We start from the raw sequence: 55,085 nt of genomic DNA, 5'->3' as shown, positions 1-55,085 counted from the left end.
CGAGCTTGCGCACCCGCGGATCGGTGATGTCGGCGCGCGTGCTGGTGAGGACCGCGATCGAGTGGTGCGGGATCATCGCCTTCATGTAGGCGACGTCCTCGACGGTCGCCTGGCTGCGCACCAGGAACAGGGCCAGCCCGAACACAACGACGGCGCCGGCCAGGATGGCGATGTTGACGGCCCGGTTGGCGTACATGCCGAGCATGAAGGAGAGCATGATCACCGCCATCGCGGCGCCCATGTAGAGGGCCGCATAGGCCCGCGTCTCGCTGAAGAACACGTGGTCGAGCGCGTAGGTGTTCAGGTACATGAGGCCGAACATCACCACGGTCGAGGTGGCGATCATGGCCGCGAACCGTCCGTAGGAGCCCTTCATCGCGCTTCTCCGCCGCTGACGGAGGGCCAACCCGCGGCGCCGACGATCGTTCCTGGACACCTCCCTCGCGGCCGGGGGTCACTCCCCGGCCAGCCGCAGGGGGGCGCGGGTGCCGCGCTCGGCGGCGCGCAGGCGGTTCTCCTCGCGGGCCATGTAGTCGCGCCGCACCGGCACGACGCCCTGGCGCTTCGCGAGCTGGATCTGGAACACCATCATGTTCTGCTCGCGGAACGCCATCTCGGAGGCGGCGAGATAAAACTCCCACATGCGCACGAAACGGCAGTCGTAGAGCTTGAGCGCGTCGTCGCGATGGGCCAGGAAGCGCTCGCGCCACGCGGCGAGCGTGTCGGCGTAGTGCAGGCGCAGGATCTCGATATCGGTGACCAGCAGGCCGGCCCGCTCGATCGCCGGCAGCACCTCGGACAGGGCCGGGATGTAGCCGCCCGGGAAGATGTACTTGGCGATCCACGGATTGGTGTAGGCCGGCCCCTCCGAGCGGCCGATCGCGTGCAGCAGCACGACGCCGTCCTCCGACAGGGCCCGCGCGACCGCCTGGAAATAGGCGTCGTAGAAGCGCACGCCGACATGCTCGAACATGCCGACCGAGACGATGCGGTCGAAGGTCTCGGGCACGTCGCGATAGTCCTGCAGGCGGAAGCGCACCCGCCCGCCGAGCTCGGCGTCGCGGGCCCGCGCGCGGGCGACGGCGAGCTGCTCGGTCGACAGCGTCAGCCCGGTGACGTCGGCGCCGCAGACCTCGGCCAGATAGAGCGCGAGCCCGCCCCAGCCGCAGCCGATGTCGAGCACGCGCTGCCCGGGCGTCAGCAGGAGCTTGGCCGCGATGTGGCGCTTCTTGGCCAGCTGGGCGTCGTCGAGCGAGGCGTCGGGCCGCTCGAAATAGGCGCAGGAGTACTGCCGGTCGGAATCGAGGAAGAGGGCGTAGAGGCGGCCGTCCAGGTCGTAGTGGTGGGCGACGTTGCGGCGCGCCGCGTGACGCCGGTTCCATTGCGCCAGCCGGCGGGCCAGCCAGCGGATCATCACCAGCGGCCGGATCCAGGGGATCGGGTAGCGCACCGCGACGGCGGCGGTCACGAGCCGCAGGAAGTCGGCGATGGTGCCCTGCTCGACCACGAAGGTGCCGTCCATGAAGGCCTCGCCCAGGCGCAGCTCGGGATCGAGCAGCACGGCCCACTGGGCGGCCGGCCGGGTGAAGCGCACCGCGACCGGGGGGCCGGCGCCGTCGCCGAAGACGAACACCGAGCCTGCCGCGGTGGTGACCCGCAGCGACCCGTGGCGAATCAGGGCGGCGAACGCGATCCGCAGGAGACGGTCGGGGAGGCGGGAGAACGACAGACGTGACGACAGCTGCGACTCGGGCAGGAGACGATCCATTCGGCGAACCTCGCGACGCCGTACGGAGGCACGGGCCACGGCGCGGCCGGGCCGGAACGACTCGGTCGGGCGGGACACGCCGATTCGGGCGGCGGGTCCGGGGGATCACCCTCCGGCTCGTGTCTCTTGCAGTGCGAAACCTAGTCCTTTCGGGTGGGTCGTATCAAGGGGCGGCGGCCCGTCCCGGGCCTTCGTGGCGCCAGAATTTGCCTCACAACTGCGCGACAGCTAGGTAAACGCGGCCGGCCGCGTCGGACGCGCCGGGATGGGACACGCGACGGGGCAGCGTCGCGGCATGCGGCAATCAGAGAGCGAAACAAGAGGTTTACGGGGATGTCAGTCCTGGTGAGAGGGATCGCGGCGGCCTGCGTGCTGGCCTGCGGGCTCGCCCCGACCGGTGCGGCGGCGCAGACGGACCTGACCGCCGGCAAGACGCCGGCCCAGATGTTCTCGTCGGACTGCGCGGCCTGCCACCGGTCGCCGTCCGGACTGTCGCGCGGGCGCGACCCGTCCGGCGTGGCCCGGTTCCTGCGCGATCACTACACGTCGAGCCCGGCCAATGCGGGGGCGCTCGCCGGCTATCTGGCCGGGGCGGGCGGCGGTGCCGCGACGCCGGGGCCGCGCGGCCGCCAGCGCCCGCAGGCCGGCCAGGAGGAGCGTCCCGATCCGCGCGCGGGCGCCGCTGCGGCCCCGGGTCAGCGCCAGCCGCGCCAGCCGCCGGCCGAGACCGAGGCGGCGCCGGCCCCGACGCCGCCGCAGCAGCGCCAGGCCGCCCCCGCGCCGGAGGGCCAGCCGCCGGCCGAGCGGCCGGCGCCGCGCCGCACCAACGAGCGCCTCGCCTCGACGCCGCTCGACCGGCTGCGCCCCTACATCGCGGCGCACGATCCGGCGACCCCGGCGCCGGCCGGCGACGCCGACCGCCAGCAGCGCATCACCGACTACGCGACCGCGGGCACCAGCGCCGAGGCGCTGCGTGCCGCCGCGCTCGCGGTCCGGCCGGCCCCGGCCCCGGCCACGCCGCCCGCTCCGCCGGTGGCGACGCCCGACGCCGGAGCGGCGCGCGCCCCGGAGGCAGCCGACCGGGCCGCTCCGGGCGCCGGCGTCGCCGCGGCTCCGGCGGGCGAAGCGTCAGCGACCCCACCCGGCGCGGCGCCGTCCGACACGGCGCCGGCCGGCGCGGCGCCGGCCGGCGAAGCCCCCGCCGAGGCGCCGGTCGCCGGCCCGCCGGTCGGCAGCGCGGCGCCGACCAGCCAGTCCAACGAGGACCCGCGCTGAGGCGCGGGCGGCCGGAGCCGGGAGAGGCGACGTGAATCCGGATCTGTTCGTTCCGTTCCTGCTGCTGACCCTGCTGCTGATCCTCACCCCGGGCCCGATCGTCACCCTGATGATCTCGACCGGGGCGACCCAGGGGGCGCGCGCCGTGCTCGCCACCTCGATCGGCACCATGGCCGGGAACGCCGTGCTGATCGGCTCGGTCGCGTTCGGCCTCGGCCTGGTGATGGCGCGGGCCGCCGTGGTGTTCGAGGTGATCCGCTGGGTCGGCGTCGTCTACCTGATCTGGCTCGGCGTGCAGGCGTTCCGCCGCAGCGGGCGGGGCGCGCCGGCCCCGGAGGCGCGCGGCGTGCACGTCTCGCGCGGCTTCCTGGTGGCGGTGTCGAACCCCAAGACCATGGCGTTCTTCACCGCCTTCCTGCCGCAGTTCGTCGATCCCGCCCTGCCGGCGACCTTCCAGCTCGCCGTGATGGTGAGCGTGTCGGTGGTGCTGTCGGGGCTGCTCGACGCCGTCTGGGGACTGGCGGCGGCATACGGGCGCGGCTGGTTCCTGGCGCCGTCGCGCCGGATGCTGCTCGGCCGCGCGTCGGGCGTCGCGCTGATCGCCGGCGGGGTGTGGCTCGCGGTGTCGCGCCGGCCGGCCTGACGGCCGGCCGGGCGCTTCGGCATCGCGGCAAGAGAACCGCAACCGAATACCCCGGTGTGCCTTGCCGGGCCGCCCGCGGCAGGCTAGACCCGCGCGATGCTGCGCACCGCTCTCTATGCCGGCTCGTTCGACCCGGTCACCAACGGCCATCTCGACGTCGTGCGCCAGGCGGCCCGCCTGGCCGACCGGCTGGTGCTGGCGATCGGCATCCATCCCGGCAAGGTGCCGCTGTTCTCCGCCGAGGAGCGCGCCGCCATGCTGGAGGAGACCTGCCGGCCGCTCGCCGCCGCGGCGGGCTGCGAGATCCGCTGCATCACGTTCGGCGGCCTCGTCGTCACGGCGGCCCGGGAGGAGGGCGCCGTCGCCCTGATCCGCGGCCTGCGCGACGGCACCGACCTCGATTACGAGATGCAGCTCGCCGGGATGAACGGCGCCATGGCGCCCGAGATCGCCACCGTGTTCCTGCCGGCGTCGCCGCTGGCACGCCCGATCACCGCCACACTGGTTCGCCAGATTGCCGCCATGGGCGGGGATGTCTCGGCCTTCGTGCCGCCGGCCGTGGCCGCGCGGCTGAAGGCGAGGTTCGCCGCCCGGGCGTCCTGACGCGACGCCGACGGCGATGCGCGCCCCGTGCGTCACGCCTCGCCGAACCAGCGTCCGGACCGCCCGCCGTCGTTCCATCGCAACCCGCAAGGACGCTTCATGATCCGCTTGCTCGCCGCGCTCGCCGTGCTGATGCTCTCGGTGGTCGCGCACGCCCAGCCGCTGCCGGCCGGGCTCGACCCGCAGAACACCATCCTGATCGACACCAAGGACGGCCGCATCGTCGTCAAGCTGCGGCCCGACCTCGCGCCCAAGCACGTCGCGCGCATCAAGCAGCTCGCCCGCGAGAAGTACTACGACAACGTGCCGTTCCACCGCGTCATCGACGGCTTCATGGCGCAGACCGGCGACGGCCAGCGCGGCGACGGCACCGGCGGCTCCAAGTATCCGGACCTGCCGGCCGAGTTCTCCAACGTGCCCTACAAGCGCGGCATCGTCGGCATGGCCCGCGCCGCCGACCCGAACTCGGCCAACAGCCAGTTCTTCATCATGTTCGCCGAGAACCCCGGCCTGAACGGCAAGTACACGGTGGTCGGCGAGGTGGTGAAGGGCATGGACATCGTCGACAAGGTCAAGAAGGGCTCGCCGGCCCAGAACGGCCGCGTCGTCGACCCGGACAAGATCGTCCGCATGCAGGTCGCCGCCGACGCCAAGTGAGGCGGCGGCACCCGATCCGAACCCTCGCGGCGCGGCCTCCCGGCCGGCAGCCGGGCCGCGCCGCAGGCCCGTCCTTCTTGAAAGCAGTTCGAACCAAGGGATGATCCCACCGTGACCGACCCGACCGAGAACACCCTCCTGCTCGAGACCACCCAGGGCCCCGTCACCATCGAGATGCGGCCCGACCTCGCGCCCGGCCACGTGGCGCGCATCAAGGAGCTGGTCCGCCAGGGCTTCTACGACGGCATCGTGTTCCACCGCGTGATCGAGGACTTCATGGCGCAGACCGGCTGCCCGCACGGCACCGGCACGGGCGGCTCCGGCCAGAAGCTCAAGGCCGAGTTCTCGCGCGAGAAGCACGTCCGCGGCACCGTCTCGATGGCGCGCGCCCAGAACCCGGATTCGGGCGACAGCCAGTTCTTCATCTGCTTCACCGAGGCACCCTGGCTGGACGGCCAGTACACGGTGTGGGGCCAGGTGACGGCCGGCATGGACAATGTCGACAAGATCAAGCGCGGCGAGCCGGTGAGCGATCCCGACAAGATCGTCACGGCCCGCATGGCCGCCGACGCCACGGCGTAGGTTTCCTCTTCACCTCTCCCCGCCGGCGGGGAGAGGTCGGATTGCGCGCCGCAGGCGGGGAATCCGGGTGAGGGGGCGCTTCCGTATCCACGAGACGCCCCTTCACCCGTCTCGCCGCGTCGCGGCGAGCCACCCTCTCCCCGCGCGCGGGGAGAGGGGACCGGGCGCCGTCCCGAGAACCGTCTGCCCCATCATGCGCACCGATCTGTTCGACTTCGATCTCCCGCCCGAGCGCATCGCGCTCAGGCCCGCGAGCCCGCGGGACTCGGCGCGGCTGCTGGTGGTGCGGCCGGGCGGCGCGCCCGAGCTCGCCGACCACGTGGTGCGCGACCTGCCGGCACTGCTGCGGCCCGGCGACCAGCTCGTCGTCAACGACACCAAGGTGATCCCGGCCCAGCTGTTCGGCCGGCGGCTCGGCCGCGGGCCCGAGGCTGCGATCGAGGCGACGCTGGTCGAGCGGCTCGACGGCTCGCGCTGGAAGGCGCTGGTGAAGGGATCGAAGAAGCTCGTCGCCGGCGACACGGTGCGGTTCGGCGACGAGGGAAAGGTCTGCTTCCTCGGCCAGCTCGACGCCACCGTGGAGCACAAGGGCGAGGCCGGCGAGGTGACGCTCTCGTTCGCCTTCCACGGCCCGGTGCTCGACCAGGCGATCGCCGAGCGCGGGGCGATGCCGCTGCCGCCCTACATCGCGGCGCGCCGGCCGGCCGACGAGCGCGACCGCGCCGACTATCAGACGCTGTTCGCCCGCGAGGAGGGCGCCGTGGCGGCGCCGACCGCCGGGCTGCACTTCACCGACGATCTATTGGCGCGCCTCGCCGCCGCCGGCGTCGGGCTGCACACCGTCACGTTGCATGTCGGCGCCGGCACGTTCCTGCCCGTCAAGGCCGACGACACGGCCGACCACCGCATGCATGCCGAATACGGCGTGGTGAGCGAGGCGACCGCCGCCGCCCTCAACGACGCGCGAAACAAAGGCGGCCGCATCGTCGCGGTCGGCTCGACCTCGCTGCGGCTGCTGGAGAGCGCCGCCGGCGAGGACGGCGTGATCCGGCCGTTCGCGGCCGAGACCGCGATCTTCATCACGCCGGGCTACCGGTTCCGGGCCGTCGACGTGATGATGACCAACTTCCACCTGCCGCGCTCGACCCTGTTCATGCTGGTCGCCGCCTTCGCCGGGCTCGACACGATGCGCCGCGCTTATGCGCATGCGATCGACACCGGGTATCGATTCTACTCGTACGGCGACGCCAGCCTGCTGTTTCGAGAGTGACGGCGGCGCGTGATCCGCCCGGCGGATCGCGCCGGTGCGGGCTCTCGCGCAAGCGTGATCTCGGTTCGGTTGTCGCGTCGCGCGTGATCGGATACAACCGAAGATAACAACAAACAATCAGATCGCGCGGTGCGGTGAGGCGTCTGCTTCGGCGACGTTCGCCGAGCATGGTCGCGTGCCCGTCGATACGGCCGGCATCCGGATGCGCGGCCGATCTCGGAGCCGCGCCACAAATTCACATCGACGGCAGGCCGACCGCGACGGAGGCGCGCATGATTCACGTCCTCACGACTCACGTCCTCGAGAGTCGCGTCCCCAGGACTCGTGAGTCCATCACTCACGTCGCCGAGGATCACCTGGAGCGGTTTCCGCTGATCTCGACCCACTCTCCGCTCATTCCCGCGCAAGCGGGAATCCAGAGCCGCATGTCGGGCGGCCCCTGGGTCCCCGCCTTCGCGGGGACGGACGGAAGTGGGACCGATGCATCGCGACCGAAAGCTGCTCCAAAGAGCATGCCGCTCGCGCGGCTGCCGCGTCGTGGCGCGACGGCGCTCGTCTTTGCGGCGATGCTCTTCGTTCCCGCGACGGCACCGGCGCAGTCGCCGCCGGCGAGCGAGGTCGAGGCGGCGGCCGCGATGCCGATCACGGTCTCGCCGTTCCTGCCCGGCGACGTGCCGGGCGGCGCGCCGAACGCCGACCTCGCCACCGCGGCGGCGTTCGCCTGGCAGGAGTTCATCGCGCTGAGCTGGCCGGCGCAGTCCGGCGTGCGCGAGACGCCGGACCTGCGGCTGCCCTTCGGCACCAATGGCGTGGCGGGGGGGCCGCCGCTGGTGTGGCAGACCTTCCGCCACAAGGTGGAGATCTTCCCGCCGCGCGACATGAACGACACGACGGCGCGGCTGCCGCTGCCGCACGGCGCGGATCGCGGACCGCCGACCTACGGCTACGATCTGCCGCCCGACTACGTCTACGTCCCCGGCAAGGTCGGCACGCCGGACGGCCGCGTGAAAGCCTGCCCGGGTCAGGCGCCGGTCGCCCAGGCGCCTTGGGTGAATCTCGACGAGACCAGCCAGATCGGCCTCGACCAGATGTTCGCCGGCATCCTGCCGGCCAGGACGAGCGGACCCAACACCGCGCCGCAGCTGATCAGGTTCATGGCCAAGGGCAGCCGGCTCCAATACGTCTATTCGCTCGACAACGAGTACTGGTACCACTCGCCCGCGCTGCAGACGGCCGAGCAGAACTTCATCGACGCGGTCAAGACCGGCACGCCGCCGAAGGCGCCCTTCGTGTTCTTCCCGGTCGGCACCATCGAGCTGAAATCGGCGTGGCGACCGCTCGCGCCGGGCGAGGACGTGTCGCGCTTCCATACCACGCGGGTGCGCTTCTACGAGACCGCCGGCGCGGTGCCGTGTTACGTGGAGGCCGAATGGGCGCTGATCGCGCTCCACATCATCCACAAGACGCCGACCGCTCCGGCCTTCGTGTTCGCCACCTTCGAGCAGGCCGACAACATCCTCACGGTCGACGGCAAGCCGGTGGAGGACGCGGACGGACGGGTGATCGCGCCGCAGGCCGGCTATCCGACCGAGCCGCCGCAAACCTACACCGACGCGGTCGCCGGCCCGAAGGTCGCGCTGGCGCCGGGCGCCGGCTTCTGCACCGGCCCGCAGCAGATGGGACACCGCCTGTTCTACAGCGAGATCCCCGGCAACACGGCCCTGCCGGTCGGCGGCGCGATCTGCGTCAAGCAGCGCTTCCACGACATCCCGCCCGTGATCGTCGCCGTCAACACCGTGGCTCACCGGGCGATCGCCGCCTACACGGCGGCCAACAACGTGCCGCGCTCGCCCTGGGCTTACTACAAGCTCGTCAACGTGCAGGCCTATCCGTTCGACAAGTCGCAGATCGCGACGAATCCCAACAGCCCGAAAGGCGCGCCGAGCTTCTATCAGGCGAACGGCGTGGTCGAGACCGACTACACGCTGCAGAACTTCAGCGGCCGGCTGTCGAACGGGGCGCCGACCGACTATCCGCCGAACGGCAGCGTGCCGAACTTCAAGAACGTTCACCTGTTCTCGCAGAACCCGCCGTCCGCCGCGTCCTACAACATGGGCGGCTGCCAGGGCTGCCACGCCAACGCCCAGCTGCTCGGGACCGATTTCAGCTTCATCCTCGACGGCAACGGCTTCCAGGCGGCGCCCGACGCGCCGGGCCCGGCCACGGCGGCGGCGGCCGCGGAGCGCTACGAGCTCCGGTTCCGCCGCGTGGTGGACTGAGCGAGCCTGGCGCGTACAGTGGCGTGGCGCGGCGGGCCGGCGCGCCACGTCATGGCAGGGGCAAGCGGCGCCCACTCGGCCTGATCGTCACCGGCGGACTTGATCCGGCGGTCCGTCTCGTCGAAAGACGCCGCTTCCAAGAAGATGGATTCGCGGGTCGAGCCGGCGAATGACCGGCCGGGGCATGCCGCTGGCGTCACGCCGCCTCGCGCTGGCGGGCCGGGCACTGGACGAAGTCGTCGAGCCGGTGGATCAGCGGGTGCGGGTAGAGGAACCGGTTCTCGGCGATCGGGATCAGCATGCCTTCCGGCCGGCCCGCCTGGAAGTAGACGTTGTGCTTCTCGCCGCGGCGATAGCCGGCCGGCGTGGTGGTGGTCACGAAGGTGGTGCCGACCGGCTGGTAGCGCGGATCGATGCCGAACACGGCGGCCACGGCGGCGTCGACGAAGCAGAAATTGCTGGGATCGGAGTGGCGCAGGTGGGTGTCCTGGATGATCAGGGCGTGCACCCGCTTGTGTACGTAGTAGAGCGAGGCGAGGTCGCGCATCACCACGGGGAAGCGGTGCGAGCCGTCGTGATGGACGAGCGCGGCGTCGAAGTCGGGATCGGCCGCGACCGCCTGCACGTAGTTCGGCAGCTCGCCGAGGAACAGGCGCACGCGGTCGAGCGCCTCGGGGAAGGTGCGGGCGATGCGGTGCCAGGCGGCGAGCAGGGCGCCCGGATTGACGTCGACGAGGTCGATGGCGAGGTCGAAGGCGACGGCGCAGCCGGCGAGCTCGACGCTGAGGCCGCCGTGGAACACGCCGCATTCGACGACCCGGCGCACCACGCCGTTGTTGAGGCGCAGGAACTCGAAGACGTCGCGATAGTGCTTCTCCGAGCACTGGTCGCTGGTGCGGAACGGATAGGCGTTGATGCGCCGGGCGATGTCGTTCCAGATGCGGTTGTCGGTGGTCTCCGACCGCTTCAGGTCGGTGAGCGGCACGTCGACCCCGACCAGGGCGATCGGGTCGCCGTCGGCCGGCAGCGGCTCGGGGCGCGCCATGAAGCAGCCCCATCCGGGATGGCTGGCGAAGCGGTCGACGAGCGGATCGTGAAACGACATGGCGTGATCTCGGACGGGCGGCGGAACGGGCGGGCCCGGCGGCGCCGCGATGGATGAACGAGCGTGTCGGAGCATTGCGGCTTCGTGTCTCGTGATTTCTACGGCCGTACCATGGTTAACCGGCGGTGTTTCGGTCCGGCCCGGCGCCGCGCCGTCCGGTGCGCCGGGGCGCCGGTCGCCCGGGCGCGCCGGCCGAAATCTTCGACGCAGGACGGAAACCTCCGGCGAAGCCCGTTACGTATTTCTCCTGTACAGGGCCTGAAAAGCCGGGCAGTCTGACCAGAATTTTCGAGACGAATCCTCGCACCGCGGCGGCGCCGACATGACAGTTGGACGACGTTTTTGCCTGATCTTGGTGAAGCCGTCGCATTACGACGACGACGGCTACGTCATCCAGTGGCTGCGTTCGCCGATACCGTCGAACTCGCTCGCCGCCCTCTACGGCATCGCCAAGGACTGCGCGGCCAGGCAGGTCCTGGGCGAGGACGTCGCGCTCGACATCCACGCCTTCGACGAGACCAACACCCGCATCCGGCCGAAGCGGCTCGCCGCCATGATCCAGGAGGCGGGCGCCGGCATGGTGATGCTGGTCGGGGTGCAGTCGAACCAGTTCCCGCGCGCCCTCGACCTCGCCCGGCCGCTGCGGGCGGCCGGGATCGCGGTGGCGGTCGGCGGCTTCCACGTCTCCGGCGTCACCGCGATGCTGGCCGGCGTCGACCGCGAGCTCGACGCGGCGCGCGCGCTCGGCCTGACGCTGTTCGCCGGCGAGGCGGAAGGGCGGCTCGACCGGGTGCTGCAGGACGCGGCGGCCGGCCGGCTGGAGCCCGTCTACGACTACATGGACGACCTGCCGTCGATCGAGGGCGCGCCGATCCCGCTGATGGCGGCCGAGCGGGTGCAGCGCACGGCGGGCGCGGCGACCAGCTTCGACGCCGGGCGCGGCTGTCCCTACCAGTGCTCGTTCTGCACCATCATCAACGTCCAGGGCCGGAAGTCGCGGCGCCGCTCGCCCGACGACGTCGAGACGATCGTGCGCACCAACTACGCCCAGGGGCTGCGCAGCTTCTTCATCACCGACGACAACTTCGCCCGCAACAAGGACTGGGAGCCGATCCTCGACCGGCTGATCCATCTGCGCGAGGTGGAGAAGCTGAACATCGGCTTCATCATCCAGGTCGACACGCTGTGCCACAAGCTGCCGAACTTCGTCGAGAAGGCGGCGCGGGCCGGCGTCCGGCGGGTGTTCATCGGGCTGGAGAACATCAACCCGCAGAACCTCGCCGACGCCAAGAAGCGGCAGAACAAGATCACCGAGTACCGCCAGATGCTGCTGGCCTGGAAGGCGGTGCGCGTGATCACCTATGCGGGGTACATCCTCGGCTTCCCCAACGACACGGTCGATTCGATCATGCACGACATCGACGTGATCAAGCGGGAGCTGCCGGTCGATCTCCTCGAGTTCTTCTATCTGACGCCGCTGCCCGGCTCGGAGGATCACCGCCGGCTGGTGCAGGCCGGCGTGCCGCTCCATCCCGACCTCAACCGCTACGACCTCAATCACGTTTGCGCGCCGCACGCGAAGATGTCGCCGCTCGACTGGAAGAAGGCCTATGCGCTGGCCTGGCAGCGCTACTACACGACCGAGCACATCACCACGATCCTGAAGCGGGTGGCGGCGAGTGGCGGCAACGCGTCGAACGCGCTGTTCCTGATCACCTGGTTCAAGGGCTCGATCGACTTCGAGCGCATCCATCCGCTGGAGTCGGGCTTCCTGCGGCTGAAGTCGCGCACCGACCGGCGCCCCGGCTTTCCGCGCGAGCCGGCGCTGACCTTCTATCCGCGCTACTGGGCCCACACGGCGATCAAGCTGGTGCGCTGGGGGGCGCTGTATCTGCGGCTGCGCCGCATCTATCTGCGCATCAAGCACGATCCCCGGAAGTTCGCCTACACGGACACGGCGATGAGCGCCTGGGAGGAGGGCGAGGCCGGCCGCGCCCTGTTCGAGAGCGCCGCCGCGCGCGCCTTCGTCGAGGAGCAGCGCCGCGTCCAGGAGGCCCGCACGGCCGGAGCCGGCGGCCTCGGCCTGCCGATCCCCCCGGCCGCCGCGCCCGAGGGGGCGTGAGGGGGGCTGGTCGTTCCGGGGCGGCGCGCCAGCGCCGAGCCCGGAACCCATAGCCCCTGTCTCGCGTGAGCCGCCGGCACCGGGCGTGTGGGTCCCGGGCTCGCGCCTGCGGCGCGCCCCGGGACGACCGCGGCAGGGGGATTCCCTCCCGCTTGCCCGCCGCGGCCCCGCCGCCTAGAACGGCGTCCCGTCCACCACCCCCCGGTTCCGAAGGCGTGTCCGCGTGAAGTTCTCTCTCCTCGCCACCGACGGCGCCGCGCGCCTCGGGTCGCTCGAGACGCCGCACGGCACGGTGCGGACGCCCGCCTTCATGCCGGTGGGGACGCAGGCCGCCATGAAGGGCGTGCACTGGCACGAGGTGCGCGAGGCGGGCGCCGACATCGTGCTGTCCAACACCTACCACCTGATGCTGCGCCCCGGCGCCGAGCGCATCGCCAAGCTCGGCGGGCTGCACGCTTTCATGGGCTGGCCGGGCCCGATCCTCACCGACTCGGGCGGCTTCCAGGTGATGTCGCTGTCCGAGCTGCGCAAGGTCGACGAGCAGGGCGTCACGTTCCGGTCGCATGTCGACGGGGCGATCGTCGCGCTCTCGCCGGAGCGCGCCGTCGAGATCCAGCGGCTGCTCGGCTCCGACATCGCCATGCAGCTCGACGAGTGCGTGGCGCTGCCGGCCGAGCGGGCCGAGCTCGACCGGGCGATGCGGCTCTCGTTGCGCTGGGCGGAACGCTGCAAGCGCGCCTTCGCGCCCGACCTCGCCAGCGGCCGCGCCCTGTTCGCCATCGTCCAGGGCGGCGACGACGTCGCCCTGCGGCGCGAGAGCGCGCGCGAGCTCGTCGCCATGGACTTCCAGGGCTACGCCATCGGCGGGCTGGCGGTCGGCGAGCCGCAGGAGACCATGCTAGCGATGATCGAGGAGGTGGCGCCGCTGCTGCCCGCCGACCGGCCGCGCTACCTGATGGGCGTCGGCACGCCGGACGATCTCCTGAAAGCCGTGGCGCGCGGCGTCGACATGTTCGACTGCGTGCTGCCGACCCGCAACGGCCGCCACGGCCTCGCCTACACGCGCTTCGGGCCGGTGAACCTGAAGAACGCACGCCACCAGGAGGACCCGCGGCCGCTCGATCCGGAGAGCCCGTGCCGCATCGCCCGCGAGGTGCCGCGCGCCTATCTTCACCACCTGATCCGGGCCAACGAGACGCTCGGCGCCATGTATCTGAGCGTCGTCAACATCGCCTATTTCCAGACCCTGATGCAGGGCGTGCGCGCCGCCGTCGCCGAGCGGCGATTCGCCGACCACGCGGCCGCCGTCACGGCCGGCTGGACCCGGGGTGACGTGCCGCCGGTGTGACGTGTAGGCTGCGGCGATCTGCCCCGCCCGCCGGCGGCCGAATGTTCTCCAATTCGAAACGGTTCGCCGGTAGACCGCGACCGAAGCCCGCGCTCCCCCGAGCCGCGGGACGCGATCCCCCGTCGGCGCCCGCCCGGGCGCCGTCCCGTCGAGGCCCCGTCCGTGCGGGCGCGGGCCTGCTTCCCGCACAGGAGGACCCGCATGCGAAGAACCCTGGCCACCCTGCTCGCCGTCGCCGCCACCACCCTGTTCGCCGGCGCGGCCGTCGCCCAGACCTATCCGGACCGGCCGGTGCGCGTCACGGTGCCGTTCGGGGCCGGCGGCGTCGCCGACCTGACGGTGCGCATCGTCACCGAGAAGCTCGGCCAGAAGCTCGGCCAGCGCTTCATCATCGAGAACATGCCGGGCGCCGGCGGCATCGCCTCGGCGCGCGCCGCGCTCTCCGCCCCGGCCGACGGCTACACGCTGACGCTGCTGTCCAACGGCAACGCCGTGTCGGTGCCGCTGTTCAAGAGCCTGCCCTACGACCCGGTGAAGGACTTCATGCCGATCTCGATCCTCGGCACCTTCGACTTCATCCTCGGGGTCAACGCCGCCTCGCCCTACAAGACGCTCGCCGACGTGCTCGAGTACGGGAAGAAGAATCCCGGCAAGCTGAACGTCGGCACCATCAATGTCGGCAGCACCCAGAACCTCTCGGGCGAGCTGTTCAAGTCGCAGACCGGGCTGAACTTCTACATCGTGCCCTACCGCAACACGCCGGAGGTGATCATCGCGCTGCTGCGCGACGACGTGAACGTGATGATCGACACCTACGCGGCGATGAAGTCGAACCTGCTGGACAACAAGATCCGGCCGCTCGCCACCACCGGCCCGGAGCGCTCCGAGATCCTGCCCGACGTGCCGACCGTGATCGAATCGGGCGTCAAGGACTACGACGTGACCTCGTGGAACGCGCTGTTCGCGCCGAAGGGCACGCCGCCGGCCGTGATCGACACCCTCAACACGGCGCTGCGCGAGGTCCTGGGCGACGCCGACGTGAAGAAGCGCCTGCTCGAGCTCGGCATCACGGCGCGCCCGACCTCGCCGGCGGAGCTGTCGAAGCGCCTCGCGGACGACATCGCCAAGTGGGGCGCCGTCATCGAGAAGGCCGGCATCCCGAAGCAGTGAGACCGGAGTCGCGGCCCCGGCGCGCGCGTCACGCGCGGGCGCCGGTGGTGCCGCGGCAGGTCTGACCGGGTCTGACTCGGGGCGGCGCGAGAGCGCCGCCCCGAACCCGTGCGCCGGGTTCCGCGGCGCATCCGGTCCGCAAACTCGCCTCGAACTCGCCCGGTGGTGGTAACCCGTTGTTATGCGTCCCGGCCTAGGGTGCCCACAGGCTCCCGTTTCAGGCAGGTAGTTTCCATGTTTCGTTTGGGCGACTTTTCGATCCGGGCCAAGCTGTGGGCCCTGGTGGTGGTGGCGACCCTGGTGCCGATCGTGATGATCGGGCTCTCCAGCACCTTCGCGTATCAGCGGATGGTCGACGACCGCATCGGCCTGCTGCGCGGCGTGGTGGAGGCTGGCGTCGGTCTCGCCAAGGGATTGAACGCCGAGGTCGAGAAGGGCCGGCTCACCCGCGACGAGGCGCTGGCCCGGTTCCGCGACGCCATCCACGCGATGTATTACAACGGCGGCGCCGACTACATGTTCGCCTACGACCTGAAGGGCGTCTCGGTCGCCAATCCGTCGAACCACAAGGCGGTCGGCACCGACCGCAGCGGGCTCCAGGACAAGACCGGAAAGCACTTCGTCCGCGAGATCGTCGAGACGATGCAGCGCCAGGAGAGCGCCATCGTGCGCTGGATGTGGCCGAAGCTCGGCTCCGACGTGCCGCTGCAGAAGACCAACTACGTCCAGCGCTACCAGCCGCTCGGCATCATCCTCGGCACCGGCGTCTACACCGACGACATCGACGCCGTCTATCGGGGCTTCATGGTGAAGCTCGCCGGCACGGCGGCGGCCCTGATCGCCGCGCTGGTGCTGATCGCCTTCCTGATCAACCGCGGCATCGTGCGCTCGCTCGACGCCCTGCGCGGCAAGATGGCGGCGCTGGCGGCGGGCGACACCTCGGTCGCCTTTCCGGAGGCCGAGCGGCGCAACGAGATCGGCGCCATGGCGAAGGCCGTGCAGGTGTTCAAGGACAGCATGGTCGAGGCGGAGCACCTGCGCGGCGCCCAGGAGCGCCAGCGCGAGGCGGCGCGGGCCGAGCGGCGGGCCGCGCTGATCGCGCTCGCCGATCGCTTCGAGGCGGAGGTCGGCACCGTGGTCGACGCGGTCGGCGGCGCCGCCGAGCGTATGCAGTCCGCCGCCACACGCATGGCGGCCGACGCCGACCAGGGCAGCACGCAGGCCACCACGGTGGCGAGCGCCGCCGAGGAGGCCTCGGCCAACGTCCAGACCGTCGCCGCGGCGACCCAGCAGCTCTCCGCCTCGATCCGCGAGATCGCGTCGCAGGTCGAGCGCTCGCGCGGCATCGCCGGCCGGGCCGACACCGAGGCGCGCCAGACCACGGCGCTGATCGGCAAGCTGTCCGAGAACGTCGACGGCATCGGCGAGATCGTCGCGCTGATCAACGCCATCGCGGCGCAGACCAACCTGCTGGCGCTCAACGCCACCATCGAGGCGGCGCGCGCCGGCGAGGCCGGAAAGGGCTTCGCGGTCGTCGCCTCCGAGGTGAAGTCGCTCGCCGGCCAGACCGCCAAGGCGACCGAGGACATCTCGAACCGCATCTCCACCGTTCAGGCGGCGACCGCCGAGACCGTCAAGGCGATCGCCTCGATCACCGGCGTGATGGAGCAGATGAGCAGCATCAGCGCCACCATCGCGTCGGCCGTGGAGGAGCAGACCGCGGCGACCGGCGAGATCGCCCGCAATGTCGAGCAGGCGGCGACCGGCACCAGCGAGGTGTCGCGCGGCATCGGCCTGGTCGAGACCACGGCGCGCGACGCCGGCCGTTCGGCGGCCGGCATCGACGAGGCGGCCAAGGCCCTGTCGCGGCACTCGGGCACCCTGCAGGCCGAGGTCGGGCGCTTCCTCGCCCGCGTCCGCGCCGACGACGCCGCGGCGGCCTGACGGCGCGACTAAGCCGACGTCGGCTTGGCGAAGCGGAACAGGCCGACGTCGATGACGCCGAGACGGAAGCCGGTCTCGCAATAGGCGAGGTAGTACTCCCACATGCGGCGGAAGCGGCGGTCGAAGCCGTGCGGCTCGATCGCCGGCCAGGCGGCCAGGAAGCGGTGCCGCCACTCGGCCAGCGTCCGGGCGTAGCTCTGGCCGAAGGCCGTCTCGTCGGTCGGCACGAGGCCGGCCCGCCGGGCGTGCTCGATCATCATGGCGCGGGTCGGCAGCATGCCGCCCGGGAAGACGTAGCGCTGGATGAAGTCCGGGTTCCGGCGGTAGCTGTCGAACCGGCTCGCCTCGATGGTGATGGCCTGGATCACGGCGCTGCCGCCGGCCTTCAGCCGGGCGAACAGCGTCTCGAAATAGACCGGCCAGTACTTCTCGCCCACCGCCTCGATCATCTCGATCGACACGATGCGGTCGAAGGTGCCGTCGACGTCGCGATAGTCCTGCAGGCGCAGGTCGCAGGCGGTGCCGTGGCCGGCCGCGGCGAGCCGCTGCCGCGCCAGGGCGAGCTGCTCGGACGACAAAGTGAGGCCGGTCACCCGGCAGCCGGCCTCGGCCATCCGGGCGGCGAGCGCGCCCCAGCCGCAGCCGATCTCCAGCACGTGCTCGCCGCCGGCGAGGCCGAGCAGCGCCACGATGCGGTCGAGCTTCTCGCGCTGCGCGTCCTCCAGCGACTGCGTGCCGGCCGTGTAGATCGCCGACGAGTAGGTCATGCTGCGGTCGAGCCAGGCGGCGTAGAAGGCGTTGCCGAGGTCGTAATGGGCGGCGATGTTGCGGCGGCTGCCGCGCTTCGTGTTGGCGCGCTTGCGGTGACGCAGCCGGTCGACGAGGCGCTCGGTGCGCAGGCCGGCATAGACGTCGGCCAGCCCGGTGTCGTTCTCCGAGAACAGGGTCAGCAGGGCGGGCAGGTCGGGGGTCGACCAGTCGCCGTCCATGTAGGATTCGGCGAAGCCGAGATCGCCGCGCCACAGCACCCGCCACAGCGGCCGCCAGCGGTGCAGGATCCAGGTCGCCGCGGTGCCGGGCCGCCGGCCGCGATGCTCGATCCGCTCGCCGGTCGGCAGCTCGACGGTGAGGCTGCCGACGTCGAGGCGGCGCAGCACCCGGGCGAGCAGATGATGGGCGATCGACCGGCGACGGCGCAGCACGGCGGCCGCCGTGCAGGTCTCGGACGCGACGCGACCGGCGTCGCAGGGAGAGACGTGGCTCATGCTCCACTCCGCAACATTCGATTTCGCACGCGTCCGTGACGCATGGTTCGGGTCCGTACGATTCAGGTCCGCACGATGGTGACGGGCCGGGCCGGCGGCGCCTGATGGGGCCGCAGGCCGACGCCCTTGCGCCACAGCTTCAGGGCCTCCCAGTGGATCGCGGCGATCACCTTCCAGGTGATCAGCGGATGCGCCAGGAACGTCTTCAGCAGGGTTCCGTCGGAGAGCGCGCGGCGCCGGCCGGTCAGCGCGGCGACGATCACGGGCTCGCCCGCGGCGTCGGCCCGGATCGCCACCGCGACGTCGCGGTCGGGCGGCGACACGCGGAACGCGTAGCGCAGATCCATGTCCATGAACGGCGACACGTAGAACAGCTTGTCGCACGTCTGGCGAACGGTCCCGTCCGCCTCCGGTTCCACCGGGATGAGATAGGAGTGGCGGTCCCCGAACGTGTTGGTGACCTCGTACAGCACGGCGGCGAGCGTCGCGTCGGCGCGTCGGCAGAAATAGACGCTGAGCGGATTGAACACGTAGCCGAGCACCCGCGGCATCGTGAGGATCTGCACCGAGCCGCCGGCGAGGTCGATGCCGGCCTCGGCCAGCATGCGGTCGACCTGGGCGCGCAGCGGCTCCTCGGTGCCGGCGCCGTGGTCGGCGTTCCGGAACGTGAACAGGTTGAACCGGTCGCGCGAGAACAGTCGCAGCGTCGCCGCGAGGGCGTCGATCTCGTCGAGATCGAGCAGCATCCAGAAGCAGCGGTAGCGCAGCGCGTGCGCCCGCGGCTTCAGGCGGCGGTGGACCACGGCCCCCGTGTAGACGGCGGATCGGACGGCGGCGGACCCGGTCATGCCGGCAGCGTCGGTTGCGGCACGCGCACGCGCGCCGGATCGAGCGGAATGCGGCCGCTCTCGTTCGCGACGGTCCACGGCCGGCGCACGCCGCCGATCGCCTCGGCGACGGCGAGGCCGGCCTGCAGCCCGTCCTCGTGGAAGCCGGCGCCGAAATGGGCGCCGCAGTACCAGGTGTTGCCGACGCCCTGCAGCGACCACAGCTGGCGCTGCGCCGCATAGGCGGCGAGATCGAACAGCGGGTGCTCGTAGATCTCGGTCTGGATCAGGGTGCCGGGTTTCGGCGGGCGCGGCGGATTGAGCGTCACGAACAGCGGCGTCGCCTCGGGGAGGTTCTGCAGCCGGTTCATCCAGTAGGTGACGGTGACGCGGGGCCTGTCGTCGGGTCCCGTGCGGGTCCCGATCACGTTCCAGCTCGACCAGGCGGCGCGCCGCTTCGGCATCAGGCTGTCATCCGTGTGGAGAACGGCGACGTTGCGAGTGTAGCGGAAGGCGCCGAGCAGCGCACGCTCGTCGAGGGTGGGGTCGGCGAGCAGCCCCAACGCCTGGTCGGCATGGGTCGCGATCACGACATGGTCGAAGGCCTGCGCCATGCCGTTCTGGTCGATCACGGTGACGCCGGTCGCGTGGCGCCGGATCGCGGCGGCGCCGCAGTCGAGCCGGATGCGGTCGCGGAACGAGGCGGTGAGACGTTCCACGTAGCGCGTGCTGCCGCCCACCACGGTGCGCCACACCGGGCGGTCGACGATCTTCAGGAGGCCGTGGTTCTCGTGGAAGCGGATGAAGGCCGCGGCCGGGTACTCCATCATCTCCTGTGGGGCGGCCGACCAGATGGCGCCCGCCATCGGCAGCAGGTGGTCGTCCCGGAAGGCGCGCGAGTAGCCGTGCCGCTTGAGATAGTCGCCGAGCGTGACGTGCACCTCGTCGAGCGCGCCGGCGTCGCGCGGCGCCCGGCGATAGAAGCGCACGAGCCCGGCCAGCATCGACCAGAAGCGCGGCCGCAGCAGGTTGCGCTTCTGCGCCAGGAGGGCGCCGAAGCTGCCGCCGCCGTATTCCAGCGCGCCGTCGTCGAGCGACACGGCGAGCGACATGTCGGTCGCCTGGGTCGGCACGTCGAGATGGCGGAAGAGGGCGGTGAGGTTGGGATAGGTCGTCTCGTTATAGACGATAAAGCCGGTGTCGACCGGGAGGCCGCCGTGCTGCGGCGGGGTCCGCACCGTGTTGGAGTGGCCGCCGATGCGGTCGGCCCGCTCGTAGACCGTGACGTCGTGGCGCTGCGACAGCAGCCAGGCGGCCGCCATGCCGGAGATGCCGGTGCCGACCACCGCGACATTCAGGCGCGGCCCCTCGCTGTCGTCCATTCTCGCCCCCTGACCCCCGATGCGTGCCGAGCCGGCTACCGGCGGGTTCGGACGCATTACGCCGGGCCGGCGGCGCTGGATCACCGCGGCCGGGCGGGTCCGGGTGATCCAAGCCGCGGGAGCCTCCGTAATGGGGTCATGCTTGTTCGAACCGCCATTCCCGGTCAGTCTCTTCCGGCGGGCGCCGTCGCGGCGCTGCTCGACCGTGGCCGGCCGCCCGGGCCGTGCCGCACGGGGGAGGGGATGGCGATCGTCGAGGGAGCCAAGGGGAGCGTGCGGGACCACGACCGGTTGATCGAGGCGATCGCGGCGCGGGCCGATCGTGAGGCGTTCGCGGCGCTGTTCGCCCATTTCGCGCCGCGCGTGAAGGCCTTCCTGATGCGGTCCGGCACGGCGGCCGACCTCGCCGAGGAGCTGGCCCAGGAGACGCTGGTCACGGTGTGGCGCAAGGCCGCGCTGTTCGACGCGTCGAAGGCCGGCGCCTCCGCCTGGATCTTCGCCATCGCCCGCAACCTGCGCATCGACGCGGCGCGCCGGCAGCGCCGCGAGATGCTGCACGCCATGGCGGAGGAGCCGGAGCCCGAGCTGGCGCCGCCGCCCGACCACGACATGGAGGCGGGCGAGCGGCAGAAGCGGGTGCGGGCGGCGCTCGATCATCTGCCGGGCGAGCAGCGCCGCATCGTCGAACTGTCCTTCTTCGAGGGGCGGGCGCACGGCGACATCGCCGGGCTGCTCGACATCCCGCTCGGAACCGTCAAGTCGCGTCTGCGTCTTGCCATGAACCGGATGCGCTCCCTGCTGGGTGACCTGACATGACCGTCACGCACCATCCCACCGAAGCCACGCTCGCCGCCTTCGCGGCCGGAACGCTCGACGAGGGCCGCATGCTGGTCGTCGCCGCGCATCTCGCCGCCTGCCCGGAGTGCCGACGGACCGTCCGCATGCTGGAGGCGACCGGCGGCGTCCTGCTCGACGACCTGCCGCCCGTCGACGTCGGGTCCGACGCGCTCGCCCGCGCCATGGCCGAGATCGACGGCGGCGGGCGCGACGCCGGCCTCTCCGCCCGCCCGGGACGAGGCGGGGAGGTGATCCCGGGCCTGTCGCCGGCGCACCAGACGCTGCTCGCGTCCTACGAGATGGGGCCGTGGCGGTGGGTCGGGCCGGGCGTGTCGTGGCGCCAGATCGAGACGCCGACCCTGCCGGGCGGCCGGGTGTTCCTGCTCAAGGCGGCCGGCGGCACGGCGCTGCCCGACCACACCCACACCGGCACCGAGCTGACCTGCGTGCTCACCGGCGCGTTCCGCCACGAGCACGGCCGCTACGGGCCGGGCGACGTCGACGAGGCCGACGACGAGGTCGACCACACGCCGATCGTCGAGCCGGGAGGCGAGTGCATCTGCCTGGTCGCCATGCAGGGCCGGCTCAAGCTCAACGGCCTCCTGGGCAAGGTGCTGCAGCCCTTCGTGCGGCTTTGACGGCGGGTCATTCCGGGGCGCCGCGCAGCGGCGAACCCGGAATCCAGCCCGGACGTCCCGACTCGCGGCTGGAGTCCGGGTTCGCGGACCTCCCGGTCCGCGCCCCGGAGTGACCGGGCGCTCGGCGGTCGAAATCCGAGCGGACGTCGGTTTCCATTTTCGGCTTTGTTTGTTCGCAGATCGGAATTGCCATGCTGCTCTCCATCCAGCTCTTCGGGGCCCTGCTGATCGCCGCCGTCGCGTTCTCGATGGTGATGTCGGTCGCCACCGTGGTCGAACGCCGCACCGGCAATGCCGGCTGGGTCGACACCTTCTGGACCTTCGGGCTCGGCGGCGTCGGCGCCGCCGCGGCGCTGGCGCCGCTCGGGCCCGAGGGCTGGCCGGCGGCGCGCCAGCTGCTCGTCGCCCTGCTGGTCGCCACCTGGGCGGTGCGGCTCGGCAGCCACATCGCGGCGCGGGCCCGCAAGACCGGCGACGATCCGCGCTACGCGGCGCTGCGCCAGCAGTGGGGCCGCGACGCCGCGCGCCGGATGGCGCTGTTCCTGCAGATGCAGGCGCTGGTCTCGATCCCGATGATCGCGACCGCATTGCTCGCGGCGCACCGGCCGGCCCCGGGGCTCGGCCTGCAGGATCTCGTCGGCCTCGCCCTGGTGGTCGCCGGCGTCGCCGGCGAGGGGATCGCCGACCGCCAGCTCCGGACCTTCCGCGAGACCAGGGCCGAGCGCGGCCGCATCTGCGACACCGGCCTGTGGGGCTGGTCGCGGCACCCGAACTACTTCTTCGAGTGGCTCACCTGGGTCGGCCTCGCCGTGATCGCGCTCGACGTCTCGGGCGAGTACTGGATCGGCTGGCTGGCGCTCGGCGGCCCCGCCTGCATGTACTGGCTGCTGGTGCACGTCTCCGGGATCCCGCCGCTGGAGGAGCACATGGAGGCGCGCCACCGCGACGCCTTCCGGGCCTACAAGGCGCGCACCAGCGCGTTCTTCCCGCTGCCGCCGAAAACCTCCGCCGTGACCGAGCCGTCCTGACGAAGGAGCCCCCGATGAGCCTGATCGCCACCGCGATCGGCGGCGCCGAGCGCCTGCCGATCCCCGACGTCCTCACCCGCGCCGGCATCGCCGTGCTGGTCGAGACGACGCGCCGCGCGCTCGGCGGCGTCGATCCGTCGGCCGAGCGGCGCTTCGCCGCCGACATGGCGGCGCATCCGATCGCCGTCCACACCAGCGAGGCCAACGCCCAGCACTACGAGGTGCCGGCGGCGTTCTTCGCGCATGTGCTGGGACCGCGGCGAAAGTACTCGTGCTGCCTCTACGCGGACGGCGCCGACACGCTCGCCGCCGCCGAGGAGCGGGCGCTCGCCGAGACCATGGCGCATGCCGACCTCGCCGACGGCCAGACCATCCTCGAGCTCGGCTGCGGCTGGGGCTCGCTGTCGCTCGCCATGGCGGAGCGCTTCCCGCACGCCCGCATCACGGCGGTGTCGAACTCGCGCTCGCAGCGCATCTTCATCGAGGGCGAGGCGGCGCGGCGCCGGCTCGGCAATCTCGCCGTGATCACGGCCGACATGAACGCCTTCGCGCCGGAGCAGACCTTCGACCGCGTCGTCTCGGTCGAGATGTTCGAGCACATGGCGAACTGGCAGGGGCTGCTCGCCCGCATCCGCGGCTGGCTGTCGCCGCAGGGACGGCTGTTCCTGCACGTGTTCAGCCACCGCGCCGCGCCCTACCGGTTCGACCATCGCGATCCGGCCGACTGGATCGCGCAGCACTTCTTCACCGGCGGCATCATGCCGAGCCACGGCCTGATCCGCGCCTTCGACGACTTCCGGGTCGAAGCGGAGTGGCGGTGGAGCGGCACGCACTACGCCCGCACGGCCGAGGACTGGCTGAAGAACTTCGACGCGAACCGCGCGGCGATCGACCCGATCCTGCGCGACGTCTACGGCGCCGACGCGGGCCTGTGGGCGCGCCGCTGGCGGCTGTTCTTCCTCGCCACCGCCGGCCTGTTCGGCCATGCCGGCGGCGCCGAATGGGGCGTCAGCCACTACAGGCTGGCGGCGGCGCAGCACTGAAGTCGACGGATCAGGGGGCGGTCGTTCCGGGGCGGGCGCGACAGCCGCGACACGCGGCCGTCGTCTCGTCGCACCAAAGCGCCGAGGGTCACGGCCCCAGCCTCGTCTGCAGCAGCATCAGCGACGGGGCCGGGGCCGTGAACACGACCGGGATGGCTGATCACCGGTCGTGTATCGGAGGAGGGGTCGCCCGGGGAGAAGGGGCACGGCGGGGTGTCGTACCGTTCAGATAGGTGCGGCTCAGGCCGCCATCCAGTGGCGCGACGCCGCAGCGGCGCCGTAGCCGGCGGCCGCCGCGACACCGGTCAGGACCGCGCCCCAGGCGATGTCGGCGAGCGTGATCTGCAAGGTCCAGTTGCGCAGCGTCGCGTAGTTGGTGAGGTCGTAGGTCGCGTAGGCGAGCGCCCCGAACAGCGCGCCCCAGCCGATCGCCGTCAGCACGCTCTCGGCCTTGAGGGCCGGCGCCACCGCGAAGGCGAGCACGCCGATCGGATAGATCAGGTAGAACACGACGGCCGGCGCGAAGCGCGGCGACTCGAGCAGGATGTCGCCGAGCGTCGGGCGATACAGCACGCTGCCCATCTTGTAGAGCCAGACCGCGTCGACGGCGAGAAACGCCACCAGCGTGGCGGCATAGGCGATGGCGTAGAGCAATGGAGCTGGTCCTGTCGGTGAATGTCTGCCGGACTTACGTCGGCGGGCGGCCGGCGGATCACCGCACCGGCGCGGCGATCGCCGGCGGCGTGCGAGCGCCGCGATCGCGGCACGCGAGCGGGGGCGCGGCGGCGATGCCGCACCCTGATCCGGCCGGCGCTTCCCGTCGTATTCACTCCGCTCTATAGGAAAGGACACCCCCGATGACCTCGGCCCTCCAGGCGATCGAGACGATGGCGAAGCGCAGCAAGGACGACGACCGCAAGGGCGGCCGGGCGAAGATCGAACGCCCGAAGCTCGAGCGCCCGTCTCGTGCCGAGGTGGAGGCGGCGTTCCGTACCATCCTGCGTTGGACCGGCGACGATCCCGACCGCGAGGGGCTGCTGGAGACGCCGGCGCGGGCGGCGCGCGCCTACGAGGAGTTCTTCAAGGGCTATCGCGAGGACCCGGCCGCGATCCTGCGCAAGACCTTCGACGAGACCGGCGGCTACGACGAGATGGTGGTGCTGCGCGGCGTGCGCTTCGAGAGCCACTGCGAGCACCACATCGTGCCGATCATCGGCCGCGCCTGGGTCGCCTATGTGCCGAGCGGCCGCGTCGTCGGCATCTCCAAGCTGGCCCGGGTCGTCGAGGTCTACGCCAAGCGGCTCCAGATCCAGGAGAAGATGACGGCGCAGATCGCCGACACCATCCAGGAGGTGCTGGAGCCGCAGGGCGTCGCGGTGGTGATCAAGGCACAGCACCACTGCATGACGACGCGCGGCGTGCACAAGCACGACACCGACATGGTGACCAGCCGGATGACCGGCGTGTTCCGCGACAACACGGCGACCCGGCAGGAATTCCTCGCGCTGATCGACTGACGCGGGCGCACCGGGGCGGCGGCGCGGCGGCCGCGCCGCCGGCCGTCACGCGCCGGCGATCGCCAGCAGCAGCGCCAGCACCACCGGGATCGATGCCGCGGCCAGCACGGTCTGCACCGCCGTGATGCCGGCCATCAGGGGCGCGTCGCCGCCGAGCTGGCGGGCCAGGATGTAGGCCGAGGAGGCGGTCGGCATCGCCTCGAACAGCAGCACGACGACGAGCGGCTCGCCGCGAAGCCCGAGCGCCAGCGCGATGGCCAGCGCCGCCGCCGGCATCACCAGGAACTTCGCCACCGACGACACGACCACGGGCGCGACCCACTGCCGGGCGGCGCCGAAGTCGAGCGCGGCGCCGACGCACAGCAGGCCGAGCGGCAGCGACGCGGCGCCGAGCGCCTTGAGCGCGGCGTCGAGGCCGGGCGGCAGGCCGAGCCCGGTCGCCTGCAGGGCGATGCCGGCGACGCAGGAGACGACCAGCGGGTTGGTGACGATCTGCCGGGCGACGCCGCGTGCGTTCAGCCGCGCCCGGCCCCAGCGGGCGAACACCAGCACGCAGAGCACGTTCACGGTCGGCACGATGGCCGCCGTGCAGATCGCCGACAGGGTGAGGCCCTCGGCGCCGAACAGCCCCACCGCGATGGTGACGGCGACGTAGTTGTTGAAGCGCACGCTGCCCTGGAACACCGAGGTGAAGGCGGCGCCGTCGATCCGCATCAGCGGTCTCGCCAGCACCACGGCGGCGGAGACGAGCAGGATGGCGCCGATCAGCGCCACCGCCATCTGCCACACCGGCAGGGCGCCCAGCCGGGTGGTGGCGAGCCCGTGCAGGAACAGGGCCGGCAGCAGCACGAAATAGGCGAGCCGCTCGGCCTGCGGCCAGAACGCCTCGGCCAGGAAGGCGGTCCGCCGCAGCGCATGGCCGAGGCCGATCAGCAGCACGATCGGGACGAGGGCGAGAAGCACGGCGCCGGTCATCGGCGCGGGTCCGGGGCAGGGCGGGCAGGAAGGAGACGGGACACGGGAGGGACATCCGGGACGGGCGAGGGAAGGGCCGCCGCCGTCGCGGAGGCCCGTCGGCGGCCGGCGCCGACGGTGCTCTACCATCACAGAACCGGGCGCGGGTCACCACATTCGGGTCACCACATTCGGGTCGTCGGGTTTGGGTCCGACAAGTTGGGTCGACCCCCGGCGCGGGCCGCGGATCGGGCGCGCGAGCCCCGGCGCTCGCGCTCGCCGCCGGCGGGGCCGGCGGGCGTCGGGCGGGGCCGCCTCTAGCGGCTGGCGCGCAGCTTCGGCCGGGCGGCCGGCTTCGGCGCGGCGGGGGCCTCGGCGGCGGCCGGGCCGGTGGCGGGCTTGGCCAGCACGACCAGGGTGGAGGTCGCCGGGGCGAGGGCGGCGAGCGCCGCCTGGGCGGCCTCGACGGCGTCCGGGGCAGCCGGCGGCACCACCCGCTCGGCGGTGCGCTTGGCGGCGGCGGCCTTGGCCTTGGCGGCGAGGCGCGCGGCCTTCTTCGGGGCCTTGGGAGCCTTCGGCACGTCGACGGTCTTGGCCGCGGCCTTGGCGGCCGTCTTGGCGGCCGGCTTCGCCGTCGTCTTGGCCGCGCTCTTGACCGGGCTCTTGGCGGCCGCCGGCGCCGGCGCGGGGGCCGGAGCGGTCTCGGCCGGCGCGGCTGCGGCGATCACCTCGACCGCCGGCGCGACTGCCGGCTCGACCGCCACCGGCGCGGCGGCCGGCCGCGCGGCGGCGGCGCCGCCGGCGAGCTCGGCCAGGACCTCGCGCTCGGCCTGCAGCCAGTACTGGTCGTCGCGTCCGTCGATGCGGCCGTTGGCGTTCCAGATGTGGTACGCGCGTTCTCGAATGAGCTCCTCGAGTGAGTGGGCCATTGCAACCTCCTGTCCCGTTCGGAGCCCCATGCTTGGGGTCGACATGGTTAACAGAAGGTAAAAGCCACATCCTCCGGGAGCATTCGGCTAGTGCGCAAGTAATAGGCAACCCGGCCGCAGGGGCGGAAAACCGCCGGCGCGCCCGCTGGTTGCGGGATCCGCCGCGGATCGGATCGGTCGCCGCTCCGGCCGCGGCCGTGCGTCACAGCCAGCGGCGCTCGCCGCTCGGATCGGAGATGCGGCGCGACACCACCAGCCGATTCCAGATGAACAGCACCAGCACGGCGCCCACCGTGGCGCCGATGAAGCCGGCGCCCTGGTCGAGCCGGTACCAGCCGATGGTCTGGCCGACCCAGGTGGCGACGAACGCGCCGGCGATGCCGAGCAGGGTGGTGAGGATGAAGCCGCTCGGCTTGTTGGGACCGGGGGCGAGCAGCCGCGCCAGGATTCCGGCGACGAAGCCGATCAGGATGATCCACAGGATGCTCATGCCGCTCTCCGCGCCTGCCGGCCCGCTGCCGGTATCCGACGGTTCAACTCGGGTCCGGCGGGCGGGTTCCAGACACCGGCGACGGCGTGGCGGCTTGCCGACATGTCCGACACGGTTGTCCGGAAGGCCACATGCAGAGGCCGTGGACTGGTGCGAAAAATGCTGCGGCTGCAGGGGTTTCGCCGGCCGTTCCGGTGGCACGCCGGTTGCGAGGGGACGGCGCATTGGAACACTTCAATTCTGCGAGAGAGACAAATGGCCGACGTCACCTTCACCTCGCCTGCCATGCCCAAGGACGTGACCGTCTACGCGATCGCCGGCGATACGCGGACGCTCCTCTCGGTCGCCAAGGAGCACAAGGTCCCGATCCACTTCGAATGCGAGAACGGCGAGTGCGGCTCGTGCGCCTGCGAGGTCTCGGTCCTCAGCGGCAAGACCCCGCTCGGCATCAGCCTCACCGAGAAGGAGAAGACGGTCCTCAAGCTGGCCGGCAAGATCACCCAGCAGCAGATCGACGACGCCGAGGTGAAGGACCTGCCGCCGCCGTGGCGGCTGGCCTGCCAGTTCATCGTCCGGCACGAGGACATTCTCGTGAAGTTCTGAAGCCTTGCGGGCCGTCGCTGAGACTGCGCCGGAGCGCCGGCCGCCGCCCGTCCGCCGGCGGCGCGTCGGCGTGTCCCGGATGTCGCGGCGCTGCGGTTCGGGCTAGGCTCGCGGCCTCTTCCGGGAGGCGTCGCATGTACTACTTCAAGGGCCGCGGCTTTCTCTGGCACGACAGCAAGGGGCCGGTGCTGTGGTGGCCGCTGAACTGGGTGTGGTTCGGCGTGTTCGAGCTCAAGCGCTGGCGCGAGGACAAGAAGGCCGAGCGCGCCGCCCGCCGCGCCGCCAAGGCCGGCGCGCGCGGCCCGTCGCCCGAGGCCGGCACCCCGCCGGCCGGCAGCCCGCCCGCCGGCGCCGCGTGACGGAGCCCGCCTCCGGCGCGGACGCCGGCCCCGCCGTGCCCCCTGCGGACGCGGCGGTGCGGCTGGCCCGGCTCGCGGCCGGCGGCGGCACCGCGGCCGAGGCGCTGGCGCTGTTCGACGCCCTGCCGGCGCCGGGCCCGGAGGCGATGGCGGGCCGCTGGCGCGGCAGCGGCCTCGCGACCGGCCACCCGTTCGACGGGCTGCTCGAATCGCTCGGCTGGTACGGCAAGGACTTCGTCGACGCCGAGACGGTTTATCCGCTTCTGTTCAGGCGCCGTGACGGGCGGCTCGCGCGCCTCGACCCGGCCCGGCTGCCGGTCGGCCTGCTGGTGCGGTGGCCCCAGCTCGCCCGCATCGGACTGCTGCGAAGCATTGTCCGGCTCGCCCTGCCGGTGTTCGCGACGCGGCGGCCCGCCGCCCGCCTGCGCGTGGTGACGTGGCGCGGCCGGGCGGGCGCCGCCATGGTCTACGACCGCCAGCCGATCATCGACGTGTTCCGGGTCGTCGATCCCGACACCCGCCTCGGCCTGATGGATCTGCGCGGGCTGGCGCAGCCGTTCTTCTTCGTGCTGCGGCGGGAGAACGAGACCGGCGGCGCGGCGTACCCCCCGTCGGCGCACCCGTCGGCGGTTCACCCCTTGTAGGCGACCAGGATCGCCCCGGCGGCGATCAGGGCGACGCCGGCCCAGTTGGCGGCCGAGAGGCGCTCGCCCAGCACCGCCGCGCCGAAGATCGCCACCAGCACCACGCTGAGCTTGTCGAGCGGGGCGACCCGGGCCGCGTCGCCGAGCTTCAAGGCGCGGAAGTAGCACAGCCACGACGCCCCGGTGGCGAGGCCCGACAGGCCGAGGAACAGCCAGGTGCGGGCCGGCACGGTGCCGGGCGCCTGCCACTGGCCGGTGGCGGCGAGCAGCGCCGCCAGCACCACGACCACCACCACGGTGCGCACGAAGGTGGCGAAGTCCGAGCCCACCGCCTCGACCCCGATCTTGGCGAAGACCGCGGTGAGGGCCGCGAACACCGCGGCGAGCAGGGCCCAGGCCTGCCAGCTCGCGGACGCGGACGAGAGCAGCGATCGCATCGGGGCCTCCGGCGCGGACACGGGACACAGGCGACGCGCACGGACGGCGCCGCGCCGGTGTCGTAGCCGAGAAAGCCCGGCTCCGGAACCTGCCGCGCAGTCGCTCCGGTGGTGGCCGGCTGCACCCGGCGGGGCCGCCGATCAGGTCATTGTGAGCGGCATCCCGGGACCGATTCGCGCTAGACGGTCCGGGCAAAGGAGACTCACCCCCGTGAACATCGAACGTATCGCCGAGCGTTTCTCGCCCATCGTGCTGAGCATCGTCCGCATCATGACGGCGCTCCTCCTGCTCCAGCATCCGCTGACCAAGTTCTTCGGCTGGCCGGTGGCCGGCCGCACCGTCGAGCTGTGGTCGCTCTACTGGATCGCCGGGGCCCTGGAGCTGTTCCTCGGCGCGCTGCTGCTGGTCGGCTTCTACACCCGCACCGTCGCCTTCATCCTCTCGGGCGAGCTCGCCTTCGCGTATTTCCTCGGCCACGCGCCGCGCGGCTTCTTCCCGCAGGGCAATGGCGGCGAGGCGGCCGTGCTGTTCTGCTTCGTCTTCCTGTACTTCGCCTGCGCCGGCGGCGGCCCGCTGAGCCTCGACGCGGTGTGGAAGAAGCGCTGATCCCGACCCGCGGCCGCAGCGGCGGCCGCGATCCGACCCCCGACGACCGGCGGACGACCGCCTCGCACAGGAGACCGTCATGATCGGTGTGCGCATCGCGATGGCCTGCTCGATCGCGGCCGTTCCGTTCGTCCTGCCGGCGCTGGCCTTCGACCCGCCCGGCCGAGCCGAGCGCGGCCGCGAGGCCGAGCGGCCCGGCCGGGCCGAGCCGGGACGCCCCGACACGGGGCGCCCGGATGCGGGGCGCCCGGACCCGGGACGCGCCGACGCGGGCCGGCCCGAGCCGGGCCCGGCGGTCGGCCGCCGCCCCGACGGTCCGCCCGGTCCGCCGCCGCCGGGCCCGCCCGGGCGGCCCGACGCGGTGTTCCGTCGCGACGTGATCGCGCCGACCACCAATGTGATCGCTCCGGACGTGGTGGCCCCGACCGTGGTGGCGCCGGGCGCCGGCCCCACCGGCGTCGTCGTCGCCCCCGGTCTTCGCGGCGGAGGCGGCGCTGCGCCGCCGCCGGCCCCAGCAGGGGCGGGCGTCGCGGCCGCCGGCTACCCGGCGCCGCCGCTGCCGCCCGGCGCGGTGCGCACGCTCCCGGACGGCAGCGTCTCGGCGGTGATGAACGGCACCCAGTATTTCCGCTACGGCCCGACCCTCTACCGCAGCGTCGCGTCGGGCGGCGAGGTCGTCTACGTCCCGGCCCAGTAGGGCGTGGCGCAGCGCCTCACACGCACCGGAGAGGCCACGACGAAAAAAGCCGGCCGCCCAGGGCGACCGGCTCGTTTCTTCGTGTGTCGCGCGAGCATCGCGCGACGCGCGCGATCAGCGCGAATAGTACTCGACGACCAGGTTCGGCTCCATGTGGGCCGCATAGGGGACGTCGCCCAGCGCCGGGATGCGGGCGAGCTTGGCCGTCATCTTCGAGTGATCGACCTCGATGTAGTCCGGCACGTCGCGCTCGGGGAGCTGGGTCGCCTCCAGCACGATGGCGAGCTGCTTCGACCGGTCCTTCACCTCGATCACGTCGCCGACCTTGCAGCGATAGCTCGGGATGTTGACGCGGCGGCCGTTCACCTTGACATGGCCGTGGTTGATGAACTGGCGGGCCGCGAACGGGGTCGCCACGAACTTGGCGCGGTACACCACCGCGTCGAGCCGGCGCTCCAGCAGGCCGATCAGGTTGGCGCCCGAGTCGCCCTTCATCCGGATGGCCTCGTCGTAGATGCCGCGGAACTGCTTCTCGGAGATGTTGGCGTAGTAGCCCTTCAGCTTCTGCTTGGCGCGCAGCTGAATGCCGTAGTCGGACAGCTTGCCCTTGCGGCGCTGGCCGTGCTGGCCCGGGCCGTACTCGCGGCGGTTCACCGGGCTCTTCGGACGACCCCAGATGTTCTGGCCCATCCGGCGGTCGATCTTGTACTTCGCTTCGATGCGCTTGGTCATCGCGTCCTCGTGGCGGGGTTGCGCCCGCCTTGTTGGTGATCGTCCCGCCGGCGGCGTCGCGGCCGGCCGGGACCATGAGGATCGCGCCCTTCCTTTGCTCCGGTTTTGGCCGGAACCGACAGGCCGCCGCCCTGCGCGGGCGGTCGCCACGGGTCGCGAAACGCCGCGCGGGCCGTGAGGCCCGCGTGACGGCACGGGTTTTAGGGGATCGGCCGGAAATGTCAAACCCGACGCTGCGGCCGCGGCCGGCCCCCCGGCCGGCCCGCGCCGTCTACTTCGCGGCGCAGACCAGCGCCTCCGGCGGCACCGAGCTGCCGTCGCGCCGGCAGACGCCCTCGCGCTCGTTGGCCCGTACCGGGGCGAGCGAGCCGAGCGGGCAGAACACCGTGACGACGAACTCGTTCGGATCGCAGGCGCAGCTCGCCCGGTCGCAGGCGATCTGGCGCAGCCGCGTGCCGGCCGCGCCCGCCGCACCGGCCGGGCCGGCGTCGCCCTTGGGACCGGCGGGACCGGCGGGGCCGGCCGCGCCGGGCGGACCGGGATCGCCCTTCGGGCCCTGCGGGCCGGCGACGCCGTCGCAGCCGGCGAGGGCGAAGGCGAGGACGAGGCCCAGCGCCGCCACCTTCGGAACACCACGGATCATTGCTCTTCCCCCTGAGATCGCTTCGACCGGCGGGCGTCCGGCCCGCCTCATCGGCCGGCGGCGCCGAGCGCCGCCGGCGCGTCGCGGCCGTCGCTCCCCGGCCGCGCCGCATCCTGCAGCCTCAGGCCGAAACCTTCCAGTGCGGCGACCAGGGCCGGCGCCGGGGGGCGCTGCGAGGTGAAGACGAAGCGGTCGGCGGCCGGCCGCGCGGCCTGCCCGGCCGGCGGGCCGCCCAGCAGGTCGACCACCCGCCGGGCGATCGCCGGGGCGGGATCGATCCAGTCGACGCTCCACGGGCTCGCCGCCCGCAGCCGGTCGAGCAGCAGCGGATAATGCGTGCAGGCGAGCGCGATGGTGTCGGTGCGGCGGCCGTCCTGGGCGACGAAGCAGGGCGCGATCTCGGCCGCCACGGCGGCCGCGTCGACCGGCTCGTCGCGCAGCGCCGCCTCGGCGATCGCCGCCAGATGGGCCGAGCCGACCAGCGTCACGGCGCAGCCCTGGCCGAAGTCGCGGATCAGCGCGCGGGTGTATTCGCGCTTCACGGTCGCCTCGGTGCCGAGCACCGAGACGAGCCTGCTGCGCGAGCCCGCGCAGGCCGGCTTGATGGCCGGCACGGTGCCGACGAACGGCACCGCATGGGCGGCGCGCAGATGCGGCAGCACCAGGGTGGAGGCGGTGTTGCAGGCGATCACCACGAGGTCGGGCCGCCAGCCTGCGATCAGCTCGCCCATCAGCGGCACCAGGCGGGCGATCAGCGCGGCCTCGCCGTGGCGCCCATAGGGGAAGAAGGCGTCGTCGGCGACGTAGACGTAGCCGGCGTCCGGGCGCGCGCGAACCACCTCGCGCAGCACCGTGAGGCCGCCGAGGCCGGAATCGAATACCAGGATGACGGGCCGGGCCGGCATTGCTTCGAGGAATCCTCCGTCCGTTCATGCTTGTAGCGCAATTCGCCGCAGCCCGACAGGCGCCCGCGGCAGGGCGGGGCTGCGCGGCCTCGGTCCGCCGAGCGCCATGCGGACCGTTATGGCGGGTTGCGGTGAAACGGTCGCACAAGCGTGAATGGCGGCGATGCACGGAATGCTTGTGTCATGAAACCGTCACCCGCATCCTCTGCCGGAGAGGCGCGCGGCATCGGGGGGGGGGACGGCCATGGCCAAGAACATCGTCCTGTTGTCCGACGGCACCGGCAACAGCGCGGCGAAGCTCAACAAGACGAACGTTTGGCGACTCTACGAGGCTCTCGATCTGCGCGATCCGAGCTGCCAGATCGCCGCCTACGACGACGGCGTCGGCACCTCGTCCTTCAAGCCGCTGGCGGTGCTGGGCGGCGTGTTCGGGGTCGGTCTCGCGCGCAACGTGCTCAGCCTCTACAAGTTCGTTTGCCGGAACTATCAGGAGGGCGACCGCATCTACGGGTTCGGCTTCAGCCGCGGCGCCTTCACGATCAGGATCGTCGCCGGTCTCATCGCGCGCGAAGGGCTTGTTCCGTGGACCGGTAGCGAGGCGGACCTCCAACGTGACGCAAAGGCCGTCTATCGAGAGTTCCGGCGGCGGTTCGAGACGACTCTCCGGGTGGAGAGGCCGTTTCGTGCACTCCGCGACCTCTTCGTGTCACGGCCGCCCGCGGAACGACGCCGGCCGCCGATCCACTTCCTGGGTGTGTGGGACACGGTCGCGGCGTATGGCGGGCCGATCGACGAGATCACGCGCGCGATCGACTACTGGCTGTGGCCGCTGTCGATGCCGGACCGGGTAATGTCGGCCAAGGTCCGGCGTGCCTGCCAAGCGCTCGCACTCGACGACGAGCGCCGCGCATTCTGGCCGTTGCTGTGGGTCGAGAAAGAGGTCGACGACGACGGCCGGCGCGCCGGAATGGAGGAGAACTGGTCCCCTCCGACGGTCCCTTATCCGCTGTCCGACATCGACCAGCAGCGGATGAGCCAGGTCTGGTTCGCGGGCATGCACTCCGACGTCGGCGGCGGGTATTGGCGCGACGGGCTGTCCTACATCACTCTCGACTGGATGATGAGCCGCGCGATCGTCTACGGCCTCGACCTCCGGCGCGCCGAGGCGAGGCGGCTGCGGCGTTTCGCGAACCCCAATGACAAGTCGAACGATTCCCGTCGCGGACTCGGCGGATACTACCGCTACCAACCGCGGCGGATGGAGATGCTCTACGGCGACGAGGCGAAGCCGAGGCTCGGTCAGGATTTTTCACGCTTCGCGACCGCGGTCGCGAAGCACCGACCGCCGGGATCGCGGAGCGCGCGCGACCCGGCCCGGTGGGCCCCCCGGACCCGTGGTCCCACGGATGCCGCCCCTCCGATGATCCACGAATCGGTGTTCGCGCGGATCAAGACCTGCGCGGACGGCTACAGCCCGATCGTGATCCCGGCCGAATACCGCGTCACCACGCGGGCCGGCGAGGTGCTGTCCGAGACGTTCGAAAGCGACGGCCAGGCCGTGGCGCGGGCTCGGCGGCAGGAGCGCGCTTGGAACTGGGTCTGGCTGAAGCGGGTGGTTTATTTCGTCACGGTTCTGGTGTCGGCTATGCTCGCTGCCGCGCCCGCGCTGGTGCTGAAATGGCCGGGTGACGGAGAGCGGAGCCTCGCCGCGCCGCTCATCCCCGTGGTCGATCTGATCGGCGGGGTTCTGCCGGGGCTCGCGTCGCCGTGGGTGGACGCCTTCCGGCAGCGCCCCGAGTGGCTGCTCTACGGCGGCGTGGCGCTGGGCGTGCTGCTCTACGTCGGCGGACGGCTGCAGCGCCGGATCTTCGACGTGGTGCGGAACATCTGGCGTCGCTCGCTCGCCGGCGGCGAAGCGCCCGAGGTGCCGGTGCCGAGCGACTGGCTGTACCGGTTGCGGACGTCCGAGGCCTACATCGCGACCTTCCAGATGCTCAGACGATGGGTGTTGCCCGTGATCGCCCTGGTCGTCATCGTCTGCGGACTGGGGGTCGGCGCGAGCCGCGTCCTGTTCGCGATCGGCGACTCGATCGGCCTGGTGTGCCCAGAACCTAAGGGCTCCGCGGCGGAGCGGCAGACGGCGGAATTCGACACCAAGAGTCTCTGCCATCCGACCGGCTTCACGGTGGCCAAAGGGCAAAGCTACCGCCTGATGCTCACGGTGACGCGCCCGTTCGTCGACGGTCACGGTCCGAAGGAGGCCGGCGCAGCGAATATTGCGACCGACCCCAACGGGTTCGGGTTCGAGAAGATGGTCTGGCAGCAGTTTCTCGGCCTGCCGCTGCGGCGGCTGATCGCGTCGAACTGGTTCAGGGTCGTGGCGCGGATCGGGCGCCACGGCCTCGACGAGCAGCCGCTGGACTTCGAGGCAGCGCCGGACGGAAGGACATTCGTGACGACCTTTGCGGCGCGGTCGGACGACGAACTGTACCTGTACGTCAACGACGCCGTGATCGCCTTACCCGGATATGTCGACTGGTTCTACCGCCACAACAATTCCGGCGCCGCCAAGGTCGCGCTCGAGCCGGTGAAGTGACACGGTCAGGCCGGCGCCGAAGTGAGGCCCGCGCCTCTGAGCGGGCCACCGCTCACGGCGCGGCGTCGCGTCCGAACAGCACGCCGGCGAGGGCCGTGAGGGCGACCAGGATCAGGAAGCCGTTGACGGCGATCAGCAGGGCCGGGGGCAGGCGGGGCGTGTCGGGGCGGGGCGGCGGCGGGCCGGGGCGCATCTGGCGCCACACCGCGGCGGCGAAGCAGAAGGCGCTGAACAGCACCAGCACCGAGCCGGTGGAGAGGATCATCCACTGCGGCACGACGCCTTCGAGCAGCGCCTTGGCGCCGATGCCGCTCGCCAGCGCGGCGAGGCCGGTGCGCACCCAGGCCGCATAGGTGCGCTCCGCCGCGAACAGGGTGCGGTCGGCGGCGAGCTCGGTGCGCCGGTCGGCCGAGCCGGCCATCTGGCCAGTCGCGCCTTCCATCCGCGCCGTCGAGCCCTCCATCCAGGCCGCGCTGGTCTTCAGCTTGTCGGTGCCGCGGTCGACGGCGGCGTCGACGCGGGTGTCGGATGGCGTCATGGCGAGCCCGGGCTGGAGAGTCCGAGCGCCAACGCGACGGCGCGGGCCGGGGTTCCGACCCGTCGCGCCCGTCCATCCCGCTCCTTGCTGCCGGGGGCGCCGCGCGGCGCACGGCCGCCCCGAGGCGCCGCAGCTCGTGCGGCGCCCGTCCGCGTCATCCGCGGATGTTGTAGCCGCCGTCGATGTAGTGCACGCCGCCCGTCACGTTGCCGGCGCGGCCGGCCAGGAACGCCGCGTAGGCGCCGACGTCGTCGATGCTGGCGAGCTCCTGGGTCGGGGCCCGCTCCATGGCGCGCTCCAGCAGCTCGTCGAAGGCCGGGATGCCGGAGGCGGCGCGGGTGCGCAGCGGTCCGGGCGAGAGCGCGTTGACGGAGATCTTCTTGGCGCCGAGCTCGGCCGCCATGTAGCGGGTCACCGACTCGAGCGCCGACTTGACCGGCCCCATGACGTTGTAGTGGTCGACCACCTTCTCGGCGCCGTAGAACGACACGGTCAGGCAGGCGCTGCCCGGCGCGAGCAGCGGCTCCATCGTGTGCACCAGCCGCACGAACGAGTAGACCGAGATGTCCATCGCGGTGAGGAAGCCGTCGCGCGAGCAGTCGAGGACCCGGCCGTGCAGATCGTCGCGCGGGCAGAACGCCACCGAGTGCAGGCAGATGTCGAGACTGCCCCAGGTGCGCGCGATGGTGTCGCGGAGCGCGCCGAACTGCGCGTCGTCGCGCACCTCGAGCGGCAGGAACAGCGTGGCGCCGAGCGCCTCGGCGAGCGGGCGCACATAGGGCGCCACCTTCTCGTTGGCGTAGGTGATCGCCAGCTCGGCACCGAGCTCGCGAAAGGCCTTGGCGCAGCCATAGGCGATCGACTGGTCGTTGGCGATTCCGACCACCAGGGCCTTCTTGCCGGCGAGAGAGATCATCGAGAGAATCCGTATCTGTCTGGAGGAGGCAGCAGACCGCAGGCCGGCGGCGGACGTCGCCGGGCGCGAGCTGGAGCAGCGCGCATCGCCCCACGCCGGCGGCTCGCCGGGTGCGCCGATGCGACCGGTTCGACGACGCGGCATCGGGCGCGAGGCCCGATGCGCGTGACGCTGTCGCGGGTCTAGGTCACGTCGCTCATCGACTGCTCCCTTGCCGCCTGCGTGTGCGACGGTGACGATTCCCGTGACCGCCCTCGTCGTGTCCGCCCCTCCGTAGCGGCACATGCTGCACTGCGAAAAGTATCTTACGGTTACATCGGCCCGGGAGCCCGGATCCGCGCGCCGCACGGCCCGCAGGCAGTGGTTCCCCGCATTGACTCGCCATCGTTTCCGCCCCGCAATCCCGCCGGAAATCTGCGGTGGAGAGCATGGCGCTGTTGGAGACGACGACCACGACGCGACCGGAGCCGGTCGGTTTCGACCCGGAGGAGGTCGGCGCGGTCCTGTCCCGTACGATCGCGAGTCCGGAGTTCGTCGCGTCGCCCCGCATGGCGACGCTGCTCGCGTTCCTGGTCGGCGAATGGCTCGCCGGGCGCGAGAAGTCGATCAAGGAATACGGGATCGCGCTGTCGGTGTTCGGCAAGGACGCCTCGTTCGATCCGAGCAGCAACGCGGTGGTGCGGGTCGAGGCCGGACGGCTGCGCCGCCTGCTCGCCGAATACGCGCGCGGCTCCGGCGCCGGCCAGCCGGCGGTCCTGCACATTCCGAAGGGATGCTACGTTCCGCGTCTCGTGCATCCGTCGCACGGCGGCACCACCAGATGCGAGCCGGCGCCGGCCGCCACGTCGCCGTGCCGCCATCACGTCACGGTGGTGTCGTGCGGGCTGTGCAGCGACGACGGCAGCGGGCCGGGCGATTCGATCCACGAGGCGTTTCCGGCCTTCCGCGAGCATTGCGCGCGGATCACCGAGGCGTTCGGCGGACGGCTCGCGGAGGAGGGGGCCGATCGCTTCGTCGCGTTCTTCGGCTGGCCGCAGTCGCTCGAGCACGCGGCGCATCGCGGCGTCATGGCCGCCATGGAGATCGTCACGGCGCTGAACGATCATCCCGTCCTGTCCGGAGCGGCGGCGCGCGCCGGCGTCGCCACCGGATGGGCGGTGAGCGGGTCGATCGGCGGCTCGCCGAACCGGGTGGCGCCGGCCCTGCTGGGCGACGTCGTCGGGATGGCCACGACGATCTTCTCGCACGCGCCGCCGCGCGGCGTTCTCGTCTCCGACGCCACGCGCCGGCTGACGCCGCGGATCTGCCAGACCGAGACGGCGGCCATGCAGCTCGCCTCCGGCGGCACGGCGTGGCGGGTGACCGCGGTCAGTCCGCTCGGCGACGTGCTTCCGCACATCGGCGCGTCGCCGCTGATCGGCCGTCAGCACGAGCTCGGCCTGCTGCGCGGACGCTGGTCGCGCGTCGTCGCCCGCGAGGGCCAGGTCGCCGTCGTCACCGGCGAGCCGGGAATCGGCAAGTCGCGTCTCGTCCAGGAGCTGTGGGCGACGATCGAGAGCCAGGCGGCGGAGCGCTGGCTGCTGCGCGCGCTGCCGACCGACCGCGGCTGCTCCTTCGCGCCGATCCGCAAGCGGGTCGCCGAGGCGGCGAGCATCGGCAAGGACGACGACACGCCGGCCATCCTCGACAAGCTCGCGGCGCTGCTCCGGCGCGCCGACGAGACGGACGCGCTCGCCCAGCCGCTGCTCGAATCGCTGTTCGGCCTGCCCGAGGACGGCCGGCTGGCCGACCTCCCGGCGCGGCAGCGCAAGGACCTGACGCTGGCGCTGCTCGTGCGGCTGACGCTCGGCGCGGCACGGCGCGGGCCGCTGCTGCTCGTCGTCGAGGACGCCCACTGGCTCGATCCCTCGACCCGCGAGTTCGTCCATCTGCTGGCGCGCACCATCGCGACGGCGCCGGTCTTCCTGGTCGTCACCACGCGGCCGGAGGCGGAGGCCTGCATCCGCCGGCTGCCGCGCGCGACGGTCCTCGAGCTGGCGCCGCTCGGAAACAGCGACGCCGAGCATCTGATCGACGAGATCGTCGGCCCCGGCGCGATCACGCCGGACTGCCGCGGCTCGATCGTCGAGAAGGCCGAGGGCATCCCGCTGTTCATCGAGGAGCTGGCCCGGACCGTGGTCGCGCCCGGCACGCCGCCCGACGGCGTCCCCGGCAGCCTCATCGACCTGTTCATGGCGCGGCTCGACCGCCTGGGCGACAACCGGCTGCTGGCCCAGATGGCCTCGGTGATCGGCCGCGACTTCCAGGGCGACTTCCTGGCCGCGCTCCTCGACGTGCCGTCGGCCACCTTCGCCACGGCGATCCGCCAGCTGATCGAGGACGAGATCCTCCTGCCGGTCGTCGACGACTGCAACGGCTTCCTGTGCTTCCGCCACATCCTGCTGCGCGACGCCGCCTACGAGTCGATCCTGCCGCAGCAGCGGCGGGCCTTTCACGAGCGCATCGCCCGCGCGCTCTCGACCCGGACGCGCTTCGCGGTGGACCGCCGCCCCGAGTTCATCGCCTCGCATTTCGACAAGGCGGACCGCCCGCACGAGTCGGCGCCGCTGTGGTTCGAGGCCGGCCAGGCCGCCATGCGGGTCTTCGCCAACGAGGAGGCGCAGCACCACCTCGAAGCCGGCCTCAAGGCGCTGGACCGCATTCCGGCGGCCGAGCGCCCGAAGCGGCTCGAGGCCGACATCCTCACCGCGCTCGGCGTGGTGATCCGCATCACCAAGGGCTACGGCGCCTCCGGCCTCTATCCGCTCTACAAGCGGGCCCGGACGCTGTGCCGCGAGTTCGGCACCCGCGAGCAGGAGGCCGCCGCCTTCGCCGGCTGCTGGACCTATCTGGCCGGTCGCGGCAAGTGGGAGGAGGCGACCGATCTGGCCCGCAACTGCGCCAACAACGCGGCGCGGGCCCGCAACGCCAACCTGCTCCTGGAGGCGCGGCGGATGATCGGGACGAGCGCCCTCTATCAGGGCCGCCTCGTCACGGCGCGCGCCTGGCTCGACAAGGTGCTGCTCCGCTACGACATCCGCCGCTACAAGCCGTCGCACGGCTACGACGCCGGGGTCGCGGCGGCCGCCTACAGCGCCTGGGCGCTGTGGCTGCAGGGAGACGAGACGGCGGCGACCGCCGCTGCGAGCCGCGCGCTGACCACCGCGGCCGCGCAGAACCACGCGCCCAGCCAGGCGATGGCGCTCGGGTGGCACGTGATCCTCGACATCCTGCGCGGCGCGATCGACAGCGCCGCCGAGCACGGCGGACAGCTGCGCAAGCTCAGCGACGAGCACGGCTTCGCCCACTGGCGTCCGCTCGGCGACTTCGGCGTGGCGTGGCACGCGCTGCTCCGCCTCGGCGACCGCGCGGCGCTCGCCACCATGTCGTCGGCGATCGACGACTTCCGGCGGCTGTGGGGCGGCTTCCTGTCGCCGATCCTGTGGATCACGATGGCGCAGGGCCATCTCGGCGGCGATCACGAGCGCGGGCTGGCGGCGATCGACGCCGCCTGGTCGTTCTCGGCGTCGCAGAGCGAGCATCTGTGGGACGCCGAGATCCTGCGCGTCAGCGGCGAGTTCGCGCTGGCCGAGGCGACTCCCAACTACGACTCGGCGATCCGCCATTTCCGCCAGGCGATCAGTGTCGCGCGGGCCCAGGACGCCGTCGCGCTGGAGCGCCGCGCCGCCGCCCGGCTGGCCGAGGTGGAGGCGTGCCGGGCCGGCGAGGCCGCCCCGCTGCTCAAGCGAACGGCCTGACGCGGCCCGCCGCGCCGGCGCCTCGGTGTCGGGAGAGGGCGCGGGGCGGCGACGCGACGGCCGCTCCGCGCCTTTCGTCATGTCCGGCGTCCGGCCGGACCGGGGACCCGCGGCTTCAGCCCGCCTTGCGGCGCACGACCGGCCACTTGTCGAAGAACGTGTTGAACACCAGGAACACCATCAGCAGGGCGAACTGGCCGGCGAGCACGCCCATCATCGGAATGCCGAGCCCGAGATCGTTGCCGGCGAACGGCAGCAGCGTGTAGGCGTGGAGCCAGCCGAAGCCGAAGACGGTGCCCAGCACCAGCCAGATCACGACCCGGACCGCGACCCGCAGGCGGACGTCCGCCACCAGGTCGGGACCCGGATAGTCGTCGAACAGATGGTGCCAGCACAGCATCGTGACGATCAGCGACAGCTCGAGCGAGGCAGCGGTCACGTAGGGGTTGACGCCGGGATTGATCTGGAAGCTCCGGGCCAGCCATGCGTAGAACTCCGGCATCGCGATGCCGCCGCAGACGAGCGCGATGGCGAGCCCGGAGAGCCCCATCCACGGCTGCCTGCCGGTGATCGCCTTGTAGGGATAGCCCTCGCCGCCCTCGGCCGGAATCAGGAACCAGAAGATGAAGCCCTGGCAGAAGGCGAGCACCTGCGGCCACGAGCCGAGCGGCTGCGCGACGATCCGGTGGCCGCCCATGTCGAGATGGAAGAAGCTCGGCACGAACAGCGCCATCCACACGATCAGCGCGACCGCCGTGCTGGTCGCCATCAGGCCGACGCCGTCGAGCGGCGGCGGGACCTTGCCGGCCCAGGGCTTCTTCTGGAACAGCGACACGAAGGGGATCTGGGCGATGATCACCGGCAGGACGTAGAAGTTCGACGCCTCCCAGCCTTCGAGCGCGAGCTTCAGCTCGTCGGGCGTCCGCGGGGCGAGCAGGATGCGCAGGTTGAACGGCGTCCACCAGAGTCCGATCAGGCCGACCAGCGCCAGGAAGCCGGCGATTCCGCACACCACGCTGACGCCCGTGTACCACACGCCCGCCAGCGGCTGCGCCGTGCCGAAGCGGTACTTGCCGTAATTGCCGAAGATCAGCGTCTGCCAGATCCAGGCGCAGATCGCGCACCAGAAGAACGTGCCTTCGGCGAACACGCCGACGAACTTCCGGGCGAGCGCGGGATCGGCGCTCGCCAGTCCCTCGGCCGCCGTGAAGCCGATGAACCACTTGGCCAGCGTGCCCCAGAGCGGCCAGTAGATCACGGCGAACGCGAAGCAGAGCAACACGCCGGTCGCTCCGATGGACAGCTTGCCGCTGATCTGAAATCTCTCGGCTCTCGTCGAGATCGCATCTGTCATGCTCGTCTCCTGCGCGCGGGACGACGCTTCGCCGCCCGCCTCCCAAACCGGTTGTCGGATAGACGCGCGGATGATGGAGAGCCCGCCGGGGCCGCAGAAGTAACTTACGGTTAGGACGATCGTGCCCTGTCGGGAACGGGGGAGGCGGCGGCCGGTGGCGGGACGCGCGGTGGTCCGGGGCGGGCCGCGGTGCCGGCCCGCACCGCGGCGCGCCGGGCGCAACGAGGCGGGGCGTGGTCTAACCGTAACATACTTCTCGCGGCGCACCCGCCTCGATACCCAGGGACCCGGAACCGACGGACGGAATGTTCGCGGTCGACGCCGGCTTCACACACGTTCGCTGGAACGGAGCAGTCGATGAGCAAAGTGATGCAGTTGGACGACGCCATGCGGCGCGTCTCCCGAGGCAGCCGATTGATGATCGGGGAATTCGTCGGTGCGGCGGAGCCGATCAGGTGTATCGAGTGGCTGGTCGAGCACGAGGTCGGCGACCTCACGCTGATCGCCCTCACGCCGGGCATGACCGGCGGCTTCGGCAAGGGGCACCTCTACGCCAAGGGACTGGTCAAGGAGCTGATCTCCAGCCACGTCGCCACCACGACCGAGTCGTCCGACGCCTATCTGGCCGACAAGCTGATGGTCCGTCAGTTCTATCCGATGGGCACGGTCGCCGAGAAGGTGCGGGCCGGCGCGATGGGGCTCGGCGGCGTGCTGGTGCCGGTCGGCATCGGCATCCTCGACCAGCCCGGACTGTTCCCGCAGCTGACCGAGCCCAAGCCGAAGATCACGCTGAACGGCAAGGAGTACTTCGTCGAGGAGGCGCTCCGCGCCGACGTCGCGCTGGTCAAGGGCTGGCGCGCCGACCCGCTCGGCAATGTCGAGTTCCGTTACACCAGCGCGCAGAACCAGTGCGACATCGCGATGGCGGCCGACTACGCCATCGTCGAGGTGAACGAGATCGTGCCGGTCGGCACCATCCCGCCCGACCGCGTCGGCATCCCCGGACCGTTCATCGACGCCGTGGTGCAGGGCCAGACGCTGGCCGAGCAGCAGGACCACTACCGCAACCACTGGATCAAGCTCGGCCGTCTCGCGCCGGTCGCCGCCTGAGGAGTGCCCGTCATGGACGCGAAGGTTTCTGTCCGCCCCGGCTCGCCGGACCTCGCCCGTCTCAGCCCGCGCGAGATCATCGCCCGCCGCTGCGCCGCCGAGGTGAAGGACGGCGAGGTCGTCAATCTCGGCTTCGGCATCCCGACCCTCACCTCGAACTACCTGCCGAAGGGCATGTCGGTGATCTTCCACGCCGAGAACGGCTGCTTCGGCTTCGGCGCCAAGCCGGGGACGCTCGACGCCGACAGCGACATCACCAATGCCGGCTGCGAGCCGATCACGCTGCTGCCCGGCGCCTGCGTGATGCCGCTGACCACCTCGTTCGGCGCGATGCGCAACGGCTTCATCGACATCACCGTGCTGGGCGCCCTCGAGGTCGACCAGGAGGGCAACCTGGCCAACTGGGCGGCCAAGCGCAACGGCCACTGGTGGCCCGGACCGGGCGGCGCCATGGACCTGTGCTACGGCGTCAAGCGGGTGATCGCGGCGCTCCAGCACATCGACAAGGCCGGCGACAGCAAGGTCAAGCGCCGCTCGACCCTGCCGCTCACCGGCACGCGCTGCATCAAGGTCATCGTCACCGACAAGGCGGTGTTCGACGTGAAGCCGCAGGGCGGCCTGATCCTGCGCGAGGCGTTCCCGGGGCTCGGGGTCGAGGACATCCGCGCCATCACCGAGGCCGAGTTCGAGGTCGCGCCGGACTTCGGCCCGATGAAGCTCGGCCTGAACTGACACCTTCCGCCGATTCCGAATCAGTCCGTCACCCCGAAGTGCTCGCCTCTGTCCGGGCGAGCGCCCAGGGGCGACGGCCCGGGCCGCTCGTCCCTCGAGCTCGCCGTCGGCGGGCACCGCGGGACGACGGGAGCGGGTCGCGTCGACCGGACGACGCTCCGGCCCGGCCGCTGCAAGATCACGAGGTTTGCAATGCCTGTCGTCGAATGGTTCTACGACGTCATCTCTCCGTTCGCCTACATCCAGCAGGAGCAGTTCCATCGTCTGCCGCCGGACGTCGAGGTCGTGCCGAAGCCGATCGTGCTCGGTGCCATCCTGGATCACTGGAAGACCAAGGGCCCGGCGGAGATTCCGACCAAGCGCACCTTCACCTACCGGATCGCCCAGCAGCGGGCGATCGAGCGGAACGTGCCCTACAAGACGCCGCCCGCCCATCCGTTCAATCCCATCCGGGCGCTGCGCCTGGCGGTCGCGGTCGGTGCGACGGTGGAGACGACGCGGACCATCATGCGCTTCATCTGGCGTGACGGCGGCGACGTCAACACGCCGGACGGATGGGCCGAGCTGTGCGCGCGGCTCGGCGTCTCGCCGACCGACGAGGCGTTCATCTCCAGCGACGCGGTGAAGAGCGGGCTGCGGGCCAACACGGATCGCGCCGTCGCGCTCGGCGTCTTCGGGGTTCCGACCTTCCACCTGAACGGCGAGCTGTTCTGGGGCGAGGACGCCACCGGCCTGTTCCTCTCCTATCTCGCGCAGCCCACGCTGTTCGAGACGGGTGAATGGGCCCGGATCAGCAATCTGCCGGTCGGCATCCAGCGCAAGGCCGCCTGAACCGCTCGACCGAATCCCCCCGCGCGCGGGTGTCGACGGACCACACACCGCCGGCGCCCGCCGCTCTCCCCGCCGCAAGGCTCGAAGGATCGTCTGCGCCGTCTCCGCCTGCCGCGCGGACGGGCGGGACATGGAGTCGAAAGATGTCGTCTGTGGTTCGTCGGATCGGTGTCGTCGGTGCCGGCACGATGGGTAACGGGATCGCGCAGCTGTTCGCGGCCGCCGGCCATCCGGTGACGATGTGCGATCTCAAGCCCGAGTTCCTCGACCGGGCGATGGCGACGATCGCCCGCAACCTCGACCGCCAGGTCGCCCGCAGGACGCTCGACGTGGCGGACCGCGACGCGGCGCTGGCGCGGATCGGCCCGACCACCGCGATGGCGGATCTCGCCGACTGCGACGTGGTGATCGAGGCGGTGCTGGAGGACTTCACCACCAAGGGCGCGGTGATCCGCCAGCTCGACGCGATCTGCCGCCGCGACGCGATCCTCGCCACCAACACCTCGTCGATCTCGGTGACGCAGCTCGCCGCCGTCTCGACCGCGCCGGAGCGGGTGGTCGGCATGCACTTCTTCAATCCGGTGCCGATGATGGAGCTGGTCGAGATCATCCGCGGCCTGCAGACCGGGGACGCCGCCTGCGACACCGTCGTCGCGCTGACGCGAGCCGTGGGCAAGACGCCGAAGCTCGCCCGGGACAGCTTCGGTTTCGTCGTCAACCGCGTGCTGGTGCCGATGATCAACGAGGCGATCAACTGCGTCTACGAGGGGATCGCGTCGGCCGAGGACGTCGACGCGATGATGAAGCTCGGCGCCAACCATCCGATGGGGCCGCTGGCGCTCGCCGACCTGATCGGCCTCGACATCGTGCTCGACATCATGGAGACGCTGAGCCACGGCTTCGAGGATCCGAAGTATCGCCCGAGCCCGCTGCTCAAGCAGATGTGCGACGCCGGCTATCTCGGCCGCAAGAGCGGCCGCGGCTTCTTCACCTACGCGCCCTCCCGCTAGGGCCGATCGGGCCGCCGGTCGCGCCGGCGGCGCGACCGTGCCGCGCGGCCCGCGTCACGAGGACTGTCCATGTCGTACAAGACCATCATCGTCGAGTTCGTCGGCCGGGTCGCGGTCATCCGCCTCAACCGGCCGGAGGCGCTCAACGCCATCAACTCCGAGCTGATCGGCGAGTTGAGCGCCGCTCTGCGCGGCTGCGAGGCGGCCCCGTCGATCGGCTGCGTCGTCATCACCGGATCCGAGAAGGCGTTCGCGGCCGGGGCCGACATCCGGGAGATGGCGGACAAGTCGTTCTCCGACGTGCTGCTCGGCGACTTCGCCGCGACCTGGGACTGCATCGCCCATGTGCGCAAGCCGGTGATCGCCGCGGTGGCGGGGTTCGCCCTCGGCGGCGGCTGCGAGCTCGCCATGCACTGCGACATGATCGTCGCGGCCGACACCGCACGGTTCGGCCAGCCGGAGATCAAGCTCGGGATCATCCCGGGAATCGGCGGCACGCAGCGGCTGACCCGCGCGGTCGGCAAGGCGAAGGCCATGGATCTGTGCCTGTCCGGCCGGATCATGGACGCGGCCGAGGCGGAGCGGTCGGGGCTCGTCGCGCGCGTCGTGCCGCTCGCCGACCTGATGACCGAGACGATGAAGACGGCCGAGGCCATCGCCGCGATGCCGCTCGCCGCGCTGCTGCTCGCCAAGGAGGCGGTGAACCGCGCCTTCGAGAGCTCGCTCGCCGAAGGCCTCGCCTTCGAGCGCCGCGCCTTCCACGCGCTGTTCGCGACCGACGACCAGAAGGAGGGGATGGCCGCCTTCATCGACCGCCGCCCGCCGCATTTCGCCGGGGCCGACGCCGTCGCCGCGCGGCCGTGAGGGGCGGGGCGTCCGCCTGCGACGGCTTCGAGAGACGTCCGGGCCGTCCCGGAGCGACGCGTCGGCGGCGAGCCCGGGACCATACACGGTCCGTCGTGAGCCACTGATGCCGGAGGTGTGGAGTCCGGCCCGCGGACGGGCGGATCATGCACTTGGCGCGTTCCCGCGGAAGCGGGACACCAGGTCGCCACGACCTGCCGCCCCTGGGTCCCCGCCTTCGCGCCAGGGCATGCAAAGATTTCAGAAAGCGCCGGCGAATTCACGTTGTCTCGGCCGGAAAGCTACGGCGTGCCGGGTGCTCCGCCTTCACGGAGCACGACCGACAGGAGGCTCGATACCTCGACCTGGCGCCGACGAGATCGAGCCCGCGCACGACGAGTCGGACCGTGTGATACCAACGGCCCTGAACCCTGACCCCGTCGTCCTGAGGTGCCCGGCGCAGCCGGGCCTCGAAGGATGCGGCCCGGGCCGTCGCCCTTCGAGGGCTGCGCTTCGCGCAGCCACCTCAGCGACTGTGTTGGTCCTCAAGGGTGATCCGATGTCTTCAGGATCGTCCGCGCGCGGCGCCGGAGAACAGGACGCGCGCGGGCATCTCAGGGCCCCTGGTCTTTGCGATGCCGATATCGGATTTCGAGGTCGGCCAGCACCTCGTCGGCTGGAATCAGGGGCTCGGTGCCGCCGCGGACCCGGCCGTAGGTCGGGCCGACCTCGTCGCAGAGCCACCGTTCGATGGTCGTGTCCTGTGCCTGGAGTGCGCGGAGGCGGTCGCTGACGACGGCGCTCTCGTCCATGTAGGCACCCGAGCCGACGCGCTCCTCCACGAGGCGTGCCAGCTCGTCCGACAATGTCACGGTCAGGGATTTGGGCGCGTCGAGGCCTCCCTCTCTCCGCGAGTCTCGGCTCGGCGTGAGCCGGCGTAAACGGCCCTTGTCAGCTTCGTCCGAACACCCGCCGGAAGATCGTGTCGACGTGCTTCAGGTGCCAGCCGAGGTCGAACTGGGCCTCGATCTCGGCGTCGGAGAGCTTCGTGCGCACGTCCGGATCGGCCTTCAGCAGGGCCATGAAGTCGTTCGACTCGCCGCCCCACACCTTCATGGCGTTGCGCTGCACCCAGGCGTAGGAGTCCTCGCGGCTGACGCCCTTCTGGGTCAGCGCGATCAGCACGCGCTGCGAGTGCACGAGGCCGCCGAGGCGGTCGAGATTGCGCTTCATGTTGTCCGGATAGACCAGCAGCCTGTGGATCAGGCCGGTGAGCCGGACGAGGGCGAAGTCGAGCGTCACGGTCGAGTCGGGGCCGATCATCCGCTCGGCCGAGGAGTGCGAGATGTCGCGCTCGTGCCACAGCGCGACGTTCTCCAGGGCCGGCGTCACATAGGCCCGCACCATGCGGGCGAGGCCGGTGAGGTTCTCGGACAGCACCGGGTTGCGCTTGTGCGGCATCGCGGACGAGCCCTTCTGGCCGGCCGAGAAGAACTCCTCGGCCTCCAGCACCTCGGTGCGCTGCAGGTGGCGGATCTCGATCGCCAGCCGCTCGACCGACGACGCCACCACGCCGAGCGTGGCGAAGAACATGGCGTGGCGGTCGCGCGGGATCACCTGGGTCGACACCGGCTCGACGGAGAGCCCCATCCTGGCGGCGACGTGCTCCTCCACCCGCGGGTCGACCTGGGCGAAGGTGCCGACCGCGCCCGAGATGGCGCAGGTCGCGACCTCCTTGCGGGCCGCGACCAGCCGGGCGCGGGCCCGCGAAAACTCCGCATAGGCGCCGGCGAGCTTGAGCCCGAACGTGGTCGGCTCGGCGTGGATGCCGTGCGAGCGGCCGATGGTCGGCGTCAGCTTGTGCTCGAAGGCGCGGCGCTCCAGCGCGGCCAGCAGGGCGTCGACGTCGGCGATCAGCAGGTCGGCGGCGCGGGCGAGTTGCACGCCCAGGGTGGTGTCGAGCACGTCCGAGGAGGTCATGCCCTGGTGGACGAACCGCGCCTCGGGGCCGACGATCTCGGCCAGATGGGTCAGGAAGGCGATGACGTCGTGCTTGGTGACGCGCTCGATCTCGTCGATGCGGGCGACGTCGAACACCGCGTCCTTGCCCTTCGCCCAGATGGTCCTCGCCGCCTCGGCCGGCACGATGCCGAGCTCCGCCATGGCGTCGGCCGCGTGCGCCTCGATCTCGAACCAGATCCGGTAGCGGGTCTGCGGGTCCCAGATGGCGGCCATCTCGGGGCGGGTGTAACGCGGAATCATGGACGCACTCGCTCGTTGCCCGACGCGGGCACCCTGGAGCGGGCCCGCGACATCGTCGCCGCGCTCTAGCAGATCGGCCGCGTCCGGGCCACGGCGTCGTCCGGCGGCCAGCGTCCGGCGGCCAGCGTCCGGCATCAGGCGGCCGGCGAGTCGCGCCGCGGTGGCGGTCGGCCGGCGCGGAGGAGGGTGGGGGCCGATCGAAACCCGGGGCCCCCGTGGCGTCGGCGCCGCGCGGCCGCCGCGGACACCGCCCGCAGCGGCGTCCCGTAATCCCCCGGCATGACGGGCATAGCGCGGTCGCACTATGTATTCATGGACGTTGACACCTGGGGGCGTCAAGTTAGCATGACATCAGTACGGTGTAGTATCGCCGACGAGGACAGAACTTTCAATATTTGCTGCGTTGATCGTTTCCGGAGTACTCGCTTCTGCTTTGCCGTTCCCGGTCGGGGCCGGCGCGTGGAAGAGGTTTGTATATTGCGTACACGGGTATGAAGACGATCTCCGGCCGAAATCGAGCGCGGCGAATACGGTCCCCAGGGTGCCACACCGTTCGGATGTCTCGCCCGGCTCGCCGGGTGGACAGGAGGCCGTGGCGATCGTGCCACGGCAAACCCGCCGTACGGGCGTCGAGGCGTCCCGCGGCAACCCTGATGGGAGGGTAGTTAAGATGGCTGACCCGACTCGGAGCCTGTCCGGCCTGACCGAACAGGAAGCTGTCGAGTTCCACTCGCAGTTCAAGACCACCTTCAGCGCCTTCGTCGTGATCGCGGTTCTCGCCCACGTTCTCGTGTGGGCGTGGAAGCCGTGGTTCTGACCGGGAGGAACCGACATGTCGAACCCGCAAGACGACTACAAGATCTGGCTGGTGATCAACCCGTCGACCTGGCTGCCGGTGATCTGGATCGCCGCGCTCGTGATCGCGGTCGCGGTCCACGCGTTCGTGCTCAACAACCCGCGCTACAACTTCATCGACGCCAAGACGGCGGCCGAGAAGGTCGTGGCGAAGTGATCTAGTCGAGCGCCCCGGACCGGCCGTCTGCGCGGCCGAGCCCCGAGGCATCGACCTCCTAGAGGTGTCGTCCCGTCGGACGGAGCCCGGGTCGTCGGCTGCATCCCGCCGCGGCCCGGGTCCCGGGATCCCCCGCCGGGGCGTGCCGCTGCCGGTGGACCGTTCACGCGGGGTCGGGCGCTCTCCGACCCGCCCCGTCGTGACCGGTCCTTCGGCGCGTCGATCAGGACCCGCGCCACCGCCGGGCCTCGCGACGGGACTCTCGCGACGGGACTGCCGTCGTCGCGGCGTCCCGCGCGGCGGGCCCGCCGGAACGGCCCCGCCAGGGGAGCCGGCCACAGGGCAGACCCCATGGCAGGCCACATGGCAGGCCACAGAGGGGCCGGCGAAGACGTCTTTCGGCTGGCCGCGGGCGCGAGATCGGCGTATCATTTTACCTGGAGCGTGCGTCCTGCGGGGCGGAGAGCGGGCGGCGACCATGCGTCACGTCGCCAGACTGCTGGAGACACTCTCGTCGCTGCCGTTGAACGTCGCGGTGCTCGACCCCGACGGCACGATCAGCGAGGTGAATGCCGCGTGGCGCGACTTCGGCCTCGCCAACGGCCTGCGCACGCCCGACGCCTGCCGCGGCACCAACTATTTCGACCTGTGCGAGGCCGACATGGCGCATGCGCTGCGCGAGCTCGTCGCCCGGCGGCGCGACGTCTTCACCTGCGTCTATCCCTGCCACGCCCCCGAGCGGACCCGCTGGATCCTGCTGGTCGCGCTGCCGCTCGCGGCGTCCCCGCCGACCGGTCTGATGGTGATGCATCTCGATCTCACCGGCATGCTGCCGCCCGACGTGGTGGGAACCGGGCTGCGCGAGGCGCACCTGCCGGAGCCGTCGCTCGGCGCGGCGTTCGAGCCCTTCGTGCGGGTGATCGAGCAGACCATCCTCAAGACGCTGGGCAGCGACGCCCCGCCGAAGCGGGCCGAGCCGCCGCTGGCGCTGGAGAAGGCGCAGATCGCCGACCGCCTGGCGGCGCGCCAGCGCGAAGTGCTGGCGCTGCTCGGGCAGGGCAAGAGCAACGCCGAGATCGCCGGCCTGCTCGGCATCTCGATGAACACGGCGAAGCTCCACGTCGCCGCGATCCTGCGCCGGCTCGGCCTCGACAACCGCATGCAGGCGGTGGCGCTCGGCGCCCGGATGTATGCGGGCGGACGCCAGGAGGCCGGCAAGGCCGTCCCGCCGTCCTGAGCCGGTCGCGCGGCGATGTCCTGCGGCGACCGCCCTGCGGCTACGGCTTGCCGTCGCCGGGCGCCTTGCCGCTCTGCCTCTCGATGACGCCGAACTCCTGCGACTTCATCTGACCGTCCGCCTGCACGAAGCCGTCGGCCGCCAGACCGCGCTTCAGCAGCTCGCGCACGGCCGCGGCGCGGCTCGGCATCCGGCGGGCGAAGCGCCAGTCGTCCAGCGCCTCGAGCTCGGCCGGCGAGAGCATGATCTGCAGTCGTTCCTCGCGTGCCAGATCCGCCATGACAGCCCCCAGGCCTGTTCCCCGGAACATCGTCCCGACAGTAGATCGATCCTCAAATGACGTCAATTGCTTACCAGGCGCCGAATGATCCGGAGGCGCCACTTACTCATTCGGTGCATTTTGCCCGCTGTCAGCCGAGGGCGTCAAATGGGTATAATAAAAAATCGGCTTAAAAAAAGTAATCTGCAATGAGGCAACAGAAGAGATCGGCGATATACACTTCGCTGTCGCGCCGTCGAAAGTAATCAACTTAATGTTCCTTCCTCCGGCCGCCGATCGCGCGTATGGTTGCTTCGAAAGGCGGATCATGACGCTGCGCCCGGACCGGTTCGAGGACCTCGACGACGTCACCATGGACGACGTGGAGGAGCTGCTGTCCAGGCGGTTCGTGCTCGGGCTCCTGGAGGCGCATGCGACGCGCCTCGATCCGGCACGCCGGTCCGCCGCCGGGCCGTTCGTCACCCATCTCCTGGCCGAGACCGCCGCCGGCATCGAGACGCTGCTGAGCCTGCAGCGCCGGAGCCTCCGGCCGGACCAGGACGGCAACGTGCCGTTCCACCGCATGCTCCACGACATCTGCGACCAGATCGAGCGGCAGATGCGGCGCACGCGGGCGTTCGATCTCGTCGTCGACGTGGCGCCGGCCTGCGCGGTGCCGGGCCGCCAGGTGGTCCGGCTGGCGCTGATCGCCAGCGAGCTGATCATCAACGCCATCAAGCACGCCCATCCGGCCGGCGCGGCCGGCCTCGTCGAGGTCGCCTGCCGGGTCGATCCCGACGGCACCGTCGTGCTCACCGTCTGCGACGACGGGATCGGGCTGCCCGAGGCCTTCGATCCGGTCGCCCAGGGCGGCTTCGGCATGACGCTGATCCGGACGCTGTCGCGCCAGCTCGGCGCCGTCGTCACCTTCGAGAGCACCGGCCTCGGCCTGATGGTGACCACCACGGTGCCGCCGCCGCCCCGCCGGCACTGACGCGCGCCCCCGCCGCCTGCATCCGTCGCCGACCCGGCCGACGACGCTGGGCCGACTCGGCCGGCGCGCCTGCCGGCCGGTTCCGGCCGGGCCCGGTCCCGCGGGGGCCGCCGCTCCTTCTCCGCCGTCCCGATCCTCCTGCCGGTCCGGCCACGCCGCCCCGCCGCAGGGGCGGCCGCACGGGCCTGCACGGCCGGCTTGACACTCGCCGCCGGGCGATTCTCCCCGTCTCTGCCCCGTGCGGTGGCCCGACTAGCCGCGACGATCAGGTGTTTGCCTACTTGACAGCCTTGACTGTCAATCTAACCTTACATAAGTGAGCGTCCGGGGTCGGACTCACCGGCCCGGTCCGTTCTCGAACGATGGACGACCCATGGTCATGCTCGCCGCGCCGATCGAGTCCGTGGTGTCGCTCCCGCTCCAGGCGGCGGTGCTCGACCCCGGGGGAATCATCCGCGAGGCCAATGCCGGCTGGCGGCGCGCCGCAGCCGAAACCGGCCTGCCGCCCGACGGCGGGATCGGCCGCGACTTCCTCGCCCACTGCACGCCCGAGCAGGCGGCCGGCCTGACCGCCGTGGTGGCCGGCCGCTCCGACCTGTTCACGGCCGTCTGCCCGAGCCACGGCCCGTCCCGCACCCGCTGGATCCTGATGGTGGCGCTGCCGCTCGCGGTGGCGCGGCCGCGCCGGATCGCGGTGCTGCGACTCGACCTGTCGGGCCTGCTGCCGGCCGAGCTCGGCCACCGCATGGCGCGGGCGAGCCACGCCCCGGCGGAGCTTCCGGCCGACACCCGCGACGCCATCGTCCGGGCGGTCGAGCAGACCATCGCCCGCGTCCTCGCGCGCCCGGCGGAGCCGGCGGCGGCGCCGGATCCGGGCCGCAGCCCGGACGGCGAGGGGGCGGACGTGATGGCCGGCCTGCCGCGCCGCCAGCGCCAGGTCCTGGCGCTGCTCGGCCGCGGCATGAGCAACGCCCAGATCGCCGGCGCGCTCGGCATCTCGATGAACACCGCCAAGCTGCACGTCTCCGCCGTGCTGCGCCGCCTCGGTCTCGGCAACCGCATGCAGGCGGTGGCGCTCGGCGCCCGCCTGTCGCAGGAGCGCAGCGAGGCCGCGCTCGCCTGCAACGCCGCCGAGTGACGCGGCCGGCCGGTGCCGGGCGCATCGCGCGCCTCGCGCCGCCGTCGATGACCGACCTCATTGACAATGCCGCACGTCAATCTAACTTGACGATCGTGTGACGCTGCCCCGGACACCTGGTTCGCGGGGGACCAGCCTATGCAGACCGTCCTGGCCCGGTTGGAGACGCTGCGCTCGCTCGCCGCCAACGTCGCCGTGCTCGATCCCGACGGCACCATCGTGCACACCAACGCGACCTGGCGGGATCCGAGCCCGGCCAACGGCGCGACGCTGCCGGACGGCGGCCGCGGCCTCAACTACCTGTCGCTCTGCCCGCCCGACCGGGCGCACCGCATCGAGGCGCTGATCGAGGGGCATTGCGACCTCGTCACCAGCGTCTATCCGTGCCGCTCGTCGCGGGACACCCGCTGGATGCTCATGGTCGCGACGCCGCTCGGCGAAGGCCGCCCGCGCGGCGTCTCGCTGCTGCATCTCGACCTGTCGGTGCTGCTGCCGGCGGAGCTCGGGCGCGACGGGCTGCGCGCCCTGCATCTGCCCGACGAGGTCCCGGCCGCGACCGTGGAGGCGATCGTCCACACCGTCGCGGAGGCGATCGAGCGCTCGCTCGGCGCGCCGCCGGCCCGCGCGCCGGCCGCCGATGCGGCGGCCGCGGGAGCCGGGGAGGGCGGCGCCGGGGCGCGGCCCGACGAGGCCGGCCGCAGCGCCGCGCCGCTGTCGATCGTCGATCAGCTGCCGCGGCGGCAGCGCCAGGTGTTCGCGCTGCTCGGCCAGGGCCGCAGCAACGGCGAGATCGCCGCGGCGCTCGGCATCTCCACCAACACGGCCAAGCTGCACGTCGCCGCGGTGCTGCGCCGCCTCGGCCTCGACAACCGCATGCAGGCCGTGGCGCTCGCCGCTCGCGTCACCGCCGACGCCGGGTGAGGGCGGCCGCCGGGGCCTCGCCGCCATCGGACGCGCGTCGGCCCGCTCTCACACCGCATTCGGCTGAACGGCTCGCCGTCATTCCGGGGCGCGGCGAAGCCGCGAACCCGGAATCCAGCGACAATCTCGGAGTTCTCGGCTGGATTCCTGTATCTGTCGGCTGTCACTGGCATAGTGACGAGCTGACGGAGACCGCTCGTTGGATTCCCGGCCCTGCGTGGCCGTAATCCCG

53 protein-coding genes and 1 pseudogene (1 of these 54 running past the window's edge) are annotated in these 55,085 nt (G+C 71.7%); 34 read left to right on the top strand and 20 right to left on the bottom strand.

The annotated features are described in order from the left end of the window. Both J2S22_RS27535 and J2S22_RS27530 read right to left on the bottom strand, forming a co-directional pair. Positions 1-376, bottom strand: partial view of a DUF305 domain-containing protein gene (locus J2S22_RS27535; RefSeq protein ID WP_272779316.1) — the 5' portion only. 77 nt of this gene lie to the left of the window's left edge; only the first 376 of its 453 coding nucleotides appear in the window; the start codon lies at positions 374-376; its stop codon lies beyond the left edge, outside the window. Between the two features lie 78 nt (positions 377-454). Beyond that, positions 455-1,768, bottom strand: coding sequence for a cyclopropane fatty acid synthase (locus tag J2S22_RS27530; RefSeq protein ID WP_272779317.1), 1,314 nt, complete (start codon positions 1,766-1,768; stop codon positions 455-457). A gap of 333 nt (positions 1,769-2,101) precedes the next feature. Here J2S22_RS27530 and J2S22_RS27525 point away from each other — a divergent pair, with 333 nt between their 5' ends. From J2S22_RS27525 to J2S22_RS27495, 7 genes are all read left to right on the top strand, one after another. After that, positions 2,102-3,043 carry a hypothetical protein gene (locus J2S22_RS27525; protein WP_307155895.1) on the top strand — a complete coding sequence of 314 codons (942 nt, stop codon included), beginning with the start codon at positions 2,102-2,104 and terminating at the stop codon, positions 3,041-3,043. 31 nt (positions 3,044-3,074) lie between these two features. Beyond that, positions 3,075-3,686, top strand: coding sequence for a LysE family translocator (locus J2S22_RS27520; RefSeq protein WP_272779445.1), 612 nt, complete (start codon positions 3,075-3,077; stop codon positions 3,684-3,686). A 96-nt stretch (positions 3,687-3,782) separates the two neighbouring features. Next, entirely contained in the window at positions 3,783-4,289 is a 507-nt protein-coding gene (gene coaD / locus J2S22_RS27515) for a pantetheine-phosphate adenylyltransferase (RefSeq protein WP_272779444.1), read from the top strand. A gap of 99 nt (positions 4,290-4,388) precedes the next feature. Continuing rightward, on the top strand, positions 4,389-4,946 hold the full coding sequence (locus J2S22_RS27510) for a peptidylprolyl isomerase (RefSeq protein ID WP_272779443.1): 558 nt from the start codon (positions 4,389-4,391) through the stop codon (positions 4,944-4,946). Between the two features lie 111 nt (positions 4,947-5,057). Next, positions 5,058-5,528: a peptidylprolyl isomerase gene (locus J2S22_RS27505; RefSeq protein ID WP_272779442.1), complete on the top strand. Its 471-nt coding sequence runs from the start codon at positions 5,058-5,060 to the stop codon at positions 5,526-5,528. 193 nt (positions 5,529-5,721) lie between these two features. Next, positions 5,722-6,798 carry a tRNA preQ1(34) S-adenosylmethionine ribosyltransferase-isomerase QueA gene (queA, locus tag J2S22_RS27500; protein WP_272779441.1) on the top strand — a complete coding sequence of 359 codons (1,077 nt, stop codon included), beginning with the start codon at positions 5,722-5,724 and terminating at the stop codon, positions 6,796-6,798. A 566-nt stretch (positions 6,799-7,364) separates the two neighbouring features. Beyond that, a complete protein-coding gene (locus tag J2S22_RS27495) occupies positions 7,365-9,077 on the top strand; it encodes a hypothetical protein (protein WP_272779440.1) in 1,713 nt (570 codons plus the stop codon). 196 nt (positions 9,078-9,273) lie between these two features. Here J2S22_RS27495 and J2S22_RS27490 read toward each other — a convergent pair whose 3' ends face one another. Further along, positions 9,274-10,182 (bottom strand): class I SAM-dependent methyltransferase, encoded by a 909-nt coding sequence (locus J2S22_RS27490; RefSeq protein ID WP_272779439.1) that lies wholly within the window; start codon positions 10,180-10,182, stop codon positions 9,274-9,276. A 322-nt stretch (positions 10,183-10,504) separates the two neighbouring features. On the opposite strand from J2S22_RS27490, the gene J2S22_RS27485 reads away from it, so the two are divergent. The 4 genes from J2S22_RS27485 to J2S22_RS27470 all read left to right on the top strand — a co-directional run bounded on the left by J2S22_RS27485 (position 10,505) and on the right by J2S22_RS27470 (position 16,766). Then, positions 10,505-12,304, top strand: a complete 1,800-nt coding sequence (locus J2S22_RS27485; RefSeq protein WP_272779438.1) for a B12-binding domain-containing radical SAM protein — start codon at positions 10,505-10,507, stop codon at positions 12,302-12,304. Between the two features lie 223 nt (positions 12,305-12,527). Next, a complete protein-coding gene (gene tgt, locus J2S22_RS27480) occupies positions 12,528-13,652 on the top strand; it encodes a tRNA guanosine(34) transglycosylase Tgt (RefSeq protein WP_272779437.1) in 1,125 nt (374 codons plus the stop codon). Between the two features lie 201 nt (positions 13,653-13,853). Further along, positions 13,854-14,822: a Bug family tripartite tricarboxylate transporter substrate binding protein gene (locus J2S22_RS27475; RefSeq protein ID WP_272779436.1), complete on the top strand. Its 969-nt coding sequence runs from the start codon at positions 13,854-13,856 to the stop codon at positions 14,820-14,822. Between the two features lie 234 nt (positions 14,823-15,056). Beyond that, positions 15,057-16,766 (top strand): methyl-accepting chemotaxis protein, encoded by a 1,710-nt coding sequence (locus tag J2S22_RS27470; RefSeq protein WP_272779435.1) that lies wholly within the window; start codon positions 15,057-15,059, stop codon positions 16,764-16,766. 8 nt (positions 16,767-16,774) lie between these two features. On the opposite strand, the gene J2S22_RS27465 is transcribed toward J2S22_RS27470, so the two are convergent. The 3 genes from J2S22_RS27465 to J2S22_RS27455 all read right to left on the bottom strand — a co-directional run bounded on the left by J2S22_RS27465 (position 16,775) and on the right by J2S22_RS27455 (position 20,240). Then, a complete protein-coding gene (locus tag J2S22_RS27465) occupies positions 16,775-18,031 on the bottom strand; it encodes an SAM-dependent methyltransferase (RefSeq protein WP_272779434.1) in 1,257 nt (418 codons plus the stop codon). A 62-nt stretch (positions 18,032-18,093) separates the two neighbouring features. Further along, on the bottom strand, positions 18,094-18,879 hold the full coding sequence (locus J2S22_RS27460) for a DUF1365 domain-containing protein (protein WP_272779433.1): 786 nt from the start codon (positions 18,877-18,879) through the stop codon (positions 18,094-18,096). Beyond that, complete coding sequence (locus tag J2S22_RS27455; protein ID WP_272779432.1) at positions 18,876-20,240, bottom strand: NAD(P)/FAD-dependent oxidoreductase; 1,365 nt, start codon at positions 20,238-20,240, stop codon at positions 18,876-18,878. Before J2S22_RS27455 ends, J2S22_RS27460 begins: the two co-directional genes overlap by 4 nt. A 243-nt stretch (positions 20,241-20,483) precedes the next feature. Between J2S22_RS27455 and J2S22_RS27450 the strand changes: the two genes are divergently transcribed. The 4 genes from J2S22_RS27450 to J2S22_RS27435 all read left to right on the top strand — a co-directional run bounded on the left by J2S22_RS27450 (position 20,484) and on the right by J2S22_RS27435 (position 23,786). Then, complete coding sequence (locus tag J2S22_RS27450; RefSeq protein ID WP_272779431.1) at positions 20,484-21,056, top strand: sigma-70 family RNA polymerase sigma factor; 573 nt, start codon at positions 20,484-20,486, stop codon at positions 21,054-21,056. Further along, entirely contained in the window at positions 21,053-21,715 is a 663-nt protein-coding gene (locus J2S22_RS27445; RefSeq protein WP_272779430.1) for a ChrR family anti-sigma-E factor, read from the top strand. Before J2S22_RS27450 ends, J2S22_RS27445 begins: the two co-directional genes overlap by 4 nt. 191 nt (positions 21,716-21,906) lie before the next feature. Next, positions 21,907-22,743, top strand: coding sequence for a DUF1295 domain-containing protein (locus tag J2S22_RS27440; RefSeq protein WP_272779429.1), 837 nt, complete (start codon positions 21,907-21,909; stop codon positions 22,741-22,743). A 14-nt stretch (positions 22,744-22,757) separates the two neighbouring features. After that, on the top strand, positions 22,758-23,786 hold the full coding sequence (locus tag J2S22_RS27435) for an SAM-dependent methyltransferase (RefSeq protein ID WP_272779428.1): 1,029 nt from the start codon (positions 22,758-22,760) through the stop codon (positions 23,784-23,786). Positions 23,787-24,026: 240 nt separating this feature from the next. Here the strand turns inward: J2S22_RS27435 and J2S22_RS27430 are convergent, their stop codons facing one another. Then, a complete protein-coding gene (locus J2S22_RS27430; RefSeq protein ID WP_272779427.1) occupies positions 24,027-24,440 on the bottom strand; it encodes a DUF2177 family protein in 414 nt (137 codons plus the stop codon). Positions 24,441-24,643: 203 nt separating this feature from the next. On the opposite strand from J2S22_RS27430, the gene folE reads away from it, so the two are divergent. Next, positions 24,644-25,303, top strand: coding sequence for a GTP cyclohydrolase I FolE (gene folE / locus J2S22_RS27425; RefSeq protein WP_272779426.1), 660 nt, complete (start codon positions 24,644-24,646; stop codon positions 25,301-25,303). Positions 25,304-25,348: 45 nt separating this feature from the next. On the opposite strand, the gene J2S22_RS27420 is transcribed toward folE, so the two are convergent. The 3 genes from J2S22_RS27420 to J2S22_RS27410 all read right to left on the bottom strand — a co-directional run bounded on the left by J2S22_RS27420 (position 25,349) and on the right by J2S22_RS27410 (position 27,676). After that, positions 25,349-26,278, bottom strand: coding sequence for an AEC family transporter (locus J2S22_RS27420; protein ID WP_272779425.1), 930 nt, complete (start codon positions 26,276-26,278; stop codon positions 25,349-25,351). 296 nt (positions 26,279-26,574) lie between these two features. After that, positions 26,575-27,186, bottom strand: coding sequence for a DUF2934 domain-containing protein (locus J2S22_RS27415; protein WP_272779424.1), 612 nt, complete (start codon positions 27,184-27,186; stop codon positions 26,575-26,577). A gap of 202 nt (positions 27,187-27,388) precedes the next feature. After that, positions 27,389-27,676: a GlsB/YeaQ/YmgE family stress response membrane protein gene (locus J2S22_RS27410; RefSeq protein WP_272779423.1), complete on the bottom strand. Its 288-nt coding sequence runs from the start codon at positions 27,674-27,676 to the stop codon at positions 27,389-27,391. A gap of 255 nt (positions 27,677-27,931) precedes the next feature. Between J2S22_RS27410 and J2S22_RS27405 the strand changes: the two genes are divergently transcribed. From J2S22_RS27405 to J2S22_RS27395, 3 genes are all read left to right on the top strand, one after another. After that, complete coding sequence (locus J2S22_RS27405) at positions 27,932-28,279, top strand: 2Fe-2S iron-sulfur cluster-binding protein (protein ID WP_272779422.1); 348 nt, start codon at positions 27,932-27,934, stop codon at positions 28,277-28,279. Positions 28,280-28,413: 134 nt separating this feature from the next. Next, on the top strand, positions 28,414-28,638 hold the full coding sequence (locus J2S22_RS27400) for a hypothetical protein (protein ID WP_307155894.1): 225 nt from the start codon (positions 28,414-28,416) through the stop codon (positions 28,636-28,638). Between the two features lie 35 nt (positions 28,639-28,673). Next, complete coding sequence (locus J2S22_RS27395) at positions 28,674-29,282, top strand: DUF4334 domain-containing protein (protein ID WP_272779421.1); 609 nt, start codon at positions 28,674-28,676, stop codon at positions 29,280-29,282. On the opposite strand, the gene J2S22_RS27390 is transcribed toward J2S22_RS27395, so the two are convergent. Beyond that, positions 29,270-29,719: an EamA family transporter gene (locus J2S22_RS27390; protein WP_272779420.1), complete on the bottom strand. Its 450-nt coding sequence runs from the start codon at positions 29,717-29,719 to the stop codon at positions 29,270-29,272. The genes J2S22_RS27395 and J2S22_RS27390 overlap by 13 nt on opposite strands. 211 nt (positions 29,720-29,930) lie before the next feature. Here J2S22_RS27390 and J2S22_RS27385 point away from each other — a divergent pair, with 211 nt between their 5' ends. Next, on the top strand, positions 29,931-30,326 hold the full coding sequence (locus J2S22_RS27385) for a DoxX family protein (protein ID WP_272779419.1): 396 nt from the start codon (positions 29,931-29,933) through the stop codon (positions 30,324-30,326). Between the two features lie 79 nt (positions 30,327-30,405). Further along, the gene (locus tag J2S22_RS27380) at positions 30,406-31,023 is read left to right on the top strand and encodes a hypothetical protein (RefSeq protein WP_272779418.1); all 618 of its coding nucleotides are present in this window, start codon (positions 30,406-30,408) and stop codon (positions 31,021-31,023) included. Positions 31,024-31,137: 114 nt separating this feature from the next. Here the strand turns inward: J2S22_RS27380 and rpsD are convergent, their stop codons facing one another. The 3 genes from rpsD to murI form a co-directional block, all read right to left on the bottom strand. Next, positions 31,138-31,755: a 30S ribosomal protein S4 gene (gene rpsD / locus J2S22_RS27375; protein WP_272779417.1), complete on the bottom strand. Its 618-nt coding sequence runs from the start codon at positions 31,753-31,755 to the stop codon at positions 31,138-31,140. A gap of 271 nt (positions 31,756-32,026) precedes the next feature. After that, positions 32,027-32,398 carry a hypothetical protein gene (locus J2S22_RS27370; protein ID WP_272779416.1) on the bottom strand — a complete coding sequence of 124 codons (372 nt, stop codon included), beginning with the start codon at positions 32,396-32,398 and terminating at the stop codon, positions 32,027-32,029. Between the two features lie 47 nt (positions 32,399-32,445). After that, positions 32,446-33,303, bottom strand: a complete 858-nt coding sequence (gene murI / locus J2S22_RS27365) for a glutamate racemase (RefSeq protein WP_272779415.1) — start codon at positions 33,301-33,303, stop codon at positions 32,446-32,448. A gap of 244 nt (positions 33,304-33,547) precedes the next feature. On the opposite strand from murI, the gene J2S22_RS27360 reads away from it, so the two are divergent. Beyond that, entirely contained in the window at positions 33,548-35,899 is a 2,352-nt protein-coding gene (locus tag J2S22_RS27360; protein ID WP_272779414.1) for a T6SS phospholipase effector Tle1-like catalytic domain-containing protein, read from the top strand. A gap of 52 nt (positions 35,900-35,951) precedes the next feature. Here the strand turns inward: J2S22_RS27360 and J2S22_RS27355 are convergent, their stop codons facing one another. Beyond that, the gene (locus J2S22_RS27355; protein WP_272779413.1) at positions 35,952-36,437 is read right to left on the bottom strand and encodes a YidH family protein; all 486 of its coding nucleotides are present in this window, start codon (positions 36,435-36,437) and stop codon (positions 35,952-35,954) included. 154 nt (positions 36,438-36,591) lie between these two features. Then, a complete protein-coding gene (fabI, locus tag J2S22_RS27350) occupies positions 36,592-37,353 on the bottom strand; it encodes an enoyl-ACP reductase FabI (RefSeq protein WP_272779412.1) in 762 nt (253 codons plus the stop codon). A 428-nt stretch (positions 37,354-37,781) separates the two neighbouring features. Here fabI and J2S22_RS27345 point away from each other — a divergent pair, with 428 nt between their 5' ends. Further along, entirely contained in the window at positions 37,782-41,150 is a 3,369-nt protein-coding gene (locus J2S22_RS27345; protein WP_272779411.1) for an AAA family ATPase, read from the top strand. A gap of 115 nt (positions 41,151-41,265) precedes the next feature. On the opposite strand, the gene J2S22_RS27340 is transcribed toward J2S22_RS27345, so the two are convergent. Next, positions 41,266-42,504: a hypothetical protein gene (locus J2S22_RS27340; RefSeq protein WP_272779410.1), complete on the bottom strand. Its 1,239-nt coding sequence runs from the start codon at positions 42,502-42,504 to the stop codon at positions 41,266-41,268. A gap of 357 nt (positions 42,505-42,861) precedes the next feature. On the opposite strand from J2S22_RS27340, the gene J2S22_RS27335 reads away from it, so the two are divergent. The 5 genes from J2S22_RS27335 to J2S22_RS27315 all read left to right on the top strand — a co-directional run bounded on the left by J2S22_RS27335 (position 42,862) and on the right by J2S22_RS27315 (position 47,051). Continuing rightward, positions 42,862-43,614 carry a CoA transferase subunit A gene (locus J2S22_RS27335; RefSeq protein ID WP_272779409.1) on the top strand — a complete coding sequence of 251 codons (753 nt, stop codon included), beginning with the start codon at positions 42,862-42,864 and terminating at the stop codon, positions 43,612-43,614. 12 nt (positions 43,615-43,626) lie between these two features. After that, complete coding sequence (locus tag J2S22_RS27330; protein WP_272779408.1) at positions 43,627-44,346, top strand: CoA-transferase; 720 nt, start codon at positions 43,627-43,629, stop codon at positions 44,344-44,346. Between the two features lie 192 nt (positions 44,347-44,538). Further along, positions 44,539-45,177 (top strand): 2-hydroxychromene-2-carboxylate isomerase, encoded by a 639-nt coding sequence (locus J2S22_RS27325; RefSeq protein ID WP_272779407.1) that lies wholly within the window; start codon positions 44,539-44,541, stop codon positions 45,175-45,177. A gap of 152 nt (positions 45,178-45,329) precedes the next feature. Further along, entirely contained in the window at positions 45,330-46,187 is an 858-nt protein-coding gene (locus J2S22_RS27320) for a 3-hydroxybutyryl-CoA dehydrogenase (protein ID WP_272779446.1), read from the top strand. A gap of 69 nt (positions 46,188-46,256) precedes the next feature. Continuing rightward, the gene (locus J2S22_RS27315; protein WP_272779406.1) at positions 46,257-47,051 is read left to right on the top strand and encodes an enoyl-CoA hydratase; all 795 of its coding nucleotides are present in this window, start codon (positions 46,257-46,259) and stop codon (positions 47,049-47,051) included. A 593-nt stretch (positions 47,052-47,644) separates the two neighbouring features. On the opposite strand, the gene J2S22_RS27310 is transcribed toward J2S22_RS27315, so the two are convergent. Both J2S22_RS27310 and purB read right to left on the bottom strand, forming a co-directional pair. Further along, positions 47,645-47,896: a type II toxin-antitoxin system ParD family antitoxin gene (locus J2S22_RS27310; RefSeq protein WP_272779405.1), complete on the bottom strand. Its 252-nt coding sequence runs from the start codon at positions 47,894-47,896 to the stop codon at positions 47,645-47,647. 85 nt (positions 47,897-47,981) lie between these two features. Next, on the bottom strand, positions 47,982-49,292 hold the full coding sequence (purB, locus tag J2S22_RS27305) for an adenylosuccinate lyase (RefSeq protein WP_272779404.1): 1,311 nt from the start codon (positions 49,290-49,292) through the stop codon (positions 47,982-47,984). A gap of 670 nt (positions 49,293-49,962) precedes the next feature. On the opposite strand from purB, the pseudogene pufB reads away from it, so the two are divergent. The 3 genes and pseudogenes from pufB to J2S22_RS27290 form a co-directional block, all read left to right on the top strand. Beyond that, positions 49,963-50,103: pseudogene (gene pufB, locus J2S22_RS27300) on the top strand (light-harvesting antenna LH1, beta subunit); the annotation flags it as partial. A 21-nt stretch (positions 50,104-50,124) separates the two neighbouring features. Then, positions 50,125-50,304: a light-harvesting antenna LH1, alpha subunit gene (gene pufA / locus J2S22_RS27295; RefSeq protein ID WP_272779403.1), complete on the top strand. Its 180-nt coding sequence runs from the start codon at positions 50,125-50,127 to the stop codon at positions 50,302-50,304. Between the two features lie 478 nt (positions 50,305-50,782). Continuing rightward, positions 50,783-51,541 (top strand): LuxR C-terminal-related transcriptional regulator, encoded by a 759-nt coding sequence (locus J2S22_RS27290; protein ID WP_272779402.1) that lies wholly within the window; start codon positions 50,783-50,785, stop codon positions 51,539-51,541. Positions 51,542-51,581: 40 nt separating this feature from the next. Here J2S22_RS27290 and J2S22_RS27285 read toward each other — a convergent pair whose 3' ends face one another. Continuing rightward, entirely contained in the window at positions 51,582-51,821 is a 240-nt protein-coding gene (locus J2S22_RS27285) for a hypothetical protein (RefSeq protein ID WP_272779401.1), read from the bottom strand. A gap of 307 nt (positions 51,822-52,128) precedes the next feature. On the opposite strand from J2S22_RS27285, the gene J2S22_RS27280 reads away from it, so the two are divergent. The 3 genes from J2S22_RS27280 (at position 52,129) to J2S22_RS27270 (ending at position 54,853) form a co-directional block, all read left to right on the top strand. Further along, positions 52,129-52,794 carry a sensor histidine kinase gene (locus J2S22_RS27280; RefSeq protein WP_272779400.1) on the top strand — a complete coding sequence of 222 codons (666 nt, stop codon included), beginning with the start codon at positions 52,129-52,131 and terminating at the stop codon, positions 52,792-52,794. Positions 52,795-53,167: 373 nt separating this feature from the next. Next, entirely contained in the window at positions 53,168-53,932 is a 765-nt protein-coding gene (locus J2S22_RS27275) for a LuxR C-terminal-related transcriptional regulator (protein ID WP_272779399.1), read from the top strand. 138 nt (positions 53,933-54,070) lie between these two features. After that, positions 54,071-54,853 carry a PAS and helix-turn-helix domain-containing protein gene (locus J2S22_RS27270; protein WP_272779398.1) on the top strand — a complete coding sequence of 261 codons (783 nt, stop codon included), beginning with the start codon at positions 54,071-54,073 and terminating at the stop codon, positions 54,851-54,853. The last annotated feature ends 232 nt before the right edge of the window (positions 54,854-55,085 follow it).

It is taken from the genome of Rhodoplanes tepidamans (genome assembly GCF_030813915.1).
GTDB lineage: Bacteria > Pseudomonadota > Alphaproteobacteria > Rhizobiales > Xanthobacteraceae > Rhodoplanes > Rhodoplanes tepidamans.
This window is presented reverse-complemented; position numbering and strand designations above follow the sequence as displayed.

Excerpts from the sequence above, each read along its gene's own strand:
- J2S22_RS27455 (WP_272779432.1), bottom strand. The coding sequence starts at position 20,240 with ATGGACGACAGCGAGGGGCCGCGCCTGAATGTCGCGGTGGTCGGCACC.
- J2S22_RS27315 (WP_272779406.1), top strand. The coding sequence starts at position 46,257 with ATGTCGTACAAGACCATCATCGTCGAGTTCGTCGGCCGGGTCGCGGTC.
- J2S22_RS27400 (WP_307155894.1), top strand. The coding sequence starts at position 28,414 with ATGTACTACTTCAAGGGCCGCGGCTTTCTCTGGCACGACAGCAAGGGG.
- rpsD (WP_272779417.1), bottom strand. The coding sequence starts at position 31,755 with ATGACCAAGCGCATCGAAGCGAAGTACAAGATCGACCGCCGGATGGGC.
- J2S22_RS27435 (WP_272779428.1), top strand. The coding sequence starts at position 22,758 with ATGAGCCTGATCGCCACCGCGATCGGCGGCGCCGAGCGCCTGCCGATC.
- J2S22_RS27370 (WP_272779416.1), bottom strand. The coding sequence starts at position 32,398 with ATGATCCGTGGTGTTCCGAAGGTGGCGGCGCTGGGCCTCGTCCTCGCC.
- J2S22_RS27285 (WP_272779401.1), bottom strand. The coding sequence starts at position 51,821 with ATGGCGGATCTGGCACGCGAGGAACGACTGCAGATCATGCTCTCGCCG.
- J2S22_RS27330 (WP_272779408.1), top strand. The coding sequence starts at position 43,627 with ATGGACGCGAAGGTTTCTGTCCGCCCCGGCTCGCCGGACCTCGCCCGT.
- purB (WP_272779404.1), bottom strand. The coding sequence starts at position 49,292 with ATGATTCCGCGTTACACCCGCCCCGAGATGGCCGCCATCTGGGACCCG.
- J2S22_RS27355 (WP_272779413.1), bottom strand. The coding sequence starts at position 36,437 with ATGACGCCATCCGACACCCGCGTCGACGCCGCCGTCGACCGCGGCACC.
- J2S22_RS27275 (WP_272779399.1), top strand. The coding sequence starts at position 53,168 with ATGGTCATGCTCGCCGCGCCGATCGAGTCCGTGGTGTCGCTCCCGCTC.
- J2S22_RS27290 (WP_272779402.1), top strand. The coding sequence starts at position 50,783 with ATGCGTCACGTCGCCAGACTGCTGGAGACACTCTCGTCGCTGCCGTTG.
- J2S22_RS27530 (WP_272779317.1), bottom strand. The coding sequence starts at position 1,768 with ATGGATCGTCTCCTGCCCGAGTCGCAGCTGTCGTCACGTCTGTCGTTC.
- J2S22_RS27490 (WP_272779439.1), bottom strand. The coding sequence starts at position 10,182 with ATGTCGTTTCACGATCCGCTCGTCGACCGCTTCGCCAGCCATCCCGGA.
- J2S22_RS27390 (WP_272779420.1), bottom strand. The coding sequence starts at position 29,719 with ATGCGATCGCTGCTCTCGTCCGCGTCCGCGAGCTGGCAGGCCTGGGCC.
- coaD (WP_272779444.1), top strand. The coding sequence starts at position 3,783 with ATGCTGCGCACCGCTCTCTATGCCGGCTCGTTCGACCCGGTCACCAAC.
- J2S22_RS27510 (WP_272779443.1), top strand. The coding sequence starts at position 4,389 with ATGATCCGCTTGCTCGCCGCGCTCGCCGTGCTGATGCTCTCGGTGGTC.
- J2S22_RS27405 (WP_272779422.1), top strand. The coding sequence starts at position 27,932 with ATGGCCGACGTCACCTTCACCTCGCCTGCCATGCCCAAGGACGTGACC.
- queA (WP_272779441.1), top strand. The coding sequence starts at position 5,722 with ATGCGCACCGATCTGTTCGACTTCGATCTCCCGCCCGAGCGCATCGCG.
- pufA (WP_272779403.1), top strand. The coding sequence starts at position 50,125 with ATGTCGAACCCGCAAGACGACTACAAGATCTGGCTGGTGATCAACCCG.
- J2S22_RS27465 (WP_272779434.1), bottom strand. The coding sequence starts at position 18,031 with ATGAGCCACGTCTCTCCCTGCGACGCCGGTCGCGTCGCGTCCGAGACC.
- J2S22_RS27335 (WP_272779409.1), top strand. The coding sequence starts at position 42,862 with ATGAGCAAAGTGATGCAGTTGGACGACGCCATGCGGCGCGTCTCCCGA.
- J2S22_RS27440 (WP_272779429.1), top strand. The coding sequence starts at position 21,907 with ATGCTGCTCTCCATCCAGCTCTTCGGGGCCCTGCTGATCGCCGCCGTC.
- fabI (WP_272779412.1), bottom strand. The coding sequence starts at position 37,353 with ATGATCTCTCTCGCCGGCAAGAAGGCCCTGGTGGTCGGAATCGCCAAC.
- J2S22_RS27460 (WP_272779433.1), bottom strand. The coding sequence starts at position 18,879 with ATGACCGGGTCCGCCGCCGTCCGATCCGCCGTCTACACGGGGGCCGTG.
- J2S22_RS27270 (WP_272779398.1), top strand. The coding sequence starts at position 54,071 with ATGCAGACCGTCCTGGCCCGGTTGGAGACGCTGCGCTCGCTCGCCGCC.
- J2S22_RS27340 (WP_272779410.1), bottom strand. The coding sequence starts at position 42,504 with ATGACAGATGCGATCTCGACGAGAGCCGAGAGATTTCAGATCAGCGGC.
- J2S22_RS27450 (WP_272779431.1), top strand. The coding sequence starts at position 20,484 with ATGGCGATCGTCGAGGGAGCCAAGGGGAGCGTGCGGGACCACGACCGG.
- J2S22_RS27485 (WP_272779438.1), top strand. The coding sequence starts at position 10,505 with ATGACAGTTGGACGACGTTTTTGCCTGATCTTGGTGAAGCCGTCGCAT.
- J2S22_RS27525 (WP_307155895.1), top strand. The coding sequence starts at position 2,102 with ATGTCAGTCCTGGTGAGAGGGATCGCGGCGGCCTGCGTGCTGGCCTGC.
- J2S22_RS27475 (WP_272779436.1), top strand. The coding sequence starts at position 13,854 with ATGCGAAGAACCCTGGCCACCCTGCTCGCCGTCGCCGCCACCACCCTG.
- J2S22_RS27495 (WP_272779440.1), top strand. The coding sequence starts at position 7,365 with ATGCTCTTCGTTCCCGCGACGGCACCGGCGCAGTCGCCGCCGGCGAGC.
- murI (WP_272779415.1), bottom strand. The coding sequence starts at position 33,303 with ATGCCGGCCCGGCCCGTCATCCTGGTATTCGATTCCGGCCTCGGCGGC.
- J2S22_RS27325 (WP_272779407.1), top strand. The coding sequence starts at position 44,539 with ATGCCTGTCGTCGAATGGTTCTACGACGTCATCTCTCCGTTCGCCTAC.
- J2S22_RS27360 (WP_272779414.1), top strand. The coding sequence starts at position 33,548 with ATGGCCAAGAACATCGTCCTGTTGTCCGACGGCACCGGCAACAGCGCG.
- folE (WP_272779426.1), top strand. The coding sequence starts at position 24,644 with ATGACCTCGGCCCTCCAGGCGATCGAGACGATGGCGAAGCGCAGCAAG.
- J2S22_RS27420 (WP_272779425.1), bottom strand. The coding sequence starts at position 26,278 with ATGACCGGCGCCGTGCTTCTCGCCCTCGTCCCGATCGTGCTGCTGATC.
- J2S22_RS27470 (WP_272779435.1), top strand. The coding sequence starts at position 15,057 with ATGTTTCGTTTGGGCGACTTTTCGATCCGGGCCAAGCTGTGGGCCCTG.
- J2S22_RS27280 (WP_272779400.1), top strand. The coding sequence starts at position 52,129 with ATGACGCTGCGCCCGGACCGGTTCGAGGACCTCGACGACGTCACCATG.
- J2S22_RS27445 (WP_272779430.1), top strand. The coding sequence starts at position 21,053 with ATGACCGTCACGCACCATCCCACCGAAGCCACGCTCGCCGCCTTCGCG.
- J2S22_RS27345 (WP_272779411.1), top strand. The coding sequence starts at position 37,782 with ATGGCGCTGTTGGAGACGACGACCACGACGCGACCGGAGCCGGTCGGT.
- J2S22_RS27415 (WP_272779424.1), bottom strand. The coding sequence starts at position 27,186 with ATGGCCCACTCACTCGAGGAGCTCATTCGAGAACGCGCGTACCACATC.
- J2S22_RS27380 (WP_272779418.1), top strand. The coding sequence starts at position 30,406 with ATGATCGGTGTGCGCATCGCGATGGCCTGCTCGATCGCGGCCGTTCCG.
- J2S22_RS27410 (WP_272779423.1), bottom strand. The coding sequence starts at position 27,676 with ATGAGCATCCTGTGGATCATCCTGATCGGCTTCGTCGCCGGAATCCTG.